At 51.7% G+C, this 55826-nt stretch carries 59 protein-coding genes (2 of these 59 cut by a window edge); 19 read left to right on the top strand and 40 right to left on the bottom strand.

Features of this window, described 5'->3' with window-relative positions; all coding sequences use genetic code 11:
- Positions 1-296 carry the 5' portion of a YunG family protein gene (locus ABJ225_RS08220; RefSeq protein ID WP_347319487.1) on the bottom strand. It extends 43 nt beyond the left edge of the window, so 296 of the gene's 339 nt are visible here — the first part of the coding sequence; its start codon is at positions 294-296; its stop codon lies beyond the left edge, outside the window.
- A gap of 87 nt (positions 297-383) precedes the next feature.
- Here ABJ225_RS08220 and ABJ225_RS08215 point away from each other — a divergent pair, with 87 nt between their 5' ends.
- Entirely contained in the window at positions 384-1205 is an 822-nt protein-coding gene (locus ABJ225_RS08215; RefSeq protein ID WP_347319485.1) for a nucleotidyltransferase domain-containing protein, read from the top strand.
- Entirely contained in the window at positions 1202-1675 is a 474-nt protein-coding gene (locus ABJ225_RS08210; protein WP_347319483.1) for a GNAT family N-acetyltransferase, read from the top strand. Before ABJ225_RS08215 ends, ABJ225_RS08210 begins: the two co-directional genes overlap by 4 nt.
- A 25-nt stretch (positions 1676-1700) precedes the next feature.
- Here the strand turns inward: ABJ225_RS08210 and ABJ225_RS08205 are convergent, their stop codons facing one another.
- The 8 genes from ABJ225_RS08205 to ABJ225_RS08170 form a co-directional block, all read right to left on the bottom strand.
- Positions 1701-2681 (bottom strand): quinone oxidoreductase family protein, encoded by a 981-nt coding sequence (locus ABJ225_RS08205; protein WP_347319481.1) that lies wholly within the window; start codon positions 2679-2681, stop codon positions 1701-1703.
- A gap of 170 nt (positions 2682-2851) precedes the next feature.
- Positions 2852-3535, bottom strand: coding sequence for an alpha/beta fold hydrolase (locus tag ABJ225_RS08200; RefSeq protein ID WP_318340865.1), 684 nt, complete (start codon positions 3533-3535; stop codon positions 2852-2854).
- A gap of 18 nt (positions 3536-3553) precedes the next feature.
- The gene (locus ABJ225_RS08195; RefSeq protein WP_079515123.1) at positions 3554-4108 is read right to left on the bottom strand and encodes a 2'-5' RNA ligase family protein; all 555 of its coding nucleotides are present in this window, start codon (positions 4106-4108) and stop codon (positions 3554-3556) included.
- A gap of 24 nt (positions 4109-4132) precedes the next feature.
- Complete coding sequence (locus ABJ225_RS08190; protein ID WP_347319478.1) at positions 4133-5110, bottom strand: serine hydrolase domain-containing protein; 978 nt, start codon at positions 5108-5110, stop codon at positions 4133-4135.
- A 477-nt stretch (positions 5111-5587) separates the two neighbouring features.
- Positions 5588-6604, bottom strand: a complete 1017-nt coding sequence (locus tag ABJ225_RS08185) for a serine hydrolase domain-containing protein (protein ID WP_347319476.1) — start codon at positions 6602-6604, stop codon at positions 5588-5590.
- 12 nt (positions 6605-6616) lie between these two features.
- Positions 6617-7084, bottom strand: coding sequence for an NUDIX hydrolase (locus tag ABJ225_RS08180; RefSeq protein WP_079515120.1), 468 nt, complete (start codon positions 7082-7084; stop codon positions 6617-6619).
- Between the two features lie 12 nt (positions 7085-7096).
- Entirely contained in the window at positions 7097-8215 is a 1119-nt protein-coding gene (gene dnaN, locus ABJ225_RS08175; protein WP_347319474.1) for a DNA polymerase III subunit beta, read from the bottom strand.
- Between the two features lie 345 nt (positions 8216-8560).
- On the bottom strand, positions 8561-8833 hold the full coding sequence (locus ABJ225_RS08170; RefSeq protein WP_347319472.1) for a hypothetical protein: 273 nt from the start codon (positions 8831-8833) through the stop codon (positions 8561-8563).
- A gap of 290 nt (positions 8834-9123) precedes the next feature.
- Here ABJ225_RS08170 and ABJ225_RS08165 point away from each other — a divergent pair, with 290 nt between their 5' ends.
- From ABJ225_RS08165 to ABJ225_RS08150, 4 genes are read left to right on the top strand one after another with little or no spacing between them, the layout of a single operon-like run.
- A complete protein-coding gene (locus ABJ225_RS08165; protein WP_347319470.1) occupies positions 9124-9558 on the top strand; it encodes a type IV pilus modification PilV family protein in 435 nt (144 codons plus the stop codon).
- Positions 9555-9977: a PilW family protein gene (locus tag ABJ225_RS08160; RefSeq protein WP_347319468.1), complete on the top strand. Its 423-nt coding sequence runs from the start codon at positions 9555-9557 to the stop codon at positions 9975-9977. The genes ABJ225_RS08165 and ABJ225_RS08160 overlap by 4 nt, the downstream gene beginning before the upstream one ends.
- Before the next feature lie 6 nt (positions 9978-9983).
- Positions 9984-11435 carry a DUF7305 domain-containing protein gene (locus tag ABJ225_RS08155; protein WP_347319466.1) on the top strand — a complete coding sequence of 484 codons (1452 nt, stop codon included), beginning with the start codon at positions 9984-9986 and terminating at the stop codon, positions 11433-11435.
- A gap of 60 nt (positions 11436-11495) precedes the next feature.
- Positions 11496-11996 carry a VanZ family protein gene (locus tag ABJ225_RS08150; RefSeq protein ID WP_347319464.1) on the top strand — a complete coding sequence of 167 codons (501 nt, stop codon included), beginning with the start codon at positions 11496-11498 and terminating at the stop codon, positions 11994-11996.
- 37 nt (positions 11997-12033) lie between these two features.
- On the opposite strand, the gene ABJ225_RS08145 is transcribed toward ABJ225_RS08150, so the two are convergent.
- Positions 12034-13326, bottom strand: coding sequence for a helix-turn-helix domain-containing protein (locus tag ABJ225_RS08145; protein WP_347319462.1), 1293 nt, complete (start codon positions 13324-13326; stop codon positions 12034-12036).
- Between the two features lie 161 nt (positions 13327-13487).
- On the opposite strand from ABJ225_RS08145, the gene ABJ225_RS08140 reads away from it, so the two are divergent.
- Positions 13488-14729 carry an MFS transporter gene (locus tag ABJ225_RS08140; protein WP_347319460.1) on the top strand — a complete coding sequence of 414 codons (1242 nt, stop codon included), beginning with the start codon at positions 13488-13490 and terminating at the stop codon, positions 14727-14729.
- A gap of 18 nt (positions 14730-14747) precedes the next feature.
- A complete protein-coding gene (locus tag ABJ225_RS08135; RefSeq protein WP_347319458.1) occupies positions 14748-15518 on the top strand; it encodes an alpha/beta fold hydrolase in 771 nt (256 codons plus the stop codon).
- 180 nt (positions 15519-15698) lie between these two features.
- Here ABJ225_RS08135 and ABJ225_RS08130 read toward each other — a convergent pair whose 3' ends face one another.
- Genes ABJ225_RS08130 through ABJ225_RS08105 form a run of 6 tightly spaced genes read right to left on the bottom strand, consistent with a single transcriptional unit; the run spans position 15699 to position 20838 of the window.
- Positions 15699-16055, bottom strand: a complete 357-nt coding sequence (locus ABJ225_RS08130) for a hypothetical protein (protein ID WP_347319456.1) — start codon at positions 16053-16055, stop codon at positions 15699-15701.
- Between the two features lie 32 nt (positions 16056-16087).
- Positions 16088-16519, bottom strand: a complete 432-nt coding sequence (locus tag ABJ225_RS08125) for a VOC family protein (protein WP_079515394.1) — start codon at positions 16517-16519, stop codon at positions 16088-16090.
- Positions 16520-16558: 39 nt separating this feature from the next.
- The gene (locus ABJ225_RS08120; protein ID WP_347319454.1) at positions 16559-17362 is read right to left on the bottom strand and encodes a DUF6597 domain-containing transcriptional factor; all 804 of its coding nucleotides are present in this window, start codon (positions 17360-17362) and stop codon (positions 16559-16561) included.
- Between the two features lies 1 nt (position 17363).
- A complete protein-coding gene (locus ABJ225_RS08115; protein WP_347319452.1) occupies positions 17364-18743 on the bottom strand; it encodes a HAMP domain-containing sensor histidine kinase in 1380 nt (459 codons plus the stop codon).
- Positions 18743-19411 carry a response regulator transcription factor gene (locus ABJ225_RS08110; RefSeq protein WP_218245573.1) on the bottom strand — a complete coding sequence of 223 codons (669 nt, stop codon included), beginning with the start codon at positions 19409-19411 and terminating at the stop codon, positions 18743-18745. The genes ABJ225_RS08115 and ABJ225_RS08110 overlap by 1 nt, the downstream gene beginning before the upstream one ends.
- Complete coding sequence (locus ABJ225_RS08105; RefSeq protein WP_347319450.1) at positions 19408-20838, bottom strand: aminotransferase-like domain-containing protein; 1431 nt, start codon at positions 20836-20838, stop codon at positions 19408-19410. The genes ABJ225_RS08110 and ABJ225_RS08105 overlap by 4 nt, the downstream gene beginning before the upstream one ends.
- A 100-nt stretch (positions 20839-20938) precedes the next feature.
- On the opposite strand from ABJ225_RS08105, the gene ABJ225_RS08100 reads away from it, so the two are divergent.
- Entirely contained in the window at positions 20939-21541 is a 603-nt protein-coding gene (locus tag ABJ225_RS08100) for a LysE/ArgO family amino acid transporter (protein WP_347319448.1), read from the top strand.
- A gap of 37 nt (positions 21542-21578) precedes the next feature.
- Here ABJ225_RS08100 and ABJ225_RS08095 read toward each other — a convergent pair whose 3' ends face one another.
- Both ABJ225_RS08095 and ABJ225_RS08090 read right to left on the bottom strand, forming a co-directional pair.
- A complete protein-coding gene (locus ABJ225_RS08095; RefSeq protein ID WP_347319446.1) occupies positions 21579-23693 on the bottom strand; it encodes an MMPL family transporter in 2115 nt (704 codons plus the stop codon).
- 324 nt (positions 23694-24017) lie between these two features.
- The gene (locus ABJ225_RS08090; protein WP_218245658.1) at positions 24018-24467 is read right to left on the bottom strand and encodes an AraC family transcriptional regulator; all 450 of its coding nucleotides are present in this window, start codon (positions 24465-24467) and stop codon (positions 24018-24020) included.
- 108 nt (positions 24468-24575) lie between these two features.
- Here ABJ225_RS08090 and ABJ225_RS08085 point away from each other — a divergent pair, with 108 nt between their 5' ends.
- Positions 24576-24806, top strand: coding sequence for a DUF3953 domain-containing protein (locus tag ABJ225_RS08085; RefSeq protein WP_347319444.1), 231 nt, complete (start codon positions 24576-24578; stop codon positions 24804-24806).
- 42 nt (positions 24807-24848) lie between these two features.
- Here the strand turns inward: ABJ225_RS08085 and ABJ225_RS08080 are convergent, their stop codons facing one another.
- The 10 genes from ABJ225_RS08080 to ABJ225_RS08035 form a co-directional block, all read right to left on the bottom strand.
- The gene (locus ABJ225_RS08080) at positions 24849-25163 is read right to left on the bottom strand and encodes a hypothetical protein (RefSeq protein WP_218245569.1); all 315 of its coding nucleotides are present in this window, start codon (positions 25161-25163) and stop codon (positions 24849-24851) included.
- 48 nt (positions 25164-25211) lie between these two features.
- Positions 25212-26819: a glycoside hydrolase family 43 protein gene (locus ABJ225_RS08075; protein ID WP_347319442.1), complete on the bottom strand. Its 1608-nt coding sequence runs from the start codon at positions 26817-26819 to the stop codon at positions 25212-25214.
- The gene (locus tag ABJ225_RS08070; protein WP_347319440.1) at positions 26812-27237 is read right to left on the bottom strand and encodes a hypothetical protein; all 426 of its coding nucleotides are present in this window, start codon (positions 27235-27237) and stop codon (positions 26812-26814) included. The genes ABJ225_RS08075 and ABJ225_RS08070 overlap by 8 nt, the downstream gene beginning before the upstream one ends.
- Positions 27234-28178, bottom strand: a complete 945-nt coding sequence (locus ABJ225_RS08065) for a pectinesterase family protein (RefSeq protein ID WP_318340847.1) — start codon at positions 28176-28178, stop codon at positions 27234-27236. The genes ABJ225_RS08070 and ABJ225_RS08065 overlap by 4 nt, the downstream gene beginning before the upstream one ends.
- Complete coding sequence (locus tag ABJ225_RS08060; RefSeq protein ID WP_347319438.1) at positions 28148-29047, bottom strand: dienelactone hydrolase family protein; 900 nt, start codon at positions 29045-29047, stop codon at positions 28148-28150. The genes ABJ225_RS08065 and ABJ225_RS08060 overlap by 31 nt, the downstream gene beginning before the upstream one ends.
- On the bottom strand, positions 29044-30372 hold the full coding sequence (locus ABJ225_RS08055; RefSeq protein WP_347319436.1) for a glycoside hydrolase family 28 protein: 1329 nt from the start codon (positions 30370-30372) through the stop codon (positions 29044-29046). The genes ABJ225_RS08060 and ABJ225_RS08055 overlap by 4 nt, the downstream gene beginning before the upstream one ends.
- Positions 30336-31499, bottom strand: a complete 1164-nt coding sequence (locus tag ABJ225_RS08050; protein WP_347319434.1) for a glycoside hydrolase family 88/105 protein — start codon at positions 31497-31499, stop codon at positions 30336-30338. Before ABJ225_RS08050 ends, ABJ225_RS08055 begins: the two co-directional genes overlap by 37 nt.
- A gap of 66 nt (positions 31500-31565) precedes the next feature.
- Complete coding sequence (locus tag ABJ225_RS08045) at positions 31566-33062, bottom strand: extracellular solute-binding protein (protein ID WP_347319432.1); 1497 nt, start codon at positions 33060-33062, stop codon at positions 31566-31568.
- A complete protein-coding gene (locus tag ABJ225_RS08040; protein WP_056533949.1) occupies positions 33031-33690 on the bottom strand; it encodes a YesL family protein in 660 nt (219 codons plus the stop codon). Before ABJ225_RS08040 ends, ABJ225_RS08045 begins: the two co-directional genes overlap by 32 nt.
- Before the next feature lie 18 nt (positions 33691-33708).
- Positions 33709-34566 (bottom strand): ABC transporter permease, encoded by an 858-nt coding sequence (locus tag ABJ225_RS08035; protein ID WP_231578974.1) that lies wholly within the window; start codon positions 34564-34566, stop codon positions 33709-33711.
- 372 nt (positions 34567-34938) lie between these two features.
- On the opposite strand from ABJ225_RS08035, the gene ABJ225_RS08030 reads away from it, so the two are divergent.
- Positions 34939-35823, top strand: a complete 885-nt coding sequence (locus tag ABJ225_RS08030; RefSeq protein ID WP_056533948.1) for a carbohydrate ABC transporter permease — start codon at positions 34939-34941, stop codon at positions 35821-35823.
- A gap of 62 nt (positions 35824-35885) precedes the next feature.
- Here ABJ225_RS08030 and ABJ225_RS08025 read toward each other — a convergent pair whose 3' ends face one another.
- From ABJ225_RS08025 to xylA, 4 genes are all read right to left on the bottom strand, one after another.
- Positions 35886-38102, bottom strand: a complete 2217-nt coding sequence (locus tag ABJ225_RS08025; protein WP_347319430.1) for a helix-turn-helix transcriptional regulator — start codon at positions 38100-38102, stop codon at positions 35886-35888.
- 160 nt (positions 38103-38262) lie between these two features.
- Complete coding sequence (locus ABJ225_RS08020; RefSeq protein ID WP_347319428.1) at positions 38263-39027, bottom strand: NAD-dependent epimerase/dehydratase family protein; 765 nt, start codon at positions 39025-39027, stop codon at positions 38263-38265.
- Complete coding sequence (xylB, locus tag ABJ225_RS08015; RefSeq protein WP_347319426.1) at positions 39024-40526, bottom strand: xylulokinase; 1503 nt, start codon at positions 40524-40526, stop codon at positions 39024-39026. Before xylB ends, ABJ225_RS08020 begins: the two co-directional genes overlap by 4 nt.
- A gap of 4 nt (positions 40527-40530) precedes the next feature.
- A complete protein-coding gene (gene xylA / locus ABJ225_RS08010) occupies positions 40531-41847 on the bottom strand; it encodes a xylose isomerase (RefSeq protein WP_347319424.1) in 1317 nt (438 codons plus the stop codon).
- Between the two features lie 145 nt (positions 41848-41992).
- Between xylA and ABJ225_RS08005 the strand changes: the two genes are divergently transcribed.
- Positions 41993-43162 carry an ROK family transcriptional regulator gene (locus tag ABJ225_RS08005; RefSeq protein ID WP_347319422.1) on the top strand — a complete coding sequence of 390 codons (1170 nt, stop codon included), beginning with the start codon at positions 41993-41995 and terminating at the stop codon, positions 43160-43162.
- 125 nt (positions 43163-43287) lie between these two features.
- Positions 43288-44055, top strand: a complete 768-nt coding sequence (locus tag ABJ225_RS08000; protein WP_082139267.1) for an SDR family NAD(P)-dependent oxidoreductase — start codon at positions 43288-43290, stop codon at positions 44053-44055.
- Positions 44056-44228: 173 nt separating this feature from the next.
- Here the strand turns inward: ABJ225_RS08000 and ABJ225_RS07995 are convergent, their stop codons facing one another.
- The 5 genes from ABJ225_RS07995 to ABJ225_RS07975 form a co-directional block, all read right to left on the bottom strand.
- Complete coding sequence (locus ABJ225_RS07995) at positions 44229-44591, bottom strand: hypothetical protein (protein WP_251527841.1); 363 nt, start codon at positions 44589-44591, stop codon at positions 44229-44231.
- Positions 44592-44771: 180 nt separating this feature from the next.
- Positions 44772-45377, bottom strand: coding sequence for a hypothetical protein (locus ABJ225_RS07990; RefSeq protein WP_347319420.1), 606 nt, complete (start codon positions 45375-45377; stop codon positions 44772-44774).
- Positions 45378-45551: 174 nt separating this feature from the next.
- Positions 45552-46241, bottom strand: coding sequence for a hypothetical protein (locus ABJ225_RS07985; protein ID WP_347319418.1), 690 nt, complete (start codon positions 46239-46241; stop codon positions 45552-45554).
- 187 nt (positions 46242-46428) lie between these two features.
- Positions 46429-47055, bottom strand: a complete 627-nt coding sequence (locus ABJ225_RS07980) for a hypothetical protein (RefSeq protein WP_347319416.1) — start codon at positions 47053-47055, stop codon at positions 46429-46431.
- 76 nt (positions 47056-47131) lie between these two features.
- Positions 47132-47776: a hypothetical protein gene (locus ABJ225_RS07975; protein ID WP_347319414.1), complete on the bottom strand. Its 645-nt coding sequence runs from the start codon at positions 47774-47776 to the stop codon at positions 47132-47134.
- Between the two features lie 258 nt (positions 47777-48034).
- Here ABJ225_RS07975 and ABJ225_RS07970 point away from each other — a divergent pair, with 258 nt between their 5' ends.
- Entirely contained in the window at positions 48035-48445 is a 411-nt protein-coding gene (locus ABJ225_RS07970) for an OsmC family protein (RefSeq protein ID WP_347319412.1), read from the top strand.
- Between the two features lie 49 nt (positions 48446-48494).
- Here the strand turns inward: ABJ225_RS07970 and ABJ225_RS07965 are convergent, their stop codons facing one another.
- Positions 48495-49232 carry a class I SAM-dependent methyltransferase gene (locus ABJ225_RS07965; RefSeq protein WP_347319410.1) on the bottom strand — a complete coding sequence of 246 codons (738 nt, stop codon included), beginning with the start codon at positions 49230-49232 and terminating at the stop codon, positions 48495-48497.
- 611 nt (positions 49233-49843) lie between these two features.
- Here ABJ225_RS07965 and ABJ225_RS07960 point away from each other — a divergent pair.
- The 5 genes from ABJ225_RS07960 (at position 49844) to ABJ225_RS07940 (ending at position 54309) form a co-directional block, all read left to right on the top strand.
- Positions 49844-50161 carry a PadR family transcriptional regulator gene (locus ABJ225_RS07960; protein ID WP_048013688.1) on the top strand — a complete coding sequence of 106 codons (318 nt, stop codon included), beginning with the start codon at positions 49844-49846 and terminating at the stop codon, positions 50159-50161.
- Entirely contained in the window at positions 50148-50720 is a 573-nt protein-coding gene (locus ABJ225_RS07955; RefSeq protein WP_048013689.1) for a DUF2812 domain-containing protein, read from the top strand. Before ABJ225_RS07960 ends, ABJ225_RS07955 begins: the two co-directional genes overlap by 14 nt.
- A gap of 149 nt (positions 50721-50869) precedes the next feature.
- Entirely contained in the window at positions 50870-52813 is a 1944-nt protein-coding gene (locus ABJ225_RS07950) for an FtsX-like permease family protein (RefSeq protein WP_347319892.1), read from the top strand.
- Between the two features lie 209 nt (positions 52814-53022).
- Positions 53023-53262, top strand: coding sequence for a DUF896 domain-containing protein (locus ABJ225_RS07945; RefSeq protein ID WP_048013691.1), 240 nt, complete (start codon positions 53023-53025; stop codon positions 53260-53262).
- Positions 53263-53286: 24 nt separating this feature from the next.
- Positions 53287-54309, top strand: a complete 1023-nt coding sequence (locus ABJ225_RS07940; protein ID WP_347319407.1) for an LLM class flavin-dependent oxidoreductase — start codon at positions 53287-53289, stop codon at positions 54307-54309.
- 64 nt (positions 54310-54373) lie between these two features.
- Here ABJ225_RS07940 and ABJ225_RS07935 read toward each other — a convergent pair whose 3' ends face one another.
- Positions 54374-54865 (bottom strand): hypothetical protein, encoded by a 492-nt coding sequence (locus ABJ225_RS07935; RefSeq protein ID WP_347319405.1) that lies wholly within the window; start codon positions 54863-54865, stop codon positions 54374-54376.
- Between the two features lie 239 nt (positions 54866-55104).
- Positions 55105-55826 carry the 3' portion of a sugar ABC transporter substrate-binding protein gene (locus ABJ225_RS07930; RefSeq protein ID WP_238283816.1) on the bottom strand. The gene runs 322 nt beyond the window's last position, so only the last 722 of its 1044 coding nucleotides appear in the window; the start codon falls outside the window, past its right edge — the gene reads right to left on this strand; its stop codon occupies positions 55105-55107.

Here is a 55826-nt window from a genome sequence, read left to right as displayed (position 1 = left end):
TACTGCTCTTCATTTGTATCAGCAAACGCTTCGGCTCTAGAAGAGGGACGATCCTCGTAGTCGGGGATCCTCTCAAACTGGGAAACCGTGAAATCTTGACGGGTGCCGTCTAGTATATTGTAAAAATGCCAGCTTCCTTCGATCCGGGTTTTGACAATTTCACCACGAAGATGATCATGGATGACGAGAGCCGTCACTCCGCACTGCCCGCTGGCCGGATTTTCCGCTGTCCACTTCGAGCTGCTCTTGATGGACCATGCCTCGCGCAAACCATTTTCTATGGTTTTTTTCTCCATTTCTCCCCGCCCCCTTGTCTTTTCTATTAAAATAATAGCAGAAGTATTTTCCAAATTCAGTTTTTTGTTACAAAGGAGGAACCAACAATGATAGAACTTCAATCGATTGGCTCGGTCTGCCGGGTGGATAAAAATGGAGTGTTCGTGAATGAGTCGAGTCTGGAACGGGTGCATCCCACTTTCAGGGCCGTGGTGGAAGAACTGACGGAACGAATCGCTGACGGGTTTGGGGATAGGATTCACAGCGTGTATCTGAGGGGATCACTGCCGAGGGGGCTCGGCGTGGAAGGGATGTCGGACATCGACCTGCTGGTGGTCACCCATCAACCGTTGACGGACGAAACCAAATCCCGTCTGCAAGACTTGGACACCGATTCACACCCGCTGATCAACGGGGTCGAATTCGCCGTATGCACGCTGAATGAACTCTTGGAGGCCAAGCGCTTCCACCTGATTTCGTTCATGATCAAGGTGTATGGCGTGCATCTTTATGGCGAGAACCTCCAGCCTGTACTCCCTGACTTCCGTCCAGATGCGGAGCTTGCCCGTGACCATATCGCATCCATTTCCGACCAGATTGTCCTTGCGGTAAATGACCTGAAGGGAAATGAAGACCCGGACGATGTGATGGACTGCTGCACGTGGATCATGAAGCTGATCATCCGGTGCGGAATGGCCTTTGTGATTGAGGAAGAAAGAACCTACACCCGGGATTTGTATCCTGCGTATCAGCTATTCTCATCGCACTACCCTGAGAAGGAAATGGAAATGAGGCAAGCCGTGGAATATGCCATCAATCCGGTACGTGATCCAGAGGAGGTCATCCGATTCCTGAACGGATTTGGGGATTGGATCGTGACAGAAGCCGAACGCTGGCTTGTTGTACATAGAGAGGAGCAAGATCAATGAACTGGACGATCACAGAATTGAACAGGAAAGCAGCGGAGAAAATCCTCGCGTGGAAATATGAACCACCCTATGACTTTTATGAAAATGAAAGATCAGAAGAAGCCGTGGCGGAGCTGTCAGGCGGTGAATATCGCCTGGTCCTGGATGAGTCGGGGCAAATATACGGATTCTTCTGTACCGGTTCTTCCGCCCAGGTCCCCATCGGCCATGAGTTTGGCGTCTATCCGGACGATCATGTCGATTTCGGACTCGGCATGAATCCGGCATTCACCGGGAAAGGAACGGGGGCCGCTTTCACTGCCTTTATACTAAAAGAGATCCGGAGGGATACGTCCTTGCCGATCAGGCTTTCCGTGGCGACGTTCAATAAACGCGCCATTGCGGTGTATGAAAAGCTTGGGTTCCGGAAGGTGGATAACTTCCGCACCCGCAGCGCCGAGTTCATGACAATGGTTGAAAATCGGGGGTAACATGACCATTCAGCGGGATAATCCATCATTCCTCTCCAATACGAATGACAATTTTTCCTTTACTTCCCCTGTTCTCCATGAGCACGTGCGCTTCGCGGATCTCGTCCAAACTGAACTCATGACCCACATCCACGGTCAATCGGCCTGATGTGAGCATGGAGATCACGGCTTTAGCGGTTTCTTGTAGAGTTTCAGGTCTTTTTTTCCGTGTGGTACCGAGGCTGAATCCCAGTATGGACCGGCAGCTTGAGTGAAGATCGACCGACCGGATCATGCCGGGAGGTCCTCCAGCGTTGCCAAAATGAACAAGCCTTCCGTAGGGGGCGAGACAGGTGAGGCTTCGCTCCGTGACCTCACCTGATATGGAATCCAGGACGATATCGACTCCGTTTCCATTCGTGAGCTCGTTCACCCGGTGTGCAAAGTCCTCTTTCTTGTAAAGGATGACCTCGTCCACTCCTGCTTCACGGGCAATCCCTGCTTTTTCTTCGCTCCCCACCGTCCCGATCACGAGCCCCGCACCGAGCTGCTTCGCCAAGCGTGCCGCAGTGGTGCCGACTCCACCTGCCGCGGCATGGATCAGGACGGATTCCCCCTCCCCCATACGGGCCACATCCGTCAGCAGGCGATGGCTCAGAAAGGAGACGACGGGGCTTGCGGCTGCAACGGTCATGTTCAACTCATCAGGTATTGGAAACACCAAAACCTCTCGGACGATGACATATTCCGCATAGGATCCGTTATCCGGAAAACAGATGACCCGCTGACCGACGGATACGCTCCTGCAGCCTTCCCCGATTTCTTCCACGATGCCCGCAGCATCAAGCCCCGGAATGAAGGGAAGCTTGTTCCCCTTTCCTCCGCGGCGCGCTTTGATATCGGCAAAATTGACACTCGTCTTCACCACCCGTACGAGCACTTCTCCCGCTCCAGGCACCGGCCTGTCCACCTCTTCAACATACATTCCCGTCACATCTCCATATTCCTTCACCACAACTGCTCTCATACTTTCCACTCCTCCGCCTATGATTCTAGTTTAAGAATAGAAGATTTTTCCTGATAAGCAAAGATGATTTTTTGGATGAATGGTCATAAGGAGGACTTATCGATATCGGTACCATTCATAGCAATTTAAAAAGAAAAGGGATTCCAACTACCTGGAATCCCTTTTTCCCTTTACTGTTTCTTATCTAAAAATGCACGCAAAATCTCATTATATACTTTAGGACAGTCCATATTGGCAATATGGCTGCCACCCGGGATGAGCCCCGCCTCGATGGCCGGGTTGGCCTTCTTCATGAATGCGACGGCATCGACTTCGTGGGGGTCGATGCTTCCGTTCAGGATAAGGGCCGGGACCGACAGAGCGGCAAGGTCGGCGGCGCTCACGGAAGGATAGTCGTAGGTCATCCGGTCGAGGACGACCCTCCGGATCTTCTTCCACTTTTCGCCGTGCAGGTTGTTGAAATGTGCGGCCACTTCCGGCTCGTGATCTTCAATGCTGAGGAAATGGCGGTGCTGCTCTTCCATGATGCCTTTCAGCTCATCAGGGATGAATGGTGAATAGCCGGTGAGAACGATCCCCTTCATCAGATCCGGTTTACGGAGGGCGAGATGGATGGCCAGGGTTGCCCCGAGTGACAAACCGACCACATAGCCTTTTCCATGCTGTTCAATCTGGTTTTCAACAAAGCGGATGGCGCCTTCTATGTAATCTCCTTGAAGCTCTACGGTTGAATTCCCGTGCCCGGGAAGATCCAGTGCAATGACGTCATAGTCGTCTTTGAACGCTTCGATCTGGTGGGAGAAATGAGCTTGCCCCGTTCCCATGAAGCCGTGAATCAGATAGAGATTTTCCATGATTGTTCTCCTTTTTTATCAGACTGTGCGTAATGGCAGGTCGATGAGCGGTTCGTATTGCTTTTTCTCTGTATTCAATTCATACACCCGGATGGAGGTGACATCAAAACCAGGGTACGGGACGAGCTCCCTTCTGGCCTGTTTTTCCATGACGCCAAGATCCGTTTTTCCCACTTCTTCTTGGATGGATAAGGGATACAACTCTTTTCCCAGGGTCAGATGTGGCACGAATGCCTCCAGTTCAAAGTACTGCCGGATCTCTTCCGATGAAGGGGATACAGACTGGACGATCTCGCGATGAAGATCAAAGAGATCCCGGGAATGGACAGTAAGATACAGGATGGTCCCCCCGAAATAAGCCGGTTCCCCGAGGCTAAAGGAAAACGGGCGGAAGCGTGAAGCCACACCCTTCACCCCATCCAGCCACTTCCGGCCAGGCGATAGTCCCCCTTGAGCTTTCAAGGTGATGTGAGGCTCCACCCCTACGTTTCCCATCCACCTGTTCTGGAATTGTTGAACCCTTTCTAGGTACTCTTCAGGAGGCACGATGCCAATAAAGTATTCCTTCTTCACTGGCTTTCCCTCCTTTTCCAAGCGTTATGTCGTGAGAAGACGATACACATCGCCGATCAGCCCCTTCATCTGATGGATGCCCGTATTGCCGTTCGTCATGATGACCCATGCTTTTCCCTCCAAGGGCTCGGCGACCATCATGGATTGAAACCCTTCTCCCCAACCGAGGGAAGAGATCTCCGTGGAGCTTCCTTCTCCATTCAGGAACACGCCAAGTCCCGCCCAAGATGCGGCGCCTTGCGGAGAAATCATGTCCATCACATACTCTTTGGAAAATAAGATCCCCTCTCCGTTTAAAGAACGGAAGAGCTCCTTCACGAGTTTCATCAAGTCGGAAGGCGTGCTCCATAGACCCGCTGACGCGGCATACGGATAATGTGGGATCCGGTCCTTCATGACGGAGCCACCGGGCTCGTGTCCAGAGGTCATGGGAAAAGTCGGCTCGTACATGCTTCGCTTCATTCCCAGTGGACGGAAGAGATGCTCTTCGATTGCCGTTTCAAACGGGATATCCAGTACGTCTTCCACCACCTGTTGGACGATGCAATAGCCGACATCTGAATAGATGAACTCCTGATTTGGCGGCTTGACTGCCTCGATGCGTGCGGGGCATGCAGGCGTTTCTCCATTAAGGATCTTTGCCATATCAGGGCGGCCTGGAAGAATGCCGAAGCTCCCCTCCTGATCCTCGATGCCGCCTTGATGACTGAGGAGGTGGCGAAGGGTGACGTGGCCATCACCACTCTTGAACGACCAGGACCTCAGGTAGTCTTGAACGGGATGATCCAGTGAGAGCCGCCCATTTTGACAAAGCTTTACTGTGAACATGGCTGTGACGAATTTCGAGATGGAGCAAGCATGGAAAAGGGTGTCTTGCACGACATCCTCATCTCTTTTTGCTAGACCGAGAGAAAAAGTTGAGGCTTTATCATTATCGACATAGGCAATACCTATTCCAGGAACGTGGTAGGTTTTCATGAGTTTAGTGAGTATTGTTTTCATCGTTTATTTTATTCCTCCAATCAAGGAATACGAATTCATCCTCTTACTTTAGGAAAGATGACTACCCTTTAAAGCAATTGCGTCAAACTGGAATAAAGCCCATTTCACCCGCCTTTACAATACCGGAGGGCACACAATCTTCATTGGAATTTTGCTAACCAGTACTCTTTATTTTTCTGATTCCCAAGAATCATGAAGTGAATTTGAACACTACTAGTTGCGTAAATTTGCCGCTGATGAATGCAATGACAATATAACCAATAAGTGCTACTAGGAAGTCCACATAGGATGTATTGAATTGAGCGTAGGAATACGTAAAAAATGTTCCGAATAGAATTAACACTGCTATAACAGGTACGGATGATTTTTTGAAAATCATTGTGAGGCCAACACTAATCACTACGACCCCGATAGGGAAATAAACTAATAGGAGATTAATAAAACCCATTCCACCAAAGTAGTCCATAAACGCGTTCACTATTCATTCCCCCCTCTACTCATGAGTCTTCTCTCCTGGTTGAACTGTTCAACCGTATGCAGTGCCTTCATCACTTCATCCCCAAACCCCCGGATATCCGCCAGGTAGTCATATCCCTCATACAAACTATTAAACAACCGCACCGCAACGGCCCGGTACTCTGGGATAACAAGGCATGCGCAGCCAGAGGCACCGAAGATCTGGAAGGAGCCGTCCTGTAGCGTTGCACCCAGTTCATCTTGAGGATGACGGCTCTGTCCTTCTTTCAGCCACCAAAAATAGCCGAAGGACGGTTGCCCGGACCGATGGACGGGGGTGGTTACCTGCCGGATCACCTTTTCGGGAAGGATCCGTTTTCCGTCCTTCATACCAGCATTCACATGGAGGTTCCCCCAGTCGGCGAGTTCCCTCGCATTCACAAACAGATTGCGGTCTGTCCCGTCGTCGGCACCCAACCGGATCGTTGGATATCCAAGGGGAGACACGTCACAGACGAGATTCTCTGCCGCCGCTCCCATCCAGCCTGTATGGGTCCACCCCATGGGATTGATGAGCCGTTCATGAAGGATCTCCCGAACCGTTTGACCCGTGGCTTTCTGTATGACAGCGGCCACAAGATCAGGCCGCTTCCCTTCCAGTACGGTGCCCGGTGGAGCCACCACTTCTGCCATTCCGTCCGTCCACTTCAATCCCGTGCTCCTGGTAAGTAGATGTTGAACGGTTGCCTCGCCCTGGACTCCAGGAAAATAATCATTCAGGGGATCTTGGAGACGGATCGAGCCTTCCTCGATGCAGATAGCCTCAGCCAGGGCGATATAGGTCACGCGGACCGAATAGACGTTGAAACGCGAAGAAGCATCGATGCTCCTTGCCCCTGTTCGGTCATGATGGAAACCGTCGTACCATTCCTCCACGACCCGGTTATCCTTCATGACCACAAGGGCTGCACCTGATGCTTTCATTCTTTCCTTCATGGTTTTCATATGGGATCTCAGCCCATGAAATGGATCACTCATCCCGCTTCCTCCTCAGCTCACTTCCGGTCTCAGTCCTGCATAGAGATCCACAGGGTAAAGGTCGTCATTCTTCATGTGGTCGATGATGTTCCGCAAGGTAGCGGGTTCTCTGAGATCTGCGTCGTCCATCGCTTCGAGCTCGGCAAGGGGCATCCATTTCCCGTCTTGGATCTCTCCTTCTGCCGGGCGGAAGGTTCCCCCGTTCACCACGCCGGTGAAATGGAACAGGACGATACGGCTGTCTGTATCACTGATGAATGGATAGACGCCTGTCGTCGAAGTGAGCCGGACGGAGTAACCCGTCTCTTCCTTCACTTCCCTCCAGGCAGCGTCGGCAATGTCTTCCCCTGCTTCGATCCGGCCTCCGGGGAAATTCCACTTGCCCCTGATCCCTGGCTTATTTTCTTGGATCAGAAACACCTGATCCCCCTGAGTGAGAGTGACGCTGACGACTGCGATCGTATTCGGTACGATATTCATGATGTCTCCATCCTAGTAGGCCCTGACCGGTGAAATAAGCTGAAGATGGGTGGCATTACCTTCAGGGCGTATGACCACGGGCTTCATGATGCCCCCGAATTGCAGGGTCACGGTCTCTTCCTTCACCGATCTCAGCGCTTCCATCAAATACTTCCCGTCGAGGGTCATCTTCATTTCTTCCGTGCCTTCGATCTCCATGATCCTTTGGGATTCCTCGATATTCCCAAGCTGTGTGGCGGCAGAGGAAAGCTTCATCCTTCCGTCGTGAATGGTGATGTATACATTATGATTCTTCCATTCCCCGGCAAAGAGGCACGCACGGTCGACACCTTTCAACAGCTGCTTCGTCTCCATCTTCACGAGCGTCTCACTGCCTTCCGGAATGAGGCCCGATACGTTGGGATACTTCCCATCAATCAGGCGGGAATAGAGACTGGTTTCACCGAGGCGGCAGTGGATATGATGCTCGTTCATGGCCACCTCTACAACCTCTGTCTTGCCGTCCCACAGCTTGATGAGTTCCCCGATCGCCTGATACGGGACGATGCAGGCCCGGTCGATATGTTGATCAATCTTAGTTTCACGGTAGGCGAGGCGGTGTGAATCGGTGGCAACCGATATGAGCCTCCCCTCCCCCATGGAAATATGTACACCGGTCAGGACCGGTTTTGCTTCACTTTTTGAAACGGCAAATACGGTCTGCTTCAGCATTTCCATCCACCGGGAGGCCTCAAGCTGAAGGGTTTCACTTTCTTCCATGACGGGAAGCTTCGGATAGTCATCGGAAGGGAAGCCCTTCAGCTTGGTCTTGATCTCCCCGCACCTAATGTCGGCCGTCGTGTCGTCGATCAGCTGGAGGTGGATCGGACCCGAGAGCTTCTTGACGATCTCAGCCAAATACCTGGCAGGAAGGACAATCGCTCCCGGCTGCTCAACATCAAGCTTCCCCGCTTCAGCAGGCAGCTCCCTCGTGATAATCAGGTCGGAGTCACTGCCGACAAGCGTGAGCCCTTCCTCCGTCGCTACAAGATGCACACCCGTCAGCACCGGCATCGGCGTTCTCGTCGACACCGCCCTTACCACATCTCCCAACGCCTGGTGGAACACCTCACTCATAATCGTGATCTTCACCACATTTCCCCCTCGGAACTTTTCTATTATTCTTACAATTACGCGCAAATATTTCCCTACCCGAACTAGTTTACCAGAAAACGAAGGAGGATATGGATAAATATTACTAGAATTCGCATTTATTTTTTATACAGTGTCCTGTTTCATGAGTGTTTCAATCTTATCTTTCATGCCACCATTGCTTGTCTGAAGCAAATAGGTTTGGTTTATGCTTTGCCTCATGAGCAAACTTTACACCGCTCATAGGAGTGATGAAATCATCATCACCCTCTCCTCTGACACCGATGAATACAATACCTATCAGTTCACCTAAAGAAAGGGACCTCAAGGCGGAGGTCCCTTTCTTCATTCTTCTGACCAGTATTCGTCCACTTCCTGTTGCATGACCGCAAGCTTCGACACAACGGTGGGTTTTGGAATCTGATAGTGCTTATCGTATTTGCACATCCTGCATGAGCAGTGCAGTTTTCCCTTTGCCAGTTTCCCCGGATGCACGATGAACGGATGCGGAATATGTACTTCCCCATCCCTCCCCCACACATTGCGGACGACGTACAATTTTTGTTGGATGACGCGACGACGTTGGTGCCGTGTATTGGCACGTTTTCGATTCTTCATAGATGAAGACCTCCCTTGAATGGAACCCGCCTGCACGGGGCCTCAAGGTCTGTCCCCTACAGGCAGGTAAGAAGGAAAGGCTTCTTTGCTTTCATACCTGACATTTTTTCACTTCCTTAATCTTTATCAGTCTATCATGTTTCGATTCGCGGGCTCAAATCCTATGTAAGTTCCATCTAAGAGTAAATGGCGCACCGGAACCGTCCTCATCCGTTAAAAATAACCCAAAAGACTCACGGTCTATGGTACTATATGAATAGAAAAATACGGAAACAAAGGATGGTCAAACCATGAAATGGATCCTTCAGTACGCGCGGAACGCCCGCGGTGTCACCCTTGTTGAAATTCTTGCGTCACTGGTCATCTTAAGCGTCATCTTGGCGGTATTCGTGCCCCTGTTCGGCCACTCCATGACCTCGACAAAAGTGTCGGAGGACATGCTGGATGCCACCTACGTCGCCCAGACGACGATGGAAGAGCTCCACCAGCAGATGACGACGCTTAATGAAACCTCGATCGGCTCATTGAAAAACGCCACCTACCTAAGAAAAGACACAGAGCGCTACTACTATAAAAAAGAAACGTCAGATGCCTATATCGAAATCTCCATCAAAGCACCCGTGGACGGGCTATCCAGTGTCCTGGTCAAGGTGTACCCGAATTCCGGGAAGAGCAAGCTCCTCGCTCAGATGGAGACGATCAACCGCTGGGGGAAAACACCATGAAGAAGCTGATCCATAATGAACGCGGTGTCACCCTGATCGAACTGCTGGGGGCCATGGTCGTCCTTGCCATCGTCATGGTGCTGATTGCCAATGTCCAGATCTTTGGACAAAAGCAGTTCGTCAATCAAACGGAGCAAGTATCCCACGAAGCAGATGTCAGGCTTGCCATGAATCTCCTGACGAAAGAAATCCGTTCCGCCTCTTCGATCTCTGTGACAAACAACACCATCCAGACCGATACAGGGAAAATCGAGCTTAAAGGCAGCACCCTGCAGAAAGGGTCCAAAGTCATCGGTGAGAATATCGCCTCCTTCTCAGCCAGCCAAAAAGACGGGAACGTTACCCTCACCCTTAAGAGCAAGGCAAACGAAAACAAAAAAGCATCCTCATTATCAACGACACTGTACATAAGGAAGTGACCAGTCATGTTAAAAAAATACCTCACAAATGAACGGGGCATGTCCCTCCTGATGGTCCTCCTTCTCATGACCGTCCTGACGGTGCTCGGGATGGGTGTGATGAGCATCGTCATCAATAACACGAAGACCACTTCATCTGAACGGGACAATCAATCCGCCTATTACATCGCCGAAGCCGGCATCACCAAGCAGATGAAGGCAGCAGAAGACGCGGCACGCAAGCTCTACCCACTTCAATCGACCGCACCGGGCTTTTTCACCAATCTGGAATCCCAAATTGTGAAAACGACGACCCTCACTGATTTCGCTTCTTCATTCGGAGAGAAGCCTTCAGCCAAAGTGACCATAGCCAAGGTATCGGGTGAAAACCCGCGCCAATATAAGATTACCTCCGTTGGTACCATTGGAAAACGATCCAAGCAGCTGGAGAAGACGTTTACGATCAGCTGGGAGATAAAGGGTGGACTTCCCCTCAACAAAGACCTGGCCGTGTACACGGATACAACCATTTCCCTTTCCGGTGGAGCCCACATCAAAGGAAATATGGGGACGAATTCCAAGGCGGCAAGCACGATTCAATTCGACGGCGGTGCCGGGATCGACGGGAACATCTATGTACCAAAGGGATCGGAGAATATAGCCATCTACAAACCTGATTATATGAAGGTTCCGCAACCTCAACCATTCAAGGAACAGGCACAGTTTCAGCTACCTCCTTTTCCTTCCTATCCCAGCTACCCGCTACACCCCAATGTGACAGTGGGAAATGAATACAATAAATACAACGTGATCAACAATGGGGTCCTGCAGGTGGATAACTATCTTGCAGCCGATTATGAACTCAAACTCAACAGCAATACCGCCTTTAAGGAAATCAAAATGGGCTCCAATTATACCCTTTATATCAATGTCGGAAGTACGGACAAAGCCATCGTGGTGGATCACCTCAATGTTCAAAACGGACACATCATCCTGAAAGGGACAGGCAAACTCACAATCTACGTCAAGAATGAGATCAGCATGGGGTCCGGAAGCACGGTGAATAATGAGGGCGACATCAAGCGACTGAACATCTACCTGGCTAAATCCACCGCATCATCCAGCGTCAAACTGGGAGGCAATCAGAAGATCTTCGGTTCCCTCTATGCAGAAAGTGCAGATATTGAAATGAACGGCAGTGGTGGGTTTCAAGGTCACATTTTCACTGGAGGAAAGAATGTGACCATCACCGGTGGTGCACGTGCGTATTCCACCCTCATCTACGCCCCGAATTCGACATTTCAAGTACTCGGGGGCGGTACGGTGAAGGGCATGATTGTATCAAAATCGTTTGAAGGATCTGGAGGAGCAGATGTCATCTATCAATCCATCAATCTAAATGACGTCCCGTTTGCCCCAGGCGGAAGCACCGAAATCCCTGATGGGCTCATCACCTCCGACCCGGTCAGGGAAAAATAAACCCCCCAATCCTACTAATAATTGGTATAATAGGCGAGAATCTATTCGGAGGTACCTACCATGAAACGCATCATCAAATCCATTATCATCCTAAGCTTCATCGTGTACATCGCCGTTTGCGTGAATCTGCTTTTCCTTGACCAAAGGACATTCGGGGCAAGTGAGATCACGTATGCCCAGTACATCCGCTTCAGCTCGAACTTCATACCGTTCCGTACGATCTTGACCTATTTGCAGGCTCTCATCACGGGATCTCTTCCCATCAACATCCCGATCACGAACCTGGGAGGGAATCTCATTGCTTTCCTTCCCATGGGCCTTTACCTGCCACTCCTTTTCAGAAGGATGCGCAGTGTCAAAGCGTTGATCCTCACCATGACCATCATGATCCTGGGTGTAGAATCGACCCAGCTCATCACCAAAACGGGAAGCTTCGATGTGGATGACATCATCCTGAACGTCAGCGGCAGCCTGATCGGCTACTGGATTTTTACGTGGGATTGGGTGCAGAAACTGCTATTCGTATCCAAGACGAGTCATACGCGCAGAAAAGCGGCATAAGAAAAGGAACGGGAGTCACACTTCCCGTTCCTTTTTCTTATAGCTGCTCTTTCCATTTTGCATGAAGTGACCCTTGAGGCTCCTTCATGGCACCGGTTTGATTCATGACCTCTTCATATATAGAAAGGACAAAGTCCCTTGACGGATGGTCAATCAGTGGCAGTACGGACTCCCTGCCAGTAATCGCTTCTTTCTTTGCTTCTTCTGTTTCCCCTTTACGAAGAAGGATCAGGGCACTGTAGGCATACGATTCTGCTTTGGTGGCCACGTCATAAGGGTGTCGGGCCATGGGATTCTGCACGTGGACTTGAGATAGATACCCCAATGCCTTGCCATGCTCACCGAGATGGAAATAAGCTATTCCCAGATACAGATTCATATAACTGTCCATCACAAGCTTCATTGCCTTGTCTTTAACAGGTTGCTCCTCATAGAGGGCATGAAGGCCAATAATTTCTTCTGGATTTCCTTCTATTAGATAGGCGTTTAACATCTTTAAAAAGTAATAGGCGAACCGGACTTCTTCTGCATCCGTCAGTTGAATGAGCAGCGCCAAACGATTATGGTAGTAGCGGTACCTCTCCATGTCCCCTTGAATCAAGGCAAGATATCCACCGTTTGAAAGGATTTCATGGTCCCGTGTCATATCCCTCGTCCGGGCACTCTCCTGTGCTGCTTCGTATAGAAAGTCCTTTCCTGCCTCGCGATTACCGAGTGCCAGGTGAATCCCGCCGATATTGTAAAACACTTTGATCTTAAGCGCGGGGGTCTCTGTCATCTCCGGCTCTGTTTCCATCAACCGTTTGAGTTCCAGGATGGTCTCCAGTGCTTCTTCATACTGGCCGTTCAGGAAATGGAACATGGAAAGATCCCGACGGGTTTCGGTCGCTTTTTGCCTGTGCCCCAGGTGGAGAAAGACACCTTCGGCTTTTTCAATATATTGAGTGGCTCCTGCCTGATCCCCCTTCAGGGCCAATAGATAGGCATACATCTTAAAGACCTCCGCACCGTGGTACGTGTGGGCAATTTCATCGAGATGAGGATGGATCAGACCGTACACCCGGTCAGGATCGGTAAAGCCCTGTTCCGATAAACACTCCTCGACCTGTCTCCAAAGCTCCGTCGTTTCCCCTTCACTTTCCCCGATCAATTCACTGACGCCCACTTCAAGCATCCGGGCAATATGCCGGAGGTTGTCCATGGTGGGGTTGGACTTCCCGTTTTCAATCAGACTCAACATGCTCACCGAAAGCTTATCGCCGGCCACATCAGCCAGTGTTTTTCCATTTCGCTTCCGGATCTGCCGAATCCGCTTTCCGATCTGCCCCATCTCGCGACACCTCCAACTTTAATGATACTCATTATATCACACTCAGAATCTCCCTTACTCATAAATATTTTAATTAAATTCAAATTTACAGTTCCATTACCCAGAAAATAGTGGTACGATTTTATCAATCTTAAAAAAACCATAATCTGGAGGTATTTCCATTGAAGGCATCCCCTACCAAACGAAACATCGTTCTCATGCTGATCAGCGACGTCACATCCACCTATGGTAGCACGGTGTTCAATCTTGCCATGATGTGGTTCATTTATTCGGAAACGGGCTCTGCCTTCGGGGCGTCAGTCATTGCGGCTTTGAGTATGATTGCCATGGTGGTGGCAAGCCCCCTCGCAGGCGTCCTCGTCGATCGTTTTGATCCTGTGAAACTATTGCGGCTTGCCCTTCTTTCCGCGAGCGCCCTCCTGGGGATTCTGTTCGTCTCCTCCCTATATGTAGAGGGACTCACCCTTGTCTTCATCATCTATGCCGTCGTCTTCCTGCTTTACCTTGCCTACAGTATCACGAATCCAGCAGAGAACAAGGTCGTCCCCAATATCGTGAGCAAAGATAAGGTGGCGTCCTTGTATGGGATGAAATCCTCCACCAGTCAGCTGTCTTCCCTGGCCGGAAATGCGTCCTCAGGGTTCCTGATCACCTTGTTCTCACTGGCCGGAAGTATCCTCATCAACTCGGTCGCCTTCTTGTTCTCTGCCTTGGCATTGACATTCATCCGGGTGCTGAAGCCATTCGATACGGAAGCTGTGCAAGAAGAGCGACCGTCCATGCGCACCCAGATGCGCCAGGGAGTGGAGGCGATCAAAGACCACCCGGTCCTGAAGAAAATTGCCCTCCTTTGTATCGTCATCAACATCGCTTCATTCGGTCCCCTCCTCGTCGTGCTCACGAGCAGTCAGTACGGGGGAGATGCGAAGGACTTCGGCTTCCTGAATTCGGCAGGACTTGTCGGTGGCGTCATTGCCGGGATCATCATCGGGTACATCCAGAAGAAGGTCCGACCATCTCTCCTCATGGCGGCAGGCTTTATCTTCTCCGGGGCCCTCCTTGCTGCCATGGCCCTGATCCACACTATGTCCATCGCCTTCATCCTCTATGGATTCGCCATGTTCTTCGTCACCACGGCCAATATCATGCTGCAGACGATCATGGCGGTTATCGTCCCGGAACATCTTCGCGGACGGGTGAACGGGATCCTGACCAGCGCCTCCGTCCTCTTGGTTCCGGTATCCTCCCTCTTGATGGGCTGGCTCACTGATCTTGTGGGCGTATCATGGGTCTTCCTATTCTGCGGGCTATGGATCACGGCCATCGGATGCGTGACGATGCTCATGAAGGATACGCGGGAAATTGATCTTGAAGAATCCTTGGAGAACGCATCTGTCTCTTAACTGAAAGGGGTGCTATGAATGAGCTTGTCTATATGTGAATATGGAGAAACAAGTGCTCCTTTACTGATCTTCCTTCACGGCGGGGGAGTATCCGGTTGGATGTGGAACGAACAAATAGAGGCATTCTCCGATTACCATTACCATTGTGTGGTTCCAGATCTGCCAGGACATGGGGGAAGCCGGCATCTGGACTTTACGATGAAGGAAACGGCACGACTCCTCCTCACGATGATCGAAGAGAAATCCTACGGGAAGCCTGTTCACCTTATCGGATTTTCCCTCGGGGCCCAACTCATCGTGCAGATGCTAAGCATGAACCCTCACTGTGCCGAGACGGCCATCATCAACAGCGCACTGACCCGTCCGATGCCGTCCCTCATCCCAGTCATCCGCCCCCTGGTGAGACTCACCCATCCGTTAACGAGACTTCGTTGGTTCGCAAAACTTCAGGCACGCAGCCTTCATCTACCCAACGTTTTAGTTGAGAACTACTGGGAAGAAAGCAGGGAGCTTCAAGCCTCAACATTGGAACAAATCTTGGTGGAAAATATGTCATTCAAGATCCCTCCTTCCTTTCAAGAAACAACCGCCCGTGTGCTTGTGACCGCAGGAGGGAAAGAAAGGACGATCATGAAAAAATCTGCCGAGGATATTCAGATAAAAGCCAAAGGATCACTATTCATGTTTCCAGGTGTCGGGCATGGAGCCCCCCTTGCCAATCCGGATTCTTTCAATCACTTGGTGAGGACATGGATCGAGGACCATACAAAAAGAAGCCATTTCTTGTAACGGCTCCTTTTTGTATTTTATTGGGTCAGGATAGCTCCGTCCTTATGGCGGAAATGGGCAATTCCACAGGGACTCTTACTAATCGACTCTTCTCCTGATTATCACGGGCAACAATCCGTCAGTTTGGAACCGGGCACGCTTAGTGGGAGTCTACTAAAGTCCATGCGCAGGCAGGTGCCATCACCACCGACGCTTTTCAATAGATGCATAGAATCGGGCACTGGTGGAGGGGAGGTATATGCTATCGAACCTTCCCACAAGCTCTTTTTTCACCCTGGACGCAAGCTCGCTGCCCTTTTGGTTGAAGACTTCCTCCATCTCGATTCCGCCGGATCGGAGTTTATCACGATCCCAATCGATCCATTCTCCGTATGATTTCCCCCATTCAGCGAGCTCTTTTGATAAAAGATCGGAGAGGGCCAACTCTTCCAACTCGAGGTTGCTTCCGCACGAATGGCACCAGATGGGGTCGGCACCGACGTCGCCCTCGATCCGGATTTTTGCGGGTGTACCGGTTACACATTCACAGTGCATCATCGTTCATTCCTTTCATCAAAAAAATGCCGACTTTAAAAAGTCAGCATCGCTCCGCGCTCATCGAACGTCGAAGAAGGATTCCACGCCACTTCCCACAGATTCTTCTCCGGGTCGGCAAAATAGGAGGTACGCCCTCCCCAGAAGGCGTCGCTCGGTTCGTGGAGGATGGTGCCCCCCTTTGACCGGATGGCGTCGATGATGCGATCGACTTCTTCCTTCTCTTCCACGTTGATGGCGAGGGTGACGGGCTTGTAGCCTTCCGTCGGTTTGGCGAGGGGGACGCCGGCATCCTTCTCCAGCTCCTCATGAGGGAACAGGGTAAGCATGACCCCGGCCGTTTTGAAGACGCCATATGTATCCGAACTGAAGTCTGCTTCCTCCCATTCCAGTGACTGATAGAAGGCACGGAGCTTCGGCAGATCCTCCGCCCCCAATGTAACGAGTGATATTCGTTGTGGTATCATATTCATTTCCCCTTTCCTCTCCATCGTACAGGTTTCTCTTCAGGAATGATTGTAAAAATCGGACAGTTTGAGCTGGGACGGGGTCTTCCCCGTCTTCTTCAGGATGTCATGGTAAAGATGGGACTGATCATAAAAGGAGGCGGACGCTTCCCCGACGTTTGCCCCGCCGCTCCCCACGTAATCAGACACAAGGGATTGGAACCGGATGACGGCACTGAACTTCTTCGGCGTGAGCCCGACGTAGTCTGAGAAAAGCCGGGTGAGGGTCCGGGTTGAAAGGAACTGTTCGCCTGCGATCTCGTTCACGGACAGGCTCCCTCTGCCTTCCAGGATCAATCTTACGGCTGCCTCCGTCTGGATGGACCTGGGGGACATTGTTTGGACCTCGCATCTTTTCAGAAAAAAGGCATCAAGGGATGCTACACTCAAGCAGGATTCCGCGAGCACTGTCAATTCCCTCACAAGGGCAGGTGATAGATCATCGAGAAGCACCGATGTACCGGAAAGGGTCGATGCCTTCTCACGGATGATGCGGTGATACGCCCCCGGATAGAAGCGGATGCCCCATGTGATTGACCCGTCCCCTCCCGGATTGGTGGCATGGAAATATTCATCGAACATGCCGCAGTAGGACCATTCGTACCGGCCAGTGAGGGCATCCCTATCATAAATGATGTCGGTGCACCCATCGGGGACAATGACGCTTGATAGCCGCGCACCCTTCCCCTTCATCGGCACCGACTGCCAGTAGCAGACGATGAACGATGTGAGGGCGGGGTGTGGCCGATATTCCCGGTAATCCGTATTGGGACTTGTCATGACGATGGGGCGGAATGGCACCATGTTAATTCTCCTTTGAAGGCAGGGTGATGATGAAGCGCGTTCCTTTACCCAATTCGCTTTCGATGGCCACTTCTCCTCCATGAAGGGAGATGATCTGCCGGATGATGGAAAGGCCGAGACCCGTCCCCTCTTTTGTCCGCGAATCATCGACGCGGTAAAATTTATCGAACACCTGTGACACTTCGTCTCCTGAGATGCCGATTCCCGTGTCGCTGATGATGACCCGAGTCTCCCCGTCCTGCTCGAGGGTGATCCCGATCGTCCCGTCTTCGCGGTTGTATTTGATGGCGTTGGTGAGGAGATTTTCCCATACGTTCTCCAGGAGCTCTTCGTCCGCCCTGATCGCAACGGCCGGAAGCTTGTAGGAGAGCTCGATCCCTTCCTCATCCATCCGCCAGCGGTACTTCCGGATGACGGCCTTCAGCTGCTCATCCAGACTGTAATCCGTGACCTTGAGGGGATAGGCTTCCTGATCCAGGGAGGTGAGGAGCAGGAGCTGCTTGGTCAGATTCGACAGCCGCTTCGTCTCCCTCTCGATCACCTCTGCGTATTCAATCCGTTCTTCCTCCCCTTCTGCGGTCTTCAAGAGATCTGCATAGCCCTGTATGTTCATGAGGGGCGACTGGAAGTCATGGGAGACGGAGCTGATGAACGACTTCCTGGCCCGGTCATTATGGAGAAGCTGATTTTGCATGCGGTGGAAGCTCTCGGATAGCTCCCCGATCTCGTCCTTCCGGTGGATATCAATCGGATAGCTGAAGTTCTCCTGCGACACCTGCCTCGTCGCTTCCGTCAGCTTGGAGATCGGACGGGTAAGCTGCTTGGCGAGCATCATCATGCCGACGATGTTGAGTATCGCGATAACGGCGATGAACCCGGCGAGGACCGTATGAAAGTCCGATGCCAGAAGCTTCGTATCGGACCGGATGAACAGGCCGTAGGTGTCCCCGTCGTACTCAAACGGCACGCCCACCGTGTTCTGTAGCTCATTGGAGAAATGACCGAACATGAAGTTCAGAGTCGAGAAGTTGCTGATGCCGTGATAAACATCCCCTTCTGTCAGGACCCGTTCTGCTTCTTCGGGAAACTCTTCATTCTTAAACGGAAGGCCATAGAAACGCTCGTCCCCTTGTCCGTTCGTCACATAAATCTGATAGCCGAGCTTCGAAACGGAATCTAGATACCGGTCGAATGTTTCCCCCGAATGATGCATGGCATCAAGCACCTTCACGATCTCCTTGGCCCGGTCCTCCTGTTGCTGATCGGTCTTCTTCTTCGTGTAATTCATATAGAAAAAGTTCGCGAGGAAAAAGCCCAGCACCGTACTGACGACAAGAATTAGGAGGGTAGCGGCGATGAACTGCTTGTAGAGTGTCTTCATCATGACCCCTCCAATCGGTACCCGACCCCACGGACCGTATGGATTTCTACGCTTGATCCGTGCTTTTTAAGGCGGTCCCGAATCCGGTTCATATGGGTGTTGAGGCGAAGCTCGGTCCCTTCTTCTTCAAGACCCCAGATCTCCTCGATCAAGAGCCCCCGGGACGTCACCTTATTCGCACGGCCCATCAGGGTATAAAGGATTTCGAATTCCTTTAGGGGCAGGATCAGCGTTTCCTGATTGATGACCACCTCGAAGGTTTTCCGGTTGATGGACGTGTTCCCCATCACGATCTCATCCCGCATACTGCGCTCATAGCGCCTCAGGATCACCTGGACGCGGAACAAAAGCTCCTTTGGTTCGAAGGGCTTGACGATGTAATCTTCCGTCCCGGATAGAAATCCTTTTTCCTTATCCTCAAGCTGTCCCTTTGCCGTCAGGAGGATCACAGGGATGGACAGGTCCTCCGTCAGGATCTTCGTCAGGTCGAACCCGTTCATCCCCGGCATCATCACGTCAACGATGGCAAGATCCACCCTTTCTTCTTCCAAAAGGTGCAGGGCCGTATCGGCATCCGATGCCTTTAGCACGTGGTAGCCTTCTTTGGTGAGGTGGATGGACACGAGACGCTGGATGTCGAGATCATCATCTACGACGAGGATCTTCATTGCGCATCCCTCCTTTCTTCTATGATTTCACGCAATTGGTGTAAGCCGATTTCCATCTCATCCAGGGATGCATAGGCAAACGACAAGCGGATGTGATGAGCATCCCCAGGGTCATAGATATAGCCTGGATTCAAGAGAACCTTCCTCTGCAGTGCCTTCAGAAACAAGGCTTTATTCACAATGGGTGCATGGAATCGGATCCAGATATAGAAACCTCCAGATGGACGATTCCACGTAGCAATATCCTGATACTGCCGCAATAAGATCCTTTCCATTCGTTCCGCCCTCTCCTGCAGCCGCGTACGAAGCCTCTCCACATGCCGATCATACCTTCCGGACGTCATCCAGTGAGCGACGATTTCTTGTGAAAACGCACTTGAGCCATAATCGGTCTGCATCTTGATATCAGCGAGTCTCTTGATGACAGGCGTCGGGGCCACGATCCACCCGATTCGAAGACCGGGGCTTAAGGTCTTGGACACACTGCCCAGGTAGAGGACATGGCCTGCTTCATCCATGGACTTCAACGATAGGCTGCCTTCCCCGAACTGAAGTTCATGGTACACATCGTCTTCAATGATTGGAATCTGGGCGTCACGACAGAGAGTGTAGAATGATTTTTTCTCCTCTACTGTCCAACTGTAACCTGTAGGATTATTCAGGGTCGGGACGCAATAGAAAAGGGATTGCCCCTTTAGGCTACGGATCGTGGAAGATAGCGTTCCGTCTCTGTTGACGGCTTGCATCCGCATGCCCGCTGATTGGAACGGATGAACAGAGTTGAGATAGGAGGGACCCTCCTGGAAGACCGTCGCCCCTTCCTCCAACAAACCGACGGCGATGAGTTGGAGGGCCTGCAAGGCTCCTGAAACGATCAAGATATTATCAGAGGATACCGTGATGCCCCGTTTATCAAGTCGGGCAGATAGGGCTGCCCGGAGCTTTATGCTGCCTTGTGGCGATGAATATCCGATGGCCCGTGCATCAAGGGTAATGGAACGGAGGGATTCTTCCAGTTCTTTCGCAGGAAGGAGGTCCGGTGACAGCTCTCCTGTGCCGAGTCTGATGATATCGTCTTTTTGCTCATAGTCATTGATCAATTGAATGGTGTGGTAATTGGGCTTGTGGACGCCGGTTTCAATGTGACGCTGCCAATTCGGACGCGCTTGGTCCATCAGAAAGTTCCATGCATTCCCGGTAACATAGATGCCGGACCCGACCCTCCCTTCAAGATATCCGTCTGCTTTCAACTCATCCAAGGCTGTCTGGATGGTACTTCGGTTCACACCGAATTCCTCTGCAAGCTTCCTTTGAGGGGGAATTCGCATATCGGTGCTCCAATCCCCTCTTTCTATCAAGGCTTTAATCCGGTCGGTGATCTGCCGATGAATGCTGATCACGGTGTGACGTTTGGGTTTCCAGTCCATCTTGTTCTCCTTTAAAAATTGGATGGGTGAAAAACCATCCAATTGGTTGTTTTCTTTTAGTTGTAACACAGTAAGATGAAAGAAGAAAGGAGATGGTGCAATGGACGCCCTTCTTCATGGTATCCTACTGGCATTCGGTCTTATCCTTCCTTTAGGTGTGCAAAATGTGTTTGTCTTTTCCCAGGGGGCAGCACAACCCTCCATTCCGAAAGCACTACCAGCAGCAGTCACTGCTTCCCTGTGCGATACCCTACTCATTCTGTTATCAGTCACCGGCTTATCCGTCATCGTCTTTACGTTTGATTGGCTTCGGACAGGATTGATCATCGGCGGAGTCCTGTTCCTGGTCTATATGGGTTGGTCCCTCTGGCAGACCGAAGGAGCAAATACATCGACTCACAGTGCCATGCCGATCAAACAGCAGATGGTCTTTGCCCTTTCCGTCTCTCTCCTCAACCCCCACGCCATCCTTGACACGGTCGGGGTCATCGGGACGAGCGCATTGGCGTATACCGAAATGGATCTACTCCTATTCACCTGTGCCTGTATCGGTGTTTCATGGCTATGGTTCCTCGCACTTATCTTCGCAGGATCTACCATGAAGCATGTTGATCCGGCTGGAAGAGTGATGACGGTATTCAACAAATGCTCTGCCCTTTTCATCTGGGCCATGGCCCTTTATCTTCTCTTCGGTTTGGTTTAAAAGAAACCACAGGCTTATGAGCCTGTGGTTCTTCACGTTATTCCGTTGCTTCCTTCTTATCCTTCTCAAAGAAGAGGATGAGGGCCGGAAGCAGCATCCCGCGGACCAGGAAGGTGTCGATCAGGATCCCGATCGATACCATGAATCCGAAGATGAACAGGTCGGCAATCGGCATCGTCATGAGGGCTGCGAATGTGGCCGCAAGGATGACCCCGGCTGACGAGATGACGCCTCCTGTATTGCGTATGGCAATCTCGAGTCCTTTCTTCACCCCGTGCACCCTGCGTTCTTCCATGAAACGCGAGACGAGGATGATGTTGTAATCGATCCCGAGGGCGACGAGGAAGATGAAGGCATAGACCGGCACCCTCGTACTGATGGCATCATACCCGAAGAACACATCGATGAGGAAGAGTCCCGCACCCAGTGCCGATGCGTATGAGATCAGGATCGTCGCCATCATGTACAGTGGCATCTTCCATGAACGGGTCAGGAAGAAGAGAAGCGCAAGAATCAAGACGCTCTCCAGGACAACGATGGTCAGAATATCCCGGTTGTTCACGTCGCGTTCGTCGACGAGCTTCGCCGTCACACCCGCCACATGGGAATCACCTGAAATCGATGCATCCTTCAGAAGCCGATCGCCGTTGTCGCGGATGTCTTTCATGAAATCCATGGCTTCCACGGAGTATGGGTCGGTGTTCAACGCGATGCTGTACGATGCTGCGTCACGATCTTCCGTCACACCGGACAGTCTGACGGAAGCCACTTCTTTATAAGAATCCAGTTTTTCCTGTAGTGCCTTTACAGATTCATCAGAGAGCTCTTTTTTGCTCTCCACCAAGAACGTAGCAGGAGCGAGTTCCCCTTTATCAAACTGTTCTTCGACGATTTCATATCCAACGCGTGATGGCAGGTCATCCGGGAAGGATTTGACCATATTGAATTCAAAATCAAGATTCAGGACGTTGGCGGCGGTGATGATCATGAACACCGCGACTGCCCCTCCGGCAACAAGCGGTTTTTTCACCACGAATTTGGCTACCGGTCCCCAGAATTTGTGCTTCACTTCTTTTTCCTGGCCATATTTCGGTACTTTCGGCCAAAAGGCTTTACGCCCGAAGAGGGTGAATAAGGCCGGGACCAGGGTGATGGACGCGAGCATGATCACAAGCATGGCCATTCCGAACACCGGCGCGAAGTTCGAGTAATCACGGAAATTCGCGAAGAAGAGGATGAGCATGGCGGCAAGCACGGTACCCCCGGCGAAGAAGACCGGTTCTCCGGTTGCCCTCATGGCCTGCTTCATGGATTCGTACTTGCTTTCATGGCGGTTAAGCTCTTCACGATAGCGTGAGAACACGAACAGAGAGTAGTCGATGACGGCAGCAAAGAGTAAGATGCTCATGATCGACGTCGTCGAGTTGTTGATCTCAAGACCAGCAGACCCCATGAGGGCAATGGCCTGGTTGGCAACCTGATACACGATGGCGGTCGCAAGAAGCGGGATGATCGCCAAGAGCGGCGAACGGTAAATCGCGATCAGAAGCACGAGGATGATGAGCACGGTCGCAATCAACAGGACGAAGTCGGCGCTCTCGAAGAGCTTCACCGTGTCCCCGGCGATCCCAGCAGGACCTGTGATATAGAAGTCTGTGCCATCTTGGCCTTTCGCCACGTCGTTCCCGATCTCGGAGACTTTATCGATGATCGTCGAGTATTCGTCATTCCCGAGGCCTTTCTCGAGATTCATCGGGACGATCATCGTGGAACCGTCTTCCGACGTGAACCATTTCAGGGCAGGTGGCGGCAGCTTGCTGATGTCCACGATGGAATCGATGCCTTCGATCTTTTCAGCACGGATCGCCTCCAGGATCTCATTGGCATCCCCTGTGTTCACATTTCCATCTTCATTATGAAAGACGAGGATCCCAGGGGTTCCCTGGTCGTTCGGGAAGTACTCTTTTATTTTTTCGTCTGCGACGATGGACTTGGCATCATCGGGCAGGGACTGGAAATCCGACACCTTGTAGTCCGAGAGCTTCGGTCCGGCACTCAGGGCAATCATGACCACGAGCCAGGTGATGATCGTGATCCACATCCCCCGCTTGGTCGATACCCAGTCGGTGATGGGCGATAATACTTTCTTCATGTATGACAACTCCTATGAACAGAATGATTAAGCTTACGGGATCATTCTATCAAGGGAATATAAACTGAATATCAATTCCTTGTGTCAAACTCCTTCAATGATTGAAGGAAGTGTGAAGAAAGTAGAAGTCCGTTCCATTCCGCTACGGACGCCCGCTTTCCACGGGGAGGGAGTCGAGCCTCCTCAGCTGCGCTTCCGGGGTCTCGATCTTCCCTCTTTTCCCGTTGGAGTCGGGCGCCCTCCGCTTCATTGCACTTTTTTGTCATCGTGCTTCTGATCGTTCACGATTGGATGCTTGGCAGTTCATGCCACAACCTTTTCTTCTTATTCAACAGGAACGAGCATTTCACACCGATGTTGCCTGATCATTTCATCCGTGTACCGTTCGACGATGGGCTGATTCCTTATGGCCAATCCCCTCCGTTCGATGTGTGGGATCATGTGCTTCCACCATTCCGTTATAGCTTCTTCGGTGTGGTCCAGTGTGAAGACGGCGTATGTCCCTCCTGGAAATGTGCCCTCCATGGCCTCTCCTCTCACCTCGAAATCCAAGGCGATTACCACGGCTGTGTCGTAGCGGCAGGCTTCCGGTGGCGTGAGATCCGGGTGGTCCTGTGGGATTCCGAGTATCACCGAACTCTCTAAGAGGTCATTCTTTCTTGCCCACGATTTCACCTTTTCCATGAGTTCCTTATTCGCTTCTCCTCCATACGGGCCTATGTTCCTGAAATAAGCGATTCTCAGCTCTGGAATCTCTTCTATCATCATGTCAATCTCCTCCTCCACTTGAAGGTAATATGGTATAAAATGTTTTTCAAGGGGATTTTTAAAAGTTGTTATGTGTGATACGGTGAAATCAGTACGTTGATTGGAGGCATTTCTTTGTTAAAGATCCTGCGTTTCCTGTTTGCCATCATTACCTCCTCATTCGGTCTTTATGGAATGCTGTCGGATGATTTCCGTTATGCACCTCTAATGCTCTTGTTCATGGGCGGTACGATGCTTGTCATGGGGCTTGAAGAGTACAAGAATAATAAAAAGGTGTCAGCCAGTTGTCTGGTCGGGGCTTGCCTATTTGTCTTTTACACCTCGTTTGATATCATGCTGGGCTGATAGGCCGTAAAAAAATGCACCGTCATCTGACGGTGCATTTCTTCATAACCCAAACTGTTCTTTCACTGTAAGCTTCCCTCGCTCAAACACAAGCCTAACCATCTTCTCCTCATCTTCCCATCTGTAGACTGAATGGTTTTCCCCGTTGTCTTCCTCCCCTTCCGGTACACCCGGTTGACCCACGACGTCCACGACTTCTGGATAAGTCATGCCTTTTTCCAGATCGTTGTACAGGTCGAGGGTGAATCCCTGCTCTTCTTCTTCCATCTTGCTAGTCGAGCTGGACCATTCGACGCGGCATCCGGAGAGGACGATCAGGGCGGCCATGAGAAGCGGGATCGTTTTGAACCTGTTCATGGATTCCCTCCCTTTTTCTACCTTTACGAAAAAGGGCCGTGCAAGGTTTCACGAATCTCTGAAATTCACTTTCCACTCTCCTGATTCTCCAATTCTCTTCTCTTCATCTTTCCCCCGGTACGTGAAATGATGGAAGTCGGCATGGGAACCGGATTGGGTATCCATGTCGTGGACGGCGATGCCGATATAGGTTCCGGTGAAGCCGCCTGATAAAAAGTGAACCGGGATGGCATCGGCTACGGGCAGCCATTCTGAGTTACTGCGATAGTAGAACCGTGCCTCACTCCCGAGACCTTCCACCTTGAGATCAACGGCGCCATCCCCGAGATCGATCATGACCGGATGAAGCGTCGATTCCCCTCCATCACAGGAAAGCAGTCGCAGCACCCGTCCTGATTCATCCCGGGTGAGATAGCAGTAGAGATAATTCTCATCATCGAGATAAAGCATGAGACCTGCGAGCTGATTGAACGTCTCCGGCTTGTACTCGATCCTCGTCTCGGCCTCGTAAAAGAAATCTTTCTGGCGCACGGCGACGATGTGATGGTCGAACAGGGAGTGCGGCGAGCCACCGGCCCATAGGCGGAGGGTTCCCTCACGGCTTGTCAGGTCGCACCATGAGGGGTCCTGCGGAATGCGCAGGGTGTTCCATTCCCTGTGAAGATTTCCTTGGAAATCATCGTGGAAATCGGTGGGCTTGACCTGACGGACAGGTTCTTTCGTCTCAATGGCCGTCTGCAGACTCGGACCATTTCCCCCGTCTGCAAGCCTTAGCCACCCGTCTTCGCTCCATGTCACCTCCTGGATCGCCGTCTCGCGACCGAGGATTGCCCCTCTACCACCGAGGGGTCGGGTGCATAGATAGGCCATATACCATTTGCCCTCGGGTGACTGGATGATGCTGCCGTGGCCGGCGCATTGAAGGGGCGATTCCGGCTTATCCCGGGCCGTGAGCATCGGGTATTCCGGATCCACTTCATATGGACCCGTGATGGCGCGGGACCGGCAGACGGTGATGGCGTGGCCGGAACCCGTCCCTCCTTCTGCCGTGATCAGATAATAATAGCCGTTGTGACGATACAGATGGGGAGCTTCCGTTTTCGCAAGCTCGGTGCCGTCGAAGATCTTATGGACCGGACCTGTGAGCTCTTGCCTCGTACGATCGTATTCTTGTAAAACGATTCCTGCCGACTTATTCCCTGTTGTCATCCGGTAATCCCAGATTTCATTGAGGAGCCAGGTTTTGCCGTCGTCATCGTGGAAGAGAGATGGGTCGAAGCCACTGCTGTTGAGGTAGACGGGCTCCGACCACGGGCCGCTGAGATCAGGTGCGGTGATGACATAATTATGGCTATCCTTGAATGGTCGCCTCGTGCTTTTCACATCGGTATAGACGAGATAATAGAGTCCGTCTGAGTAGCTGATCTGCGGGGCCCATATGCTGCCGTTCTTAGGGTTTCCCCTGAGGTCCACCTGATCGGTGAGAGGATCGGATTTGTGTTGCCAGTTAACGAGATCGCGTGATTCATAGATACGGACGCCTGGTAGCCACTCAAATGTGGAGACGGCGATGTAATAGGTGTCCTTCACCCGGAGAAGACTCGGATCCGGATGAAATCCAGGCAATACGGGATTGGTGATGATTGTTTTAGGCATGTATGACTCCTTTCTTGTTCGGTTGTTTTCGGAAGAAACAGAGGGCGGCAGCGAGGAAGAAGAGGCACGCCAAAGGGAAAGCAACGAGCTGGGTGCCGATCAGTGTGGCTCCTCCCGCTACTATCAAGATGGTCCCGGCCCTTCCCGGATTCCGGTTTCCTTTCAGGAAGAAAGAGGCAAGGGCAATCAGGCAGAGGACCACGAGAAGGGTGATGGCAAACCATGTTGACAGCGTTTTGACCGCCTCGAAATTCCGACCGAGCTCATCCCCCGGAAGGTTCCCCTGCAAAAGGGGGAATACCTTGTCGGCATAGGTCGCTTCATCCATGGGCAGGATCGTGAGGGCAAACCCTCCGAGGAAAAAGAGGCAGAGGAAGCCCCCGGACAGGGTGATGAGGAGCTCCCGCTTCCTTGTCACCCCTCTTCCTCCTCGATGAAGGTGATCCAATCCGGGATGATGAACGCACCGTCTCCTTCGTAATGGTTGCGGTCTTCTACGTAGGTGGCGGTGAGGCGGTTCGATGCTTTATCCCAATCATCCCATCGTTCCGGGTGAAGATGCGCCCCCATCCAGCAGCGGGAGAAGACGGTCTTTCCATACGCCCGCCACGGCCGTCCGAGGTAGACGTTCTCCGTTCCTTCTTCTGCCGTGATGTAGCATTCCTCGAAGATCAATCCGCGTTCCTGCCCTTCTGGTGTCGACGCTGCGGAAATAAAGCCGACCCCGTTTTCATGTCGCTTGAGTGATTTGATTTCGCACTGATGGAACAGCCCTTCCCCTCCCCCAAAAATGAAATCAATCGTCCCCTCGATCATGCAGGAGTGGAATTCGGCCCTGCTTTTCTCGAAGCGGACCTTCAGCTGGGGGGTACAAAAGGGAAGACCGGTCTTCTGGACTTCGGGAAGGGGTCCGAGGCAGACCGTATCCTGATAGCCTTTGAAGCGGCAATTCTTGAATGTCACACGATCCCCTTCTGAATACATGGCGACGGCCTGCCCGACCACTTCTCCCGGTCCCGCGTCATTGGTGATCGTGATGTTTTCAACCAGCACGTTCTCGGCATTGATGAATACGGTGGCGGTCCTGAATGTGCCGATTTCTCCGCCGTTTCCATCAGGCTCCCTCGCATAGCGGCCGTCGACGATTTCCACGTCGCCGATCCCGCTCAGGATCAGGTTGTTTTGATAAATGGCCAGGCGCTCCCTGTAGACCCCGCTCAGGATCGTGATGCGGACCGGCCCCTCGATCCCCTTGCAGCGCTCCAGTGCTTCCCCAATCGTCGATACGGTGCCAACACCGGCTTTCCCGACGACCATGCGCGTTTCTTTTACAGATGTTTTCTCAGAAAGGTTTTCCATGTTTCCCTCATCTCCTTCGTCTCTTGGTGGCCCCCGGTCAGGATCCTGCCCTCCCAATGATCGGGGCAGCCCTTACCGGCGTAAACCTTGGTCAGTTCTCTATCAAGATATCGCGCCCCTTCCACCGGGCACATCCGGTCGCTTCCCCCCGTCAGGCTGAGGCGGGGACGCGGCGCGATCATTTCCTGGATTTCATAGGTGGAACATGCCTTCAGCAGACCCGGGACGTAATAGTAGAAGCCGTGATGATCAAGCCCCCTTTTCTCGAGCAGGGTTTCCGTATCCACCTGGGCTGCGATATCGATCGTCACCTTCACCCGCTCATCGAGGGCCGCAAGCCACCAGCTCAGTAGTCCGCCCATGCTCATCCCGATGGTGGCGATACGTGTGGCATCAAGGTCTTGCCTCGTTGCGATGTAATCCAGGAGCCTCATGCTATCGAAGAGGCGCATGCCCCAAAGGGTGCGGCCGTATAACAGCATCTCTTTAACCAATTCGCTTTCGAGCTTTCCTTTCCTCTCTTCGAACCCCCAATGATCGATGGCCAGGACGGCATATCCCATGGCGGTGAGCTCCCTTGCAAAAGAAGGGTCCTGCAGGTAGCTGGCACTCTCCGTCAGCTCGTGTTTGCCCGTGTCGAAGTCGCCCCCGTGTGAATGCTGGTAGACGACGACAGGGTGCGGCCCCGAGCGGTTCAACGGTTTGAGGAGGATGGCAGGGACGCTCTCCATCCCGTTCAGGTCGATCATGAGATGCTCCGTTTCATATGCATCTCCCTTCTCCTTTGAAAGCGTGGTCCCTTGAAGCGTGGATTCCGGAGGCGGATCTCCGAGGAGCACGAGGAGTTTTTCCCGCAGAGAGGCTGTCATGAGAGCGTCACTTCCACCGCTTCACTGCCGCTTGCAGTCTTCGACAGGCAGTCCCTGACAGTGATCGTACCGCTGTTTTCCACGTGGAACGGCGAGCCCTCATGGTTCTCGATCGTGACGCGGTCGAAATGGAGGTCGCTTGAGCAGCCGATGAAAAAGCCCCGTTTTGCCATATCCTCGATACCGGTCATCATGGCCGGCTTACCCGGGATGGCATCGTCTGCCATGGAGATATCGATGTGCTGGAAGCTGACGTCCGATACGTGCTGCTCCGCCAGTCCGTAGATGAATCCCGCTGCCGCATGGACCCGTCTCGCCGTGATATGGGAGAAGTGGATGCGCCGGAACATTGGCGTTTCGTCTGTGACTGGATACGGATTTTTGTCCCATACGTATTGGTCCTTCCCGCGCGGACCGCAGAAGTAATAAAGATTCAGGATGAACGGACAGATCACATTGTCCATGACGATATTCGTCACGCGGATGTCTTCGACGATGCCGCCCCTTCCCCTTCTCGACTTCAGGCGGATGCCGCGGTCGGTGTCCTGGAAGACGCAGTTTGAAATGGTAACGTTGCGGATATCACCGCTCATCTCACTCCCAAGGACGACGGCACCGTGACCGTGGACCATCGTGCAGTTCGTGATCGTGATGTTTTCACACGGAGTGCGGTCCGGGGAATCCTCTGTCCCGGATTTGATGGCGATGCAGTCGTCCCCGACATCGATGTGACAGTTGCTGATCCGCACGTTCTTGCACGACTCGGGATCGATGCCGTCGGTGTTCGGGGAGTCGGCAGGGTTCAGGATCGTCACATTGTCGATGGTGATATTCTCAGAACGGATCGGATTGACGGTCCAGCTCGGGGAGTCCTTCAGATGCACATCACGAAGGGTGATTCCCTTGCAGCGGTCAAAGCTGATGAGCTTCGGTCGCGGGTAGAGGAGGCGGTCCGGTTCGTTCCGGAACACACGCCACCATTCTTCCCCGTTCCCGTCGATCGTCCCGTATCCCGTGACCGCGATCTGTTCGGCATCTTCCGCGTACAGGCAGGAGGCATAAACATCGCGGTTCACGCCTTCCCAGCGTGATGCCACGACGGGATAATCCTCCTGGCGATCGGAGAACAGCAGGGTCGCCCCCATCATCAGGTGGAGCTCGATGTGACTCTTCAGGAAAAGGGCGCCCGTCAGGAATTCACCTGCAGGGACGACCACCCTCCCACCGCCGTGGCGCTCCGCTTCATCGATGGCGCGCTGGATCGCTTCGGTACAGATCCCGCCTTTACTTACAGCTCCAAACTCGGTGATGTCGTAGACAGACATGACGCGTCTCCCCCTTCTAGTACCGCTTCGCATTCGCATAGGGCCTGGAGGAATGCCCCGAGTCCTTTTTGATCGTTGCAGACGATCGGCTCGCTGATGTAATACGCGTATGAACCGTCCCTCTGATCGGCGCCACCGAGCCCTGCGACCTGACAGGTTTTGTTCAGGTTCACCAATCCTTCATTTGTCAGGAGGACGAATTCTGACATCAGGCCTTTCCGGGATGCGGCGACATCTGCTTCCCACTCCTCGCGATCCAGCACCCCGAGACGGATCCCTTTGGCCATGGCATAGACGAACATACTGCTGCAGGAAGCTTCCAGGTAATTCCCTTTCCGTCCGCCCTGATCGAGAACCTGATACCAGACGCCGGTTTCGTCCCGCAGTGATTTCACCTTTGTGAGGATGGATTCAAGCATCGTCGCGAGATCGTCCCTTCCCGGCGTGTCCTCCGGCAGGATCTCCAGCGTATCGGCAAGGGCCATGACGTACCAGCCGACGGATCTTCCCCAGATGTTGGCTGACAAACCGGTTCCTTCATGGGCCCATGGCTGCTGCTTTTTCTCATCCCACGCGTGATGCAGAAGGCCGGTCTCCCGGTTCAACAATCGCTCGTAGCTTACACGGAACTGACGGATAATGTCCTCGATCCCTTCCCCGCCATTCCACGTCATGAGGTACTGTGCATAGAACGGCGTTCCCATATACAGTCCGTCGAGCCAGATCTGATGAGGATAAATCTGTTTATGCCAGAACACCCCTTCCGACGTCCGCGGATGCCGTGACAGCTGTTCCCTTAAAAGGTCCGCCGCTTTCCTGTATTTCTCGTCGCCCGTTTCCTTGTGGAGCAGGAAGAGGAGCTTGCCGTTATTGATGTGATCGATATTGAATTCTTCCTGGCGGTAGCCAAGGATGCTTCCATCTTCTTTGATGAAGTGATCCATATTCTCTCGGATGAACGCCAAATACCGTTCGTCCCCCGTCCGTTTCCAGAGGGACTCGAATCCTCTCAGGATGACGCCGTAATCATAGGACCACTTTTCGTTATAGCCCCTTTCTGCGTAAAGCTGCGGCGTCCGTTCCATGATGGAGTCCGCTGTTTTCGTTGCCCATGTTTCGTTGCTCATGCCTTCACACTCTCCTTTAGCAAAGTAGGAAAGGAGGGAGGTCTCGTGCCCCACCCTCCTCGATGATCATTGACTCGCCTTGTAAGCTTCTTTGTACTCTTCCTTGATGGTTTTACCGCCTTGGTCTTCCCATGATTGGACGGCTTTCTTGAATCCTTTCATGTCGATCTCGCCAAGGATGTACTGATAGGTGGCATCGGTGATGATCTTCTGAAGCTCGGTTCCTTGGCTTGAGTAGGTTCCAGACTCTAGTGGGACGGCCGGGTTCAGGACGGCATAGTCAGCATTTTCGGCAATCATTTCATTGGATTTCTGCTTGATCGGGTTTGGATCTTTTGATTCATATCCCGTTTCCCGCGGCCTTGAAGCTGCAAGTGGCTGTACTTCCTGCTGCCATAGATTCTGGTCGATGATTTTGTACAGTCCGTCGGCATCTTCTTCATAATGCGTTCCTTCGATTCCATAGGTCATCAGGCTATACAGCTCTTCATCATGGAGATCATTGACGAACTGAAGGATCTTCTTCAATTCGGCTTCGTCCTTTACTTCAGAGCGAGGGAAGGCAAGAACGCCGCCGACACCGTTCCCTTCGGACCAGATCACGCGCTTGTTGTAGTCTGTGGACGTCATGTCGTTGATGAGATCAAGCTCCATATCATCCTGGATGCCTTTGGCCATGTTCTGGAAGTTCTGCCCGTCGAATAATCCACCGAAATAGATCCCGGCTTTCCCTTGGGCGAACGTTTGCTGCTGGTCGGTCTTCGCCATGACGGCAAAGTCCTTGTTCACCCAGCCGTTGTCATACATCTTCTTCAGGTAGTCCATGGCTTGGACATATCCTTCTGTTTCGAATTCAGGTGTGAAGTTGCCTTGTTCGTCAACATCCCATTTATTCGGGGCTCCGAAGTAGGTGGCAAGCGTCTTGAACGAGCTATACACCAGGTCGCTCCGGTCGAGCAATCCTACCGTATCGTCCTTACCGTTCCCGTCCGGATCATCCTCGGTGAACGCCCGGGCCACCTTCATGAGATCCTCTGTTGTTTTCGGCATGTCGAGTCCGAGATTGTCGAGCCAGTCTTTGCGGATGACGATCCCGATCCGCGACAAATCTTTCTGGAACGGCACCCCGTACAGCTTCCCTTCAATGGAAGCAGACTTCCTTACATCCTCCGAAATGTCCTTCAGATTCGGGTAATCATCAAGATAGTCCTCTACATTCCAGAACATGCCGGACTTCATGGCGTTTCGCACCGAGGAATTATCCATCATGGTGATTGTCACGATATCGGCCAGGGAATCAGACGCGATGGCGGTGTTGATCCGCTCTTCCTTGGACGCATCGGGCACCCAAGAGAATTCGAGTTTCGTATCGGTCTTCTTCTCGATTTCATCCACGATGGTGTCTGTAGGCGGCGAGGCGGTGTGCAGGATGTTCATCCATGTGATCTTCCCGTCCCCTCCTTCCGATGAAGAGCTGGATCCTTTTTCCCCACTGCAGCCGGCAAGAAGCAGCATCCCGGCAAGGCCGACGCTACCCAATCTTGAGATCATGCGTTTGTTCATTGTGTTTCCCCCTTTTTGATTGTTTGGTTCCATTATGATGAAGCGCTTCCATTCTTGTGAACACCTGATTGCCCATCCATGCAAGCAGGAAGAGTGGAAGGCTTGCTCCCAAGAATACGAGAATACCAGGAAAGATCGACCAGAATAAACCATAAAACACGGCTATGAGCAGGGTCGTCACGAGTGAATACTGCAGGAATGACAGGGCGATCCAGAAGGCCGTTTTAATTTTGAAGAACATCCCTTTCACATCGTAGTTCGCCATGACCGGGAAGATGAAAAGCAGGGACAATCCATATGCGAACAGCAGAAGGAAGAGGAGTCCCTTCACGTACCACTGCGTCACGAAAAGAAGATCAACGATCAGGACCGTGCCTGCGAACATGTACAGCAGGCTCATAGCCGTCGCTTCCCTGAACCCTTCCTTTACGTAGTGCCAGAACGTCGGAGCAACAGGAACGTCCTTCCCCCTGACCCACTGACGGCAGACGCTCACCGCTGCATATGTCGCAGGACCGACGCCGAAGATCACACCACCGCACAGGGTGCACAGGAGCCAAAGGGCATTCACATACACAAGCTTCAGTAACAGGATACAGATGGCATTGAGCTTCTCAACGGACTTCATCTCGTCTGCCTCCCCATGTTAATACACTCCGTCTTCGCCGAATTTCTTGGCAAGCTTGTTGGCCAGGATCACGAGAACGAGTCCCACCAATCCCTTGAACAGGCCGACGGCTGTACTGAAGCTGAGCTGACCGTTCCGGAGACCGGCCGTATAGATATACGTATCGAAGATTTCCGCCACCTGACGATTCAGGGAGTTTAATAGAAGATACACGTGTTCGAACCCGAGGTCGAGGGTGGAACCGATCTTCAAGATTAATAGAACGATGATGACCGGACGGATGGCCGGAAGCGTCACATGCCACGTCTTGCGCAATCTGCCTGCCCCGTCCATCTCGGCCGCTTCATAGAGTTGGGTATCGACGGCGGTGATGGCAGCGAGATAAATGATCGTCGACCAGCCGAGCTCCTTCCAGATCACCTGTCCGATATAGATCGTACGCGTCCAGTCGGGTGAAGTCAGGAAGCTGATCTTGTTGAACCCGAGGGATGCCAGGAGTTCATTGATGATGCCTCCGTCCACATTCAGGAACACATAGGAGATCGATACGATGATGACCCAGGACATGAAGTGCGGAATGTAGATGAGCGTCTGGATCCCCGCCTTGAAGTACCTGTTCCTCACCTCATTGAGCATGAGTGAGAGGATGATCGGCAGCGGGAAGAAGATGAAGATATTGAGTCCGAACAGGATGAGCGTGTTCTTCAATAGCATGTAGAAGGTCGGCTCGGTGAACAGCCGGACGAAGTGCTTCATCCCGACCCATGGACTCTCCAAGACTCCGAGATACGGCTGATAATCCTGGAATGCAATGACCAAGCCCGCCATGGGCAGATATTTGAATATGACGAAATAAAGAATTCCCGGGAGGATCATCAGGTACAGAATCTTATTTGTCTTGATGCCTGCCCAGATTTGCTTCCTCCTGATGATCCGCTCCTGTTTCGCCGACAGGACCGGAAGCGAGGAATCCTCCGTCTTCACTACAGTTTCCATTCGTCTCCCCCTTTGACCACTTTCTTGTTCCAAGCATACTGATTTCAGGAGGATTACGTATATAATCATTTGATGATGGCGCTTACAAACGTTGGTGTATCAACCTTTCACGTGTCATGACTATCCAAGGTGATTATCCGGGGCACATTCCTTATCAGGGGCGCCACCCCCTACTGGGAAAGTGATTATATACGGAATGAAACCGCCGATGCTACAGTGAACGTACGCTACGTATCTAAAGGAGGATCTGTTATGAAAGAGCCTAAATGGAAGCGGCGTTCAAAAAGCGGGGTTGCTTTCTCCATCGTGAACAACACCTTTCTTGTTCTCGTCGCACTTGCTTGCTTCATTCCGTTCGTGAACGTCATCGCCAGTTCATTCGCATCGACACAGGAAGTGATCGAAAGGAAATTCATCTTATTCCCGAAAACCTTTTCACTCGATGCCTACCATTACATACTGTCCACCCCCACCCTCTTCAAATCGCTGGTCGTATCGATCGGGGTGACGGGGATCGGGACCCTGGTCAGCATGGTCCTCACAGCCCTCATGGCATATGGGCTGTCAAGACGCTACTTGTTCGGCAGGGGTTTCATCAACTTCCTCGTCGTATTCTCCATGCTGTTCAGCGGCGGGATGATCCCGACGTTCCTGGTGGTGAAAAGCTTCGGACTCATTGATTCCTATTGGTCTCTCATTCTGCCTGTCGCCATCAATGCCTTCAACCTCATCATCATGAGGAACTTCTTCCAAGCGCTTCCCGACAGTCTGGAGGAGTCGGCGAAGATGGATGGATGCACGGATTTCGGTGTGTTCATGCGGATCATGCTGCCGCTTGCCATGCCGTCGATCGCGACGATTTCACTCTTTTATGCCGTCACATACTGGAATACGTATATGACTGCCATCCTCTATATCAATGATTCATCGAAATGGCCGATCCAGGTGCTTCTGCGCCAGATCGTCATCGTCTCAAGCGGGATGCAGGCAGAAGGCTCGTCCGTTGACGTCGTGCCCCCTGCCCAGACGATCAAGATGGCCGTCATCGTGATCGCCACGGTGCCGATGCTGGTTGCCTATCCATTCGTCCAGAAGTACTTTGTCAAAGGGGCCCTCGTCGGTTCCGTGAAGGGATAAAGGGGAAAAAGAAGAAATCCGAACGTCATCCGCTCAAGCGGCTGGGTTCGGATTTTTTTGTATCAATGCCGATGTTTCTTCCGGTAATCGCCCGGGGTCATATCGAGGCGCTTCTTGAAGAAGCGGATGAAGTTCTGGGAATTGCGGTACTGAAGTTTCTCGGCGATCTCCTTCACCGTCCACTCCGTTTCCACGAGCCATCTCTGGGCCTTCTGGAGACGGTAGTTCATGAGGTAATCACCAAAGCTCTCGCCGTACTCCTTCTTGAACACATTGCTGAGGTAATTCGGGTTGTAATGGAGCCGGTCCGCGATCTGATCGAGGGAGAGATCCTGATCGAACTCCGTTTCCACGATGTAGACGATCTTCTGAGAAAGGGACTTAATCGACTGCTCCTTCTTATCATGGGTCGAGCGGATCACAGGCTTCAGGAGATCCTCCGTCAACCGCTTCCTGATCCGTTCCGGACTGTAGGCATTCATGGCCTCTTCGTAAAGGGGCTTGATCCTGTCGAAGATGGCGAAGTCCGCCCCGAGGAGCTGCCCGAGCTGGACGAGGTCATTGATGATCCGCGTCAGGGTCACACCGATGCTGACGGGATTTTTATTCGTTTTGAAGATGTCCGCGATCAAGCTGTCCATATGGGACACGGCTTCGTCTTCCTCTCCCGATCGCACCGCCCCGAGAAGCTGGTTGTGGAGATCAAGGGGAAACTTCGAAAGCGTGGCATCATTGACCAGCTGGGAGATATCCGAGAAGAAGATGATGGATTCAGCCCCGACGTTCACGCGATAATACAGGGATTCTTTGGCAAGATCCACGGCCTCCTTGCTCTTGACGATAGCGTCATAAGGGGCGCTGATCCCGGCGCTCAAGGTGACATGGAGGTTTTCCTTCACCGCCTGCTGGATGCTTTCGTAATACTGGGCGATCTTCCGCTCCGGTTCTTCTTCCGTCTCCGGGAACGCGAGGATCGTCGCCTGCATCTCATCATTCAGGACGATGGGGATGAAGCGCTCCGATTCCGGGATGCACTCTGCCACCACCTGATTGATGGCCAGGCGGAAGAGATCCCGTTCCACTCCCTGCTCTTCGAAATCCGTGTCCATCTGGATGACCGCTGTGTAGAAGACCTTCTGATTCACATCATAGCCGAATTGCTCCAGGCGGTTCTGCACTTCTTTCTCCGACAGGCGATTCCGGAACAGGCTGAGGACGAACAAGGTCTCGAGCTGCGGCTGCTGCCTGGTGAGATCTTCAGTGAGAAGCTCATTTTGATCCACCACCTGCTCAATGGAGGCGGCCAGGAGGGAAAGCTCGTTTTCCTTCGATGGAACCCGGGGAAGGGCGAGTTTCTCCTGGATTTTCCGGATCGGCTTTGAGTAAGACTCGGCCAGGCGGTACGAGATGAAGCCGACAAGGAGGATGAGGAGGAGTGAAGTGATCACAAGCCCGATCGCCGTATTGCGGATGATCGTACCGATTTCCCCCTGATTCACTTCCACCATGTAGAGCCACTGGTTGTAGTCGGACAGGGCATACACATAGGTGCGCCCGTCCTTTGCTCGCATCATGGTCATGCCGTTGGCGGCTTTTTCTTTGAGACGGTTGAACTCTCCGTTCGTGAGGCTGCTATCCTTTTCCTGATTGGAATAGAGGAGCTCATCCTGCTTATTGTAGATTTCCACGTATTGCTCTTTATCACCGACAATCTGATCGATGCTCCGCTTCGGGATGCTCGCCGTCCCCATGGCGAACTTCTCACTCCGGTAGATGGGAAGCGTCATGATCATCTCGATCTGTTCCCCGTCGGGACGCCAGAAAAGGCTTTGGGTCTTCCCTTCTACATACTTCTCCTTGAAGCCATCGAGCTCTTGTTCGGTAAGCGTTTTCAACGATCCGTTGATGATGCCCCACTTCTGATCGAGGCTGATGAGATTGTACGCACTCCCCTCGATGCCGAGCATTTCGATGTAGCTCATTTCCTTCCGGATGTCCTGATAGCGATCGAATTCCGATTCATAAAAGGGCGTTTTGAACGTTTCCTCAAAACTCGACGTCGAGCTGTAGGCGGTGAATCCGTATTCGATGGTCCTCACCTTTTGCTCCACATTATGCAGGACCTGCAGCGTATAATCACGCTTGTCCTTCAGGAATGATTCCTCCACCGAATTGTAGGTGGTTGTATAAATGAAAATACAGAAGCCCAAGACAAGCCCCACTCCTAAAAGGAAGAACGGGACGAATAGGCGATAAAAGACTCTCGATTTCTTGAACATGCTCCCTCTCCCCCATCAAGATCCATGGCGGCATCACATTGCGTGATCCTTTTTCTCTATAAAGTATTCTGAATAATAGCACATTTATATCGTATCACAATGATTTCCACTCGGGTATACGCCTGGGGGAATTTCCTTTTTTTAAAAAAGAAAAGAAGGGCTACTGCCCCCCTTCCCTCCGTACCACCTGTTCGGCATTCCGCTTCGGCTCATAGCCGAGCTCGCTCCTGGCATTGTCGATGGACCAGGGTTTCCCAGGGTTATCCGACACGCCGTAGTAGGTGCCCCCGGCCCGTGATGATTCCATCGCCTTCTCGAAAAGCCCGATCAGATCCTCGTGTGAAAGAAGCGTCTTCATGAGACGTGGATCCTCCTGGACATCCTTCTCCTCGTCAGCATGGACGCTTCCGATGCGGATATTGAACACGGCCGGTCCTCCGGGTTCTTCCCGGGAAATGATCTCACTGATCTGCTCGGACGCGTACTTCAGCACCCCATAAAGCCCCTTGGATCGCGGCTTATCTTCAATGGTGATTTCACGGCCAAGGAGGGAGTCCCCACCTTCCTCGTACGCATCCGTCGTATGATTGCTGCTCGCAAAAATCACCTTCGGAATCCCGAGCTCCACGGCGGCCCGCATCAGGTAAAAGCTTGAGATGAAGTGGACGCGGGTCATCTTCATGAACTCATCCGTGTCATGGAGGTCCTTCTCTCCACTCACAGTGAGAAGATTGATGAGGATATCCGTGTCTTCCGGAATGCTCTTCTTCAGCTCCGCTTCGTCCGTGGCGTCGACCTTCACACCGCTTCCGACCCACTCGGGAACCTCCTGATCCAGGATGACCATTTCATACCGATTACTCAATCCATCGTGGAGGACCTTTCCGACCGTACCGGCTCCTCCCACCATCACGACTTTTCTCATGTTTCTTTTCCTCCTTTCCGGAATGGGTAAAGCTGTTCGTTGATGAGTCGGGTGTTAGGATACACTTGTTTGTAAATGGTATACACCTTTTCATAAGTGGCTGCGGCTTCTGAGCCGGGACTATACCGTTTTCCATATCTTATGAAGGTTTCTGCCGCCTCTTTTATAGAAGAGAACCATCCAGAACCTGTTGCCGCGAGGATCCCTGCCCCGAGACCCGGTCCCTGCTCGGTGACAAGGCTCACCACTTCGGCGCCGAAGATATCTGCCTGGAGCTGGAGCCAGGCGTCGCTTTTCGCTCCTCCGCCGATGCTCACGATCGTGTCGATGGTCTTCCCTTTCCATCGCATAATCTCGACGGATTCTTTCAAGGAAAATGTGATCCCCTCCATCACCGCCTTCACGAAGTCCCCTCTCATTTGAGAAGCATCCATTCCGATGAAGCTGCCCCTGATAAGGGCATCGGCATGGGGCGTTCGTTCGCCTGATAGGTACGGGGTGAACAGCAGCCCGTTGGATCCGGGAGGTACAGTTGCCGCCTCCTGTAGAAGGTGGTCGAATGATTCACCGGCAGCGAATGTATCACGGAACCAGCTCAGGCTGTGCCCTGCAGATAAGGTGACGCCCATGGCATAATAGCCCCCCGGGACGGCATGGTGAAAATGATGGAGCGTCCCTTCGTAGTCGACGTCGGCATCCTCCTCGTAGCTCACGATGACACCCGAGGTCCCGATGCTGCACATCGTATCTCCCGGTGTAAGGATGCCGGCCCCGATCGCTCCGCATGCATTGTCGGCGCCGCCAGTGAAGACCGGTGTTCCTTCGATCAAACCTGTCTCCGCAGCCGTTTCCGCATTCAAGATCCCTGCCTTTCCGTCAGACGGAAATATCGGCGGGCACAGTGCTGCAGAGATACCGAACAGATCGAGAAGATTCTTGCTCCACTCGCCCGTTCTGCTTTCCAGAAGAAGCGTTCCCGCTGCATCGGACGGATCCGTGGCGATCTCCCCGGTCAGGCGGTAGCGGACGTAGTCCTTCGGCAGCATGAAAACAGACGCATGCTCAAAGAGTTGCGGTTCATTCTCCTTTACCCACAGAAGCTTGGGAAGGGTGAATCCCTCAAGGGGACGGTTTTTCACAACACGCAGAAGCTCAGGGAGACCGGCCGTCTCTTCAATGAAACGGCACTGATCGGTCGTCCGTGTATCATTCCACAGGATCGCGGGTCTGGCCACGTTCCCCTTTCCATCAAGAAGGACGAGGCCGTGCATCTGTCCGGAGAATGAAATGCCCTTCACGTCTCCTTCTACTGCGGTGAGCTCCTTCAGTGCATGAAGAGTCCCCCTGACCCAGTCATCAGGATCTTGCTCGCTGTGGCCGGGCGCCCCGCGCATGATGGAAAATGACCGCTCGGCTTCCTTCACCACGTTTCCGGCACGGTCGAGGAGGAGGCATTTCACTGCACTCGTTCCGAGATCCACTCCGATCACATATTCCATGGGATCAACGCACCCCCAAAATGGCCTGATTGACGATGGCCTTCAGACGCTCCTGCCTGCCTGAACGATTCCTGATCTCCTTCAGGCCGAGGGCATATGCCTCCAGCTTCTTGAAATCAGTCCGCCCTTCATGGATCTCAAGGCCGATGCCGGAGGTGAAACTCTCGTAGCGCTCCCCGATGTTTTTCTCCAGCACACCGTCATCCATGAGCTTCGCCGCCGCTTTCAGTCCGACAGCAAAGGCGTCCATCCCGGCGATATGGGCATGGATGAGATCCTCCGACTCGAACGAGGCACGCCTCACCTTCGCATCGAAGTTCAACCCGCCCCTTCCCAGTCCGCCGTTCTGAAGGATTTCATACATGGCAAGAGTGGTGGCATACAGGTCGGTGGGGAATTCGTCCGTGTCCCAGCCGATGAGGGGATCGCCCTGGTTGGCATCGACGGAGCCGAGCATCCCCCGGATCCTTGCAATCCTGAGCTCATGTTCGAATGTATGACCGGCAAGGGTCGCATGATTCGCTTCGATATTAAATTTAAAATGGTCTGCCAGACCGTATTGCTGCAAGAATGATAGACTTGTAGCCACGTCGTAATCATACTGATGCTTCGTCGGCTCCATTGGCTTCGGCTCGATGAGGAACTGGGCATCGAATCCGATCTCCCCTGCATAGTCCACCGCCATCTGCAGGAACGCGGCCAAATGATCCTGCTCCAGTTTCAGATCGGTATTGAGGAGCGTTTCATAGCCTTCCCGGCCACCCCAGAACACATAATTCTCCGCTCCAAGCTCCTTCCCGACCTCAAGACCCTTCTTCACGCTCGCAGCCGCATACGCGAATACATCGGCAGAACAACTTGTGGCAGCCCCGTGCACATAGCGCGGATGTGTAAAGGCATTGACCGTATTCCACAGAAGCTTCACGCCGCTCGACTCCATGTACTCCTTGATCATGGCGACGATCACATCCAGATTCCGATTCGTTTCCGAAAGACTTGCTCCTTCCGGGGCGATGTCCACATCATGGAAAGCGAAATACGGAAGGCCAAGACGATCATAAAAATCAAACGCAGACTCCACCCGCGCTTTGGCACGATCCAATCCGCCAAGGGCATCCCATGTGCGCCTCATCGTCCCCGCACCGAACGGATCCGATCCATCTGCGTTGAACGTATGCCAGTAGGCAGCGGAGAAACGCAAATGATCCTTCATGGACTTTCCTGCGATGATTTCATCAGGATTATACTGCTTGAATGCAAACGGGCTATCGGAATCAGCCCCTTCATAACGGATGACAGGAATCTCTTTAAACTCGGGCATATCATTTTTCCTCCTTATGGTTGTTTATTGTATACGCTTTCTTTACTCATTATAAATCAACCTACTTCGTTTATTCAATAAACAAACTAAGTTTTCTGAAAAAATGATATAATGAGATCACGAAACGGATAACAGGAGGACATCAATGAAGCAATCGTGGAATCAAAGCAGTATGAAACATGAAAACAAACGACTCGTTCTGCAGCAGATCATCTCAGACGAACCGATCTCGCGTGCGGATCTCGCCAAGCGGTGCGGTCTCAATAAAGCCACCGTCTCTTCCCTTGTGGCGGAGCTCATGGACGACTCACTTGTAAAGGAAGCCGGCATCGGCGAATCCAGCGGAGGTCGCCGTCCCGTCCTGCTCTATTTCTCCCGTGAAGCTGGGTATGCCCTTGGACTGAATGTGGGAGGAGGAACCGTGGAGGCTGTCCTGACCGATTTAAAGGGGACAATCATGGCGCACGAACACTTCCAGACCAGAGAACCCGCTTATCAATCAGCCATCACGGTCATGGAAAAAGCGGTGGAATGGGCTCACGGGGTGGTGCCTCCTTCTCCCCATGGCATCATCGGCGTCGGCGTCGCAGTTCCCGGCATGATTGATCACTCGGGCACCGTGTTGAACGCCCCTAACCTGCAGTGGCGTGACCGCCCATTGAAGCACGATTTGGAAGATAGGCTGAAGCTGCCCGTGTTGATCGAAAATGAAGCCAATGCAGGCGCCTACCGGGAATATCAGACACGGTCAGACGCCGATGAAAGCCTCCTTTATATCAGCATCGGAACCGGGATCGGCGCTGGGATCGTGCTCAACGGATCGCTCTACAGGGGACAAAGCGGCTATGCGGGTGAAATCGGGCATATGACCCTCGACTTTCAGGGACCACGCTGCACGTGTGGCAACAGTGGCTGCCTTGAACTGTACGCATCAGAACTAGCACTCGTGGAAAAGGCCATGGAGGCCGGCCTGAAGGATTGTAAGGATTTCGACTCCTTGGTGAACAGTGCAGGGGAAGGCGATGAACTCGCACTCTCCCTCTTCACGGAAGCCGGCCGCGCACTCGGGAGCGGGGTCGTCAGCGCGATTCACGCATACGATACGAAGCATATCATCATCGCCAGCCGTGGTGGTGAATGGATGAAGAACGCCGTACGAGATACCGTGAGAAAAAAAGCCCTCCCCCATTACCGGGATGATCTTGATCTCGTCTTCCTCGACACGCGGCTCCCGGCCGCTTCTCTCGGGGTATCGGGGTTGGTGGTGGATGAATTCCTGAAGGGACGGAAGGGTTTTGAAAAGGCTAAGGAATAAGAAGGGGAAAACGGAAACATTTTCTTGAGTCTTTCGAAGCAAATCATTAGAAAATACACACTAGTTTGCATTACAATAAATTATGTAATTAGTATAACAACTATTTTCTGAAGGAGATGTCCATCATGGAATTCAAAGACAAGGTTGTATTGATCACAGGTGCTGCAGGAGGAATCGGGTTGGCTGCTGCAAAGAAATACGCGGAGCAAGGAGCCAAGCTTTCCCTGGTTGATTTGTCTCAGGAAGCCCTTGAAAAAGCGGCTGGTGAAATCGATGCGGAGAAATTACTGCTGGGGGCCGACGTAACGAAGGAAGAAGAAGTGGAAAACTACGTACGTCAGACAAAAGAACGATTCGGTCGGATTGACGTGTTTATCAATAATGCCGGCATCAATGGCGACTTCAAGAACATCGTGGATCAAACCGTCGAGAATTTGGATAAGGTCTTTTCTGTCAATGTTGTAGGCGCTTTCCTCGGATTGAAGCATGTGCTGAAAGTCATGATTGACCAAAAAAGCGGTTCAGTTGTGAACACAGCATCCAATGGAGGACTGTTAGGCGCTCCAGGCATGAGTTTGTATGTTGCCTCCAAACACGCTCTCCTTGGAATCAATAAGTCTGCTGCTCTGGAAGTCGCCGATTATGGAATCCGGGTCAACGCTGTGGCACCATCAGGCGTAGATACAGCCATGATGCGCTCCATTGAAACGAATGCAGCGAAAGGCCACGAAGAAGAAGCACGTAAAGGATTCGAAGCAAGCGTTCCGATGAACCGCTATGCAACAGCGGAGGAAATTGCCGATCTTATGCTCTTCCTCTCCTCCGACCGCGCCTCCTTCATCACAGGTTCCTACTACCGCATTGACGGTGGGCAGGGTGCGACATCTGTATAAGAAAAATTCAGGAAGGCTCTTGTTTGTACAAGGGACCCTCTGCCTGGTGGAGCCTACACACCCTTTCACCATCGACAGCAATTTGCTGGCCGGTTGATCGCTTCACGAGATGATACACAACAAAAAAATCGACAGCAGGATGATGATCCAGCTGTCGGTTTCTTCTATTCTTCTTATTCCAATTCCTGATCAGTGATCTCTACGTCCCACTCATCTGCAAGCTTCTTCAGATCTTTATCGAACTTGACCGCTTTCTCTTCAATTTTCATCTGAGTCTCATCTGCTTTCGTCATCAGTTCCTCGTACTCTGTCTCGAAGGCTTCTTGTTGGACGTCGAGGTTTTCCCTGCTCATTTTCACGACTTCACGCAGTTGCTTTGCTTTCGCTTCTACCTCATCTGTCTTGAACTCCCATGAATCGATTTCCTTCAGCATCTTGTCATATTCCGGCTTGGCATCTTCGATTCCGGCAATGAGTGCTTCGATATCATAACTGCTCACTGCCTCTAAGATCGGCTCATTTGATTTTTCTTCCATTTTAATGATCGTATTCAGCTGTTCATTATTGAACTCGACCAGTTCATCTGCCTTGCTGTCCCCAAATACACCAAGGCTGCAACCTGATAAAAGAATAAGTAGTGCTTACGCCTACATAAGTTTTTTCATTCTAACTCCCCTTTGTAACGTTCTGTTTTATGGTTGTGTATACGAGTACCCCTACTTCGCCGCGAGCTCATTCAGATCGTCATGGAACGCTGCCGCCGACTTCTCGAATTCGTCCCCTTTGGCATTCATCTCTGCTTCCTTCGAAGGGTCATCAAAGGTTTCCCTGTAGAGGACGAGGGATTCTTTATACAGGTTCACTCCCTCTAGTGCTCCTTCTTTCGCTTTCTGTAGTTCTTCCGAGTCCACCTTGATGGCTTCGACCCTCTCGATCACTTCATCATAATCGATGATGGCCTGATCCAGGACCTCGATCAGTTCCTCTCCAGGCTGTTCGCTTGCTTGCAGGATGCGATCCTGGATGTCCATTTCCAGTTCACCGACTTCTGCCATATCTACATCCACAAAGTGCTCGAACTGTTCCTCAGGAGTACCTGGAGAAGTGGCACCATCGCTATCCTCTTTGAGGGCATCCCCCAGTGAACCGTCCATTTCTTCTTTCAGTCTCTCAAGTTCTTTCTTGGATTCTTCTAATTTTGCTTCTGCTTCAGCGGTTTTATCCTCTGCCTCCGAATCGGCTGTCAGGACCTTTGCCGCCCGCTGCAACCCGCATCCGCTCAATATCAGTGCAAGTAGCATGATGATCAGTATCTTTTTCATTTCCTTTCGCACACCCATTCCCTTCCAATTTCTAAACCTTTCACATAATACCATTTCTCTGGGTTTCCATAATGATTCCATTGATTCATTTTGTTTCAGCCGTCCAGTCAGGACTGCTCTCTATTGTGTCTTTTTTCCCATAACCTTTTAGAGAAAGGACTTCATTAGCAGAGATCAAGAAGGGGGAGCTAACTCATAGTCAATTCCGTATTCCTTACTGATGTCATCCACCAGCGCGCGGTATCGCTCGACTGACTCTCCGTATTCCAGCGTCTTTTCTTCCACCTTTGTGCTCAAGGATGGGTCATCAATGGTCTTCCGGATGAGATCAAGTGTATCCCTGTACAGCTTGATCCCGTTGACGAGCTCCTCCTTCACGGGCTTCAGTTCATCGGATTCTGCAGGAAGGCTTTCTGCCTGTTCGATCAGGGATCCGTATTCCGAGATGCCCTCATCCAGAGCCTTTCGGGCGGCTTCCTTGTCCCCGTTCATTTCATAGAAATCGACCCCGCCCTGCACCTTCTCGCGGATCGCCATTTCCTGTTGACCGATGGCAGGTACGCTCACGGCGATGAACTGCATGAACTGTGCCTTTCCTTCCGTTTCCTCTCCCTTTTCACCCTTATTCATGCTGTCTTTGCCCTCAGCGGAGGCAGCAGGGGCTTCTCCGACGTCTTCTTGCTCTTTTGGCGCAGGCTCTTTATCCGACGCACCGCCATCCGGTTCCTTTGGCTGAGACTCCGCCTTCTCAGCCTCCATGGCCCCGCATCCACTCAATAGGAGGAGGAGGAACAGGACGGGCAACAGGAATTTCTTCATTGCTTGATTGACCATACTCCACACCTCGACAGGTTCTTCCATCATGTTGGAAATTGTTCACTTTGATTTACCCATATTTTGAGAGTTAAACCCTATTTTTGTAACTTTTCGCCAATGACTTTTGGTCTGCATACCTAGTAATAAAATAAGAATGGCGGTCGTGTCGACATGTGGGAACCTGAAGGTTTGAGATCGTCACGATCGCCCAACCGCGCTGCTTTTCAACTAAACTTCATTGTTCAAACGAATACCCATACTCATCGGCAAGATCCTCAAGATGAGACTGATAAGTCCCTTTTGCCCGTTGATACTCAAGGTTCTTCGCAATCATCTCCTCATCTTTTGAAGGGTCATCGATCAATTCCCTGTTGAGAATGAGATACTCCTGATAGATACTGAATCCCTCAATCGCCTCTTGCTTCAGCTTGACCAGCTCATCCGATTCCACTTCGATGGCCTCCATCTTCATCGAGAGCTGTTCATATCCAGCGATGGCCCTTTCCAGCGCATCCTTCATCGCCTGATCCTTATCCTCGGCAGGTTCCCTTTGTGCTTGGGATAGATTGACTTGTACGTTATATTCCATAACTGAAATGTCGCTCATATCCTCCTCGATGAATCGGGTGAACTCGTCTGCCGGGGCCATGCTTGCTTTCTTTGGTGAATCATCCTTGGCTTCCTCATTGCCTTCCGTCTTCTGATCCTGGTCGATCCCTTTATCTTCAGTTGATTCTTCATCGGTTGAGGCGGCTTCTGCATCCTCCACCTCTTCGTTGGATGAATTCATCGTTCCCACCTTCATCAGGCTGCATCCGCTCAGCAAAAAGGCAAGCAGCACGAAAACTAGTACACTCTTCATTTCAGTGACCCACCTCCTGTTTCGTCTTTTGGATTGTTCTTACAGCAAGAGGAAGACTTGCACCCTATTACTCCCCTTATTCAGGCTGTCCTACCTGATAGTTGATGCCATACTTCTCGCTGAGCTCTGTGACCATGCTATGGTACTTTTTCACGGATGCATCATATTCCGCGCCCATGATGTTCGCTCCGGTCCACTCGGAAGGATCATCGATGGCATCCCTGATCATCCTGAGGTATTCCTGGAAGAGCATCACGCCATGGATCAATTCTTCTTTGAGCAGTTCCTGTTCATCCATGTATGTCCGGACATTTTTCGCATCCTCAAGGATGGATTCGTATTCCTTCATGGCCCAATCCACCGTCTCATACGCAGCCTCTTTGTCCCCATCCGTTTCGAAAGCGGACAGTGCCTCATACAATCTTTCCTCTACAGCCGCTTCCCGCTGGCCGATCGGAAACACTTCCTGTTCAATGAAAAGCAGCAGTTCGCCTTCCCCTTTGACTGGTTCATCTCCCCGTTCGATCTCATCCAGCTTCTTATTAGCTTCTTCCACAAGTGCATTGGCTTTGTCTAAATTCGATGGTTTCTCAGACTTTTCTTGGGCAGTCTCGGTTGCTTCCTCCCCGCCGGTTTCCTCTGCCGGGGAACTGGAGGGAGACACCTTTCCAAGTTTCGTCAGCGAGCATCCGCTCAGCAAGATTGCCACGAACACTATCATCAGTATCCTCTTCATTCCATCCATCACCTTTCTTTTTCCACCTATGTGTCCGATCACAGCACTCATATTTTCCCATAATGATTCCAATTGCTCATTTTGATTTACCCATTTCCCACGCAGTGAATCCTTTTTATGACATTTAAAGAAAAAAAATCATGAGGGCGATCCCTCATGATATTTCTGTATTTCTTACTAAACGTTTCGATATAATACTCACAAAGGTATATCACTTATACCTCTACGAAAGGGGTGCGATCCATGAAGTTCACCATCCATGAAGACTCCGTCACCACCGATACCACCTTCGGGAATCTTCCCGTATCGACCAATGAGGAAGAAGGATATCGCCCGTTTCAATTATTCATCGCTTCCCTTGCAGGATGCAGCGGGACACTGCTTCGCACCATCTTTACGAAAAAGCGGATGGATATTACTCACATGGAACTCGAAGCAGACTACGTGAGAAATCATGATAAAGCGAACCGAATCGAGGAAATCCATTTCACTGCACTTGTTCAAACTGATCATACCCTGACGGAAAAGCAGGCAGAGCGTATTTCACAGCTCGTTTTGACTAACTGCAGCATGATTCAATCGGTCATTTCTTCTATGGAGATTACGTTCAATATCCACCTCATTGATGAGAAACATTCTTCACAGGAAAAATAGCCCGTACGAAAAAAAGATTGCCTGATGTGACGGCAATCTTTTTTCATGATTATTTCTCACACGAGAAAAGCAACACGACGGGGATCCTCAAACGTCGCTCATATTCCACATCGCTCGAGAAATGCTCCCGCTGTGGATGACCTTCCCGAAGCGCCTTCACGCGGAAGCCTGCTTCGGTCAGCGCTGTGAAATACTGCTCGGTCGTGCGGTGATATTTCACCACGGTCTGATCGATCCAAGGTTCCTTCCGTTCCCCTGTACGGAAATAATCATCCACGATCCAGCTTCCGCGACGTTCTCCGTTCTCCTTGCTGGCGAAAGAGGACGTGGTGAGGGGATGCTGAAGGCTGAAAATGAAGCGCCCGCCGGGTGTCAGCGTCGAGTGGATGCTCCTGAAGATGCTCTCGATGTCTTCTATGTAGTGAAGGACAAAACGGGAAGTGACCAGGTCAAAACTTGCTTCAGGGAATGCATAGGTCTCCAGGGTTTCATGAAGGATTGTCGCCTGGGGGTGACCGGCAAGAGATGCCCTTGCCGCCTCCACCATCTGGCTCGATCCGTCCACCCCGGTATAGGAGCCTGCTCCCCCTTCAAGGAGTGCCGTTCCGAACGCCCCGTCACCGGAGCCGAGGTCCAGGATCCGGGCATCCTCATACTCCCCCAGCAGCTCCACCATCACCGGTCCTTCGATGGCATTATTTGGACTGTCTCTCCTGCCCCTTCGCTTTGTGTACTGATCAAAAAACGCTTCATTATCATAAACGGTCGAACCTCTGTATTTGGTCATATGTCCTCTCCTTTGTTTGAAGTGGTGCGTGCATTGCTCTCCACTAGATTCGACATGGAGGTAGTTTCTTCCTGTGTAGACGTGGGCGTACTTCTAATTGATACGCTGATGGGCAGACTGTTCGGCAAACTTGCTTCCGTTTTTCTACGTTTGTGAAAATCCAGTGAAGGTCCACACAACAAAAGGTTTACATTAACATTAATGGATGTTGGATAAAAGATGCCGATTATGTGTGAATGATCGGCTTGTTTGAAAGGGGAGATAGTAGAATGACTAGAGACAAAATGTCCTCTCTTATCCTTCTAACTTTTAGTGTTTCGCTGATTTTAATGGTAACGTATGACAGTATGCCATCTTGGGGACAGTGTATTTTCATACCCATCGGGTTGGTTTCAATCCTGGCCACGTTGGTCCTGTTCAATTTCTGTTTGGAAGCCAGGAATCCTTAATGACTGATACATGCGCACATGACGATTGCCATCCGGTACTTCCCTCAGTGGAAACCGGATTTTTTTAGTTTTAATGGAAAACTCTTATTGACTATTCAGTTGAACTGTATTATCTTTTTAATAAGTTGAACTATATAGTCGAACTGAATAAAGGATGAGACGATGAAGCATAAATTATTACCCCTGTCAGAAACGATGCACTATATCCTGCTCGCACTGCGCGAGCCCCTGCATGGCTATGCTGTCATGCAGAAGATCGAAGAAATGAGTGATGGCGCGGTCGTACTCGCAGCGGGTACCCTGTACGGCGCCGTTGAAAATCTGAATAAGCACGGCTGGATCGAACCGGTCGGGGAAGAAGGCCGGAGGAAGGTCTATCAGATCACGTATGACGGAAATGCCGTTTTAAATGTAGAAAAAAAACGATTGCAGCATATTTTATCCTTATATGAAGGAAGTGGATCGGGTGAAAAAGGTTAAGATCTTTTTTGATATCGAGAGAGAAGAAAAGTGGCTGAATGAGCAGCTGGCGAAAGGATTCCGCTGCACAAAGATCAGTTCGTTGGGTGTCTATACGTTCGAGGAAACGGACAAAAAGCATGTGATTCGATTGGATTACCGTGACCGGATGAAAAAGGAAAAACACCTCGAGTATACGGACATGTATGAAGATTTCGGCTGGAGTAACATCGATGGTTCTAAGTTAGTCGGAATCCGGTATTGGCAGAAAGAAGCGGACGGTCACGATGAGCTTTTCTCCGACCGCGAGTCCCTGGCTAAATACTATCAGCGGTTGATGGGCTATTCCTTTTGGTTAGGGATCACCATGTTTTGCATCGTGGCCATGTATTTTTTCAATCAGGACTACAGCCTTTACCACGACGGTCTATGGCGCATGGAAGGCTCACTATTCTGGAAAGCGTTCATTTTTGAAACACCGTTCGCCCTGTTGAAAGCATTGCCTGGGATCATGGTGATTTTGTTCATCGGCAGTTATTACAGAGCGTATAAAAAGTATGAGTTGTTCAAGGAAGCTTGATGCGCGGTGAGTCCCCGCATCTTTTTTCTTTCCTTCCCCATGTGACAACAATGTCACACCATCCCCCATTTTGTTCGCCGAATGAAACGATTCCCGCCTGACTCCTCCCTATAATGGGAAGTACCAAAAACGAGTCAGGAGGAATCATCGTGAACATGTACTCTCTTATCGGAAAGAATCTCAAGAAGAATCTCAAAAACTACTATCTTTATATTTTTGCCCTGACCTTCGGGGTGTCGCTGTTCTTTGCCTTTGTCACCCTGCAGTATGATCCGTCCATGGATGCGACGAACGGGTCGATCAAGGGAGGGGCCGCCATCCAGGTGGCGTCCTTCATGCTGATCGCCATCATCGGCGTCTTCCTCATCTATGCGAATGCGATCTTCATTAAACGACGCAGCAAGGAAATCGGGTTACTTCAGTTGATCGGGATGTCGAAAAAGCGAATCGTGTTCCTAATGAGCGCGGAGAACTTCCTGCTTTATGCCGTGGCCACCGTCCTCGGAATCGGCGTGGGATTTGCCTTTTCAAAGCTGATTACGTCGATCCTCTTCAAGGCAGTGGGGATCACGGCTGTCGCAAAGCTTCATTTCTCCATGGCCGCCATGGAGCGGACGCTCATCGTTTTCTCTGTGATCTTCCTGATGATCCTGCTTATCAATGCCGCCTTCATCAAGAAACAGAGCATTTTGAGCCTGTTCAAAGTAAAATCTGCTTCTGAAATGAATGTGAAGAAGCAATCTGTATGGGAGATCCTGATGGGGATCCTAGGCCTTGGCCTGGTATCGTCGGGGTACTTTGTGTCAACGAAGCTGTTCGGCGGGTATTTCACCTCGACGGTCGAACTGATGGGTGCCATGATGTTCATCTTGGGCTCGGTCATCATCGGGACGTATTTCTTCTATAAAGGGTCTGTGAGCTTTGTGTTCAACGTGATCCGCAAGCAACGAAAAGGATATCTGAACGTGAGGGAAGTCTTGTCCCTGTCCTCCATCATGTTCCGCATGAAGACGAATTCCATGCTCCTGACGATCATCACGACCGTCTCAGCACTGGCCATCGGGCTCCTGTCCCTCACGTACATTTCGTACTATTCAACCGAGGCGTCTGCCAAGAAGCAGCTGCCGGATGATTTTACCTTCCTGAAGGAGGACGGGTTGAATCAATTCGAGAAAGCCCTTGGGGACAATCACATCGATTACAGCGAAAACCGCATCGACGTGCTTCAGGTGGCGGTCGATCTGGAAGGCATTGTGTCCGGTAAAGTGGACGGGATCGCCATGGATCTAAGCAAAGCGCAAATGGCCGTCATCTCTGCAGATGATGCCGGGTTGAAGCTTAACGAGGATGAAGCGATCCTGACGGGGTACAGTGATATGCTGAAGAACTTCATGCCGATGAAGGAGAAAGGGGAAATCGTCCTCCAGAACAAAGAAACGAAGCAGCCGCTTGATCTGATCAAAACGAAGGATGATCACTATATTTCCTGGAAATTCACAGGTGGCGGATTCCCGGTGGTGATCGTGAACGATACCGTCTTTCAAACGATGAAGGAACATCTGGATCCCGGGCTTCAGGGTACATCCAATGCCAATCTGGGTGTCAACATCAAGGATGACCGTCAACTGGAGAAAGCGAACGATCTGTACGTGAGCCTGTTCGGAAAAGAAGAAAACCTGTCTGATTCCCGTCCGATCTATATCGAGTACCAAAAAGCCAATATGGGGATCTCCGTGTTCATCGTCGGATTCCTCGGACTCACCTTCCTCATCACATCAGGCTGCATCCTTTACTTCAAACAGATGGATGAAAGCGAAGAGGAACGTCCGAACTACACGATCCTCCGCAAGCTCGGCTATTCACGACATGACCTGCAGAAAGGCATCCGCTTCAAGCAGCTGTTCAACTTCGGGATCCCGCTCGCCGTCGGCCTCCTGCACAGCTACTTCGCCGTCAAATCCGGCTGGTTCTGGTTCGGTAGCGAACTCTGGACGCCACTCCTGATCGTCATGGGACTCTACACCGTCCTCTACTCGGCATTCGGCGTCCTCTCCACCCTCTACTCCCGCCGCATCATCCGGGAATCCCTTTGATGACGAATGGGGACGGTTTTTGAAGCAACGGGTGACGCGTAGGGACGGTTCTTATACAACAAATTAATCAAAGCGATGATAATGGACGATTCCCTTTTTTACGGGAATCGTCCTTTTTTGCCCAGTTGACATTCCCACATTCTGGTGGTAAACTACATTTATCTCGAATTCGAGATAAATGAATATAAGATAAAAAGGAGGACGAACACATGATCAGCAGCTTGCAGCGAATCAATGAACTGGCCCGTAAAGCACGTGAGGGAGGGTTGACTCCAGGAGAAGTCGAAGAAAGAGCGGCATTGAGGGCAGATTACCTGCAGGAAATCCGCGGTCAGGTCGCCTCCACCATGAGCAGTTTGACCATCGTGAATGAAGACGGCGAGGACGTCACCCCTACAGCCCTTGTCATCGAAAAAGCCATTCAGTATCGGAATTCACTTCCGTTTTAATCATAGAAGAAAGAAGGAATCGACATGGAAATCGGATTGTATTCAATCGGGGAACATTTGAGGAATCCCATGAACGGGGATTATATTTCTGCCCAGCAACGGATCCGGGAATTAATTGAAACGGCTGCCTACGCAGATGAAGCCGGGCTGGACGTTTTTGCCGTCGGGGAAAGCCATCAGCGCCTGTTCACGACCCAAGCCCATACGGTCATCCTCGGTGCGATCGCCCAAGCCACGAAAAACATCAAGATCGCAAGCTCCGCAACGGTTCTCAGTACATCCGATCCGGTTCGCGTGTACGAGGACTTCGCCACCATCGACCTGATCTCGAACGGCCGCGCGGAGATTGTTGCCGGCCGGGGATCGCGTGCGGGTGCGTATGAGCTCTTCGGGTATGATATAGAGGATTATGAAGACTTATTTGAAGAGAAAATCGAGCTCCTCATGCAGCTCAACAGAGAGGAGAATGTGACGTGGGAAGGCAGATTCCGGGCACCACTCCGCAAGGCCACGATCCTTCCGCAGCCGCTCCGTGGCTCCATGCCGATCTGGCGGGCAGTCGGGGGACCGCCGGAGAGTGCCATTAAGGCAGGAAAAGCAGGGGGCCCCATGATGCTCACTACACTCGGTGGACCTTCCACCGGCTTCCTTCCAGCTGTGGAAGGGTTCCGGAACGCAGCCAGAGAGGCTGGTCACGATCCCGCTTCCCTTCCCCTTGCCACGGCGGGCTTCCTTTATACAGCCAAGGACAGTCAGACGGCACTGAGGGAATTCTATCCTCACCTTAACAGCGCCATGATCCAACTGAAGGGTGGCGGTTACCCGCAGGATCAGTTCGCCGCAGCCACGGATCACCGCGATGCCCTGATGATCGGCTCCCCCCAGCAAATCATCGAGAAGATCCTCTATCAGTATGAACTTTACGGCCATCAGCGCTTCCTCGGAGAAATCGATCTCGGGGGAATACCGCTTGACCAAATCAAGAAGAATATTGAGCTCATCGCTACCGACATCATGCCGGCGGTTAAGAAATATACGGCAGGTTAAGGCGATAAAATAGGGACGGTTCCCACCCATCGATTGTTCGGTGCATCGGAACCGTCCCTATTCGTCATTTCAATTCTACTTCCCAGTCCTCCGCCAGTTCCTCGATGTGTTTGTTTAGCGTATTGACCTTTTTATTATAGTCTGCCAGCAGGTCATCGGATTCTTCCATCAAGGCATCATCGGTGGCCTCCAATGCGTCCTTTCGTTTATGAAGGAATTCAAGATAGACTTCCTCTACCTCCCGTGTCTCTTTCACCAACTTCTTCATTTCAGATTTTTTATAGCTCCAGCCTTCTATGGCATCAAGAATATCCTCATACCCCGGTATGGCATCATTTCCGATGGCAGCTATCACTTGACCAAGATCCTTGTTCGGACCCTTGGATGCTTCGATCTTCGATTTTTTGGCGTCCGCCTCCATGGACCCCAGCTCAACCAGATCTTCATTGATGAAGGCAATCAATTCTTTTTGGCTTTTATACGTAAAGAACGTATAATCCACGCTGCATCCGGCTAGAACCATCGTGGCCAAGCAGGCTAAAAATAGTTTCTTCATAGGCGGTTCCACCCTACAATTGACAAAATTTACCACTATAACATGGATTCCTTTACCCATAAAAGGATCTTTTTATCCATTTCAGCTAAAGAAATGTGAGAATGAACGACCCTATCATCTGAAAGAAAGGGAAGGTTCCGTTCAGGCATCAGCCGATCGGAACCTTCCCTTTCTTACTCACGCTGGTCTTAGCGTTTTTACGTCTGACCGTTTTGACGCACCGGAACCGTCCCCGTGCTTCACTCATACACTTCCTCCCGGGTGTGGAAGTGGTCGGCGATGATGGTGGTGTCGAGGTTGGCTTTGTTTACGGCGGTGGGCTGGAGGAGGACGGATGGGACTTCGATTTTGCCGTTGTTGATTTTTTTGTCGGTGTCGATGTATTCGCCGCGGGCGATGGAGATGGCGAGGGCTGCCGCTTCTTCTGCTAGGATGTTGATCGGCTTGTAGACGGTCATGGCCTGGGTGCCCTGGACGATGCGGCGGACGGCATTGAGCTCGGCGTCCTGGCCGGCGACGGGGATCTTTCCGGCGAGTCCCGCTTCCTCCAGCGCCTTCTCTGCCATGCCGGCGGTGGCATCGTTGGCCGCGATGACGGCATCGATGTCACCATCACTCGCTTTGAGGGCCTCTTTCATATTGTCATAGGCGTTCTCGGGCAGCCAGTTGTCGGTCCACTCATCGTACACCACCTGGATCTCTCCGCGGTCGATGGGCTCCTTCAGTACGTCAAAGACGCCTTTCTTCAAGAGGTGGGCGTTGTAGTCCGTTTCCGCCCCGCCGATATAAACGTATTTGCCCTTCGGCACAAGTTCGGTGATGGCACCGGCCTGAAGCTCCCCGACACGTTCGTTATCGAAAGATACGTACAGATCGATGTCGGCATTCCGGACGAGGCGGTCATAGGAGACGACCTGGATGCCAGCTTTATGGGCTTTTTGGACGATGGCCGCGGCGGCTT

Source organism: Rossellomorea sp. RS05, from assembly GCF_039822645.1.
Lineage (GTDB): Bacteria > Bacillota > Bacilli > Bacillales > Bacillaceae_B > Rossellomorea > Rossellomorea marisflavi_B.
Note: the sequence above shows the minus strand (reverse complement) of the source record. Positions and strands in the feature narration are given on the sequence as shown.

What these genes read in the sequence shown, in the direction of transcription:
- ABJ225_RS07995 (WP_251527841.1), bottom strand. Translation starts at nt 44,591, where the DNA reads ATGGAAGAAAAATCAAATGAGCCGATCTTAGAGGCAGTGAGCAGTTAT.
- ABJ225_RS08125 (WP_079515394.1), bottom strand. Translation starts at nt 16,519, where the DNA reads ATGATACCACAACGAATATCACTCGTTACATTGGGGGCGGAGGATCTG.
- ABJ225_RS08040 (WP_056533949.1), bottom strand. Translation starts at nt 33,690, where the DNA reads ATGAAGTCCGTTGAGAAGCTCAATGCCATCTGTATCCTGTTACTGAAG.
- ABJ225_RS08025 (WP_347319430.1), bottom strand. Translation starts at nt 38,102, where the DNA reads ATGTTCAAGAAATCGAGAGTCTTTTATCGCCTATTCGTCCCGTTCTTC.
- ABJ225_RS08215 (WP_347319485.1), top strand. Translation starts at nt 384, where the DNA reads ATGATAGAACTTCAATCGATTGGCTCGGTCTGCCGGGTGGATAAAAAT.
- ABJ225_RS08055 (WP_347319436.1), bottom strand. Translation starts at nt 30,372, where the DNA reads ATGTCTGTCTACGACATCACCGAGTTTGGAGCTGTAAGTAAAGGCGGG.
- ABJ225_RS08150 (WP_347319464.1), top strand. Translation starts at nt 11,496, where the DNA reads ATGAAACGCATCATCAAATCCATTATCATCCTAAGCTTCATCGTGTAC.
- ABJ225_RS07945 (WP_048013691.1), top strand. Translation starts at nt 53,023, where the DNA reads ATGATCAGCAGCTTGCAGCGAATCAATGAACTGGCCCGTAAAGCACGT.
- ABJ225_RS08045 (WP_347319432.1), bottom strand. Translation starts at nt 33,062, where the DNA reads ATGAACAAACGCATGATCTCAAGATTGGGTAGCGTCGGCCTTGCCGGG.
- ABJ225_RS07985 (WP_347319418.1), bottom strand. Translation starts at nt 46,241, where the DNA reads ATGATGGAAGAACCTGTCGAGGTGTGGAGTATGGTCAATCAAGCAATG.
- ABJ225_RS07980 (WP_347319416.1), bottom strand. Translation starts at nt 47,055, where the DNA reads ATGAAGAGTGTACTAGTTTTCGTGCTGCTTGCCTTTTTGCTGAGCGGA.
- ABJ225_RS08205 (WP_347319481.1), bottom strand. Translation starts at nt 2,681, where the DNA reads ATGAGAGCAGTTGTGGTGAAGGAATATGGAGATGTGACGGGAATGTAT.
- ABJ225_RS08050 (WP_347319434.1), bottom strand. Translation starts at nt 31,499, where the DNA reads ATGAGCAACGAAACATGGGCAACGAAAACAGCGGACTCCATCATGGAA.
- ABJ225_RS08170 (WP_347319472.1), bottom strand. Translation starts at nt 8,833, where the DNA reads ATGAAGAATCGAAAACGTGCCAATACACGGCACCAACGTCGTCGCGTC.
- ABJ225_RS08145 (WP_347319462.1), bottom strand. Translation starts at nt 13,326, where the DNA reads ATGGGGCAGATCGGAAAGCGGATTCGGCAGATCCGGAAGCGAAATGGA.
- ABJ225_RS08020 (WP_347319428.1), bottom strand. Translation starts at nt 39,027, where the DNA reads ATGAGAAAAGTCGTGATGGTGGGAGGAGCCGGTACGGTCGGAAAGGTC.
- xylB (WP_347319426.1), bottom strand. Translation starts at nt 40,526, where the DNA reads ATGGAATATGTGATCGGAGTGGATCTCGGAACGAGTGCAGTGAAATGC.
- ABJ225_RS08005 (WP_347319422.1), top strand. Translation starts at nt 41,993, where the DNA reads ATGAAGCAATCGTGGAATCAAAGCAGTATGAAACATGAAAACAAACGA.
- ABJ225_RS08115 (WP_347319452.1), bottom strand. Translation starts at nt 18,743, where the DNA reads ATGAAGACACTCTACAAGCAGTTCATCGCCGCTACCCTCCTAATTCTT.
- ABJ225_RS08185 (WP_347319476.1), bottom strand. Translation starts at nt 6,604, where the DNA reads ATGAGTGATCCATTTCATGGGCTGAGATCCCATATGAAAACCATGAAG.
- ABJ225_RS08095 (WP_347319446.1), bottom strand. Translation starts at nt 23,693, where the DNA reads ATGAAGAAAGTATTATCGCCCATCACCGACTGGGTATCGACCAAGCGG.
- ABJ225_RS07965 (WP_347319410.1), bottom strand. Translation starts at nt 49,232, where the DNA reads ATGACCAAATACAGAGGTTCGACCGTTTATGATAATGAAGCGTTTTTT.
- xylA (WP_347319424.1), bottom strand. Translation starts at nt 41,847, where the DNA reads ATGCCCGAGTTTAAAGAGATTCCTGTCATCCGTTATGAAGGGGCTGAT.
- ABJ225_RS08135 (WP_347319458.1), top strand. Translation starts at nt 14,748, where the DNA reads ATGAGCTTGTCTATATGTGAATATGGAGAAACAAGTGCTCCTTTACTG.
- ABJ225_RS08155 (WP_347319466.1), top strand. Translation starts at nt 9,984, where the DNA reads ATGTTAAAAAAATACCTCACAAATGAACGGGGCATGTCCCTCCTGATG.
- ABJ225_RS08075 (WP_347319442.1), bottom strand. Translation starts at nt 26,819, where the DNA reads ATGCCTAAAACAATCATCACCAATCCCGTATTGCCTGGATTTCATCCG.
- ABJ225_RS08120 (WP_347319454.1), bottom strand. Translation starts at nt 17,362, where the DNA reads ATGGTGCCATTCCGCCCCATCGTCATGACAAGTCCCAATACGGATTAC.
- ABJ225_RS08060 (WP_347319438.1), bottom strand. Translation starts at nt 29,047, where the DNA reads ATGACAGCCTCTCTGCGGGAAAAACTCCTCGTGCTCCTCGGAGATCCG.
- ABJ225_RS08190 (WP_347319478.1), bottom strand. Translation starts at nt 5,110, where the DNA reads ATGAAAACAATACTCACTAAACTCATGAAAACCTACCACGTTCCTGGA.
- ABJ225_RS08000 (WP_082139267.1), top strand. Translation starts at nt 43,288, where the DNA reads ATGGAATTCAAAGACAAGGTTGTATTGATCACAGGTGCTGCAGGAGGA.
- ABJ225_RS08110 (WP_218245573.1), bottom strand. Translation starts at nt 19,411, where the DNA reads ATGAAGATCCTCGTCGTAGATGATGATCTCGACATCCAGCGTCTCGTG.
- ABJ225_RS08200 (WP_318340865.1), bottom strand. Translation starts at nt 3,535, where the DNA reads ATGGAAAATCTCTATCTGATTCACGGCTTCATGGGAACGGGGCAAGCT.
- ABJ225_RS08065 (WP_318340847.1), bottom strand. Translation starts at nt 28,178, where the DNA reads ATGGAAAACCTTTCTGAGAAAACATCTGTAAAAGAAACGCGCATGGTC.
- ABJ225_RS08030 (WP_056533948.1), top strand. Translation starts at nt 34,939, where the DNA reads ATGAAAGAGCCTAAATGGAAGCGGCGTTCAAAAAGCGGGGTTGCTTTC.
- ABJ225_RS08035 (WP_231578974.1), bottom strand. Translation starts at nt 34,566, where the DNA reads ATGATCCTCCCGGGAATTCTTTATTTCGTCATATTCAAATATCTGCCC.
- ABJ225_RS07940 (WP_347319407.1), top strand. Translation starts at nt 53,287, where the DNA reads ATGGAAATCGGATTGTATTCAATCGGGGAACATTTGAGGAATCCCATG.
- ABJ225_RS07975 (WP_347319414.1), bottom strand. Translation starts at nt 47,776, where the DNA reads ATGATAGTGTTCGTGGCAATCTTGCTGAGCGGATGCTCGCTGACGAAA.
- ABJ225_RS07970 (WP_347319412.1), top strand. Translation starts at nt 48,035, where the DNA reads ATGAAGTTCACCATCCATGAAGACTCCGTCACCACCGATACCACCTTC.
- ABJ225_RS08100 (WP_347319448.1), top strand. Translation starts at nt 20,939, where the DNA reads ATGGACGCCCTTCTTCATGGTATCCTACTGGCATTCGGTCTTATCCTT.
- ABJ225_RS07990 (WP_347319420.1), bottom strand. Translation starts at nt 45,377, where the DNA reads ATGAAAAAGATACTGATCATCATGCTACTTGCACTGATATTGAGCGGA.
- ABJ225_RS08130 (WP_347319456.1), bottom strand. Translation starts at nt 16,055, where the DNA reads ATGATGCACTGTGAATGTGTAACCGGTACACCCGCAAAAATCCGGATC.
- ABJ225_RS08105 (WP_347319450.1), bottom strand. Translation starts at nt 20,838, where the DNA reads ATGGACTGGAAACCCAAACGTCACACCGTGATCAGCATTCATCGGCAG.
- ABJ225_RS08160 (WP_347319468.1), top strand. Translation starts at nt 9,555, where the DNA reads ATGAAGAAGCTGATCCATAATGAACGCGGTGTCACCCTGATCGAACTG.
- ABJ225_RS08210 (WP_347319483.1), top strand. Translation starts at nt 1,202, where the DNA reads ATGAACTGGACGATCACAGAATTGAACAGGAAAGCAGCGGAGAAAATC.
- ABJ225_RS08180 (WP_079515120.1), bottom strand. Translation starts at nt 7,084, where the DNA reads ATGAATATCGTACCGAATACGATCGCAGTCGTCAGCGTCACTCTCACT.
- ABJ225_RS07960 (WP_048013688.1), top strand. Translation starts at nt 49,844, where the DNA reads ATGAAGCATAAATTATTACCCCTGTCAGAAACGATGCACTATATCCTG.
- ABJ225_RS07935 (WP_347319405.1), bottom strand. Translation starts at nt 54,865, where the DNA reads ATGAAGAAACTATTTTTAGCCTGCTTGGCCACGATGGTTCTAGCCGGA.
- ABJ225_RS08080 (WP_218245569.1), bottom strand. Translation starts at nt 25,163, where the DNA reads ATGAACAGGTTCAAAACGATCCCGCTTCTCATGGCCGCCCTGATCGTC.
- ABJ225_RS08165 (WP_347319470.1), top strand. Translation starts at nt 9,124, where the DNA reads ATGAAATGGATCCTTCAGTACGCGCGGAACGCCCGCGGTGTCACCCTT.